Annotated in this window: 46 protein-coding genes and 3 tRNA genes; 25 read left to right on the top strand and 24 right to left on the bottom strand. The window is 65.9% G+C overall.

Translation table 11 applies throughout. The annotated features are described in order from the left end of the window. Window positions 1-52 precede the first annotated feature (52 nt). The 5 genes from CF70_RS01405 to CF70_RS01425 all read right to left on the bottom strand — a co-directional run bounded on the left by CF70_RS01405 (window position 53) and on the right by CF70_RS01425 (window position 6,309). On the bottom strand, window positions 53-1,198 hold the full coding sequence (locus CF70_RS01405; RefSeq protein ID WP_035859435.1) for a BMP family ABC transporter substrate-binding protein: 1,146 nt from the start codon (window positions 1,196-1,198) through the stop codon (window positions 53-55). Between the two features lie 156 nt (window positions 1,199-1,354). Further along, window positions 1,355-2,275, bottom strand: a complete 921-nt coding sequence (locus CF70_RS01410; protein ID WP_035859437.1) for an ABC transporter permease — start codon at window positions 2,273-2,275, stop codon at window positions 1,355-1,357. Window positions 2,276-2,291: 16 nt separating this feature from the next. Next, window positions 2,292-3,392 carry an ABC transporter permease gene (locus tag CF70_RS01415; RefSeq protein WP_035859439.1) on the bottom strand — a complete coding sequence of 367 codons (1,101 nt, stop codon included), beginning with the start codon at window positions 3,390-3,392 and terminating at the stop codon, window positions 2,292-2,294. Beyond that, on the bottom strand, window positions 3,385-4,959 hold the full coding sequence (locus CF70_RS01420; protein ID WP_035859441.1) for an ABC transporter ATP-binding protein: 1,575 nt from the start codon (window positions 4,957-4,959) through the stop codon (window positions 3,385-3,387). Before CF70_RS01420 ends, CF70_RS01415 begins: the two co-directional genes overlap by 8 nt. A gap of 420 nt (window positions 4,960-5,379) precedes the next feature. Then, a complete protein-coding gene (locus tag CF70_RS01425) occupies window positions 5,380-6,309 on the bottom strand; it encodes a pirin family protein (RefSeq protein ID WP_035859443.1) in 930 nt (309 codons plus the stop codon). A gap of 681 nt (window positions 6,310-6,990) precedes the next feature. On the opposite strand from CF70_RS01425, the gene CF70_RS01430 reads away from it, so the two are divergent. From CF70_RS01430 to CF70_RS01445, 4 genes are all read left to right on the top strand, one after another. Next, window positions 6,991-7,707, top strand: a complete 717-nt coding sequence (locus tag CF70_RS01430) for an ABC transporter permease (RefSeq protein ID WP_035859445.1) — start codon at window positions 6,991-6,993, stop codon at window positions 7,705-7,707. An 83-nt stretch (window positions 7,708-7,790) separates the two neighbouring features. Beyond that, complete coding sequence (locus tag CF70_RS01435; RefSeq protein WP_235184851.1) at window positions 7,791-8,675, top strand: glycine betaine ABC transporter substrate-binding protein; 885 nt, start codon at window positions 7,791-7,793, stop codon at window positions 8,673-8,675. Window positions 8,676-8,685: 10 nt separating this feature from the next. Continuing rightward, a complete protein-coding gene (locus CF70_RS01440) occupies window positions 8,686-9,333 on the top strand; it encodes an ABC transporter permease (protein ID WP_006162433.1) in 648 nt (215 codons plus the stop codon). Between the two features lie 2 nt (window positions 9,334-9,335). Beyond that, on the top strand, window positions 9,336-10,511 hold the full coding sequence (locus CF70_RS01445) for a betaine/proline/choline family ABC transporter ATP-binding protein (RefSeq protein ID WP_035859449.1): 1,176 nt from the start codon (window positions 9,336-9,338) through the stop codon (window positions 10,509-10,511). 66 nt (window positions 10,512-10,577) lie between these two features. On the opposite strand, the gene CF70_RS01450 is transcribed toward CF70_RS01445, so the two are convergent. Both CF70_RS01450 and CF70_RS01455 read right to left on the bottom strand, forming a co-directional pair. Next, window positions 10,578-12,155, bottom strand: coding sequence for an aldehyde dehydrogenase (NADP(+)) (locus tag CF70_RS01450; protein ID WP_035859450.1), 1,578 nt, complete (start codon window positions 12,153-12,155; stop codon window positions 10,578-10,580). A 299-nt stretch (window positions 12,156-12,454) separates the two neighbouring features. Further along, the gene (locus tag CF70_RS01455; protein ID WP_035859451.1) at window positions 12,455-13,201 is read right to left on the bottom strand and encodes a FadR/GntR family transcriptional regulator; all 747 of its coding nucleotides are present in this window, start codon (window positions 13,199-13,201) and stop codon (window positions 12,455-12,457) included. Between the two features lie 220 nt (window positions 13,202-13,421). On the opposite strand from CF70_RS01455, the gene gudD reads away from it, so the two are divergent. The 3 genes from gudD (at window position 13,422) to CF70_RS01470 (ending at window position 16,399) form a co-directional block, all read left to right on the top strand. After that, complete coding sequence (gudD, locus tag CF70_RS01460; protein ID WP_051647958.1) at window positions 13,422-14,789, top strand: glucarate dehydratase; 1,368 nt, start codon at window positions 13,422-13,424, stop codon at window positions 14,787-14,789. Between the two features lie 135 nt (window positions 14,790-14,924). Next, the gene (locus CF70_RS01465) at window positions 14,925-15,878 is read left to right on the top strand and encodes a Bug family tripartite tricarboxylate transporter substrate binding protein (RefSeq protein WP_152561660.1); all 954 of its coding nucleotides are present in this window, start codon (window positions 14,925-14,927) and stop codon (window positions 15,876-15,878) included. A gap of 146 nt (window positions 15,879-16,024) precedes the next feature. Further along, entirely contained in the window at window positions 16,025-16,399 is a 375-nt protein-coding gene (locus CF70_RS01470; RefSeq protein ID WP_035859453.1) for a hypothetical protein, read from the top strand. A gap of 51 nt (window positions 16,400-16,450) precedes the next feature. On the opposite strand, the gene CF70_RS01475 is transcribed toward CF70_RS01470, so the two are convergent. Further along, window positions 16,451-16,540, bottom strand: a tRNA-Ser gene (locus CF70_RS01475). Between the two features lie 273 nt (window positions 16,541-16,813). Between CF70_RS01475 and CF70_RS01480 the strand changes: the two genes are divergently transcribed. Next, window positions 16,814-17,317, top strand: coding sequence for a glycine zipper 2TM domain-containing protein (locus CF70_RS01480; RefSeq protein WP_035859454.1), 504 nt, complete (start codon window positions 16,814-16,816; stop codon window positions 17,315-17,317). Between the two features lie 88 nt (window positions 17,318-17,405). Here the strand turns inward: CF70_RS01480 and hemW are convergent, their stop codons facing one another. From hemW to CF70_RS01505, 5 genes are all read right to left on the bottom strand, one after another. Further along, window positions 17,406-18,647 carry a radical SAM family heme chaperone HemW gene (gene hemW / locus CF70_RS01485; RefSeq protein ID WP_035859455.1) on the bottom strand — a complete coding sequence of 414 codons (1,242 nt, stop codon included), beginning with the start codon at window positions 18,645-18,647 and terminating at the stop codon, window positions 17,406-17,408. Next, on the bottom strand, window positions 18,644-19,261 hold the full coding sequence (rdgB, locus tag CF70_RS01490; protein WP_035859517.1) for an RdgB/HAM1 family non-canonical purine NTP pyrophosphatase: 618 nt from the start codon (window positions 19,259-19,261) through the stop codon (window positions 18,644-18,646). The genes hemW and rdgB overlap by 4 nt, the downstream gene beginning before the upstream one ends. Before the next feature lie 13 nt (window positions 19,262-19,274). Continuing rightward, the gene (gene rph / locus CF70_RS01495) at window positions 19,275-19,994 is read right to left on the bottom strand and encodes a ribonuclease PH (RefSeq protein ID WP_035859456.1); all 720 of its coding nucleotides are present in this window, start codon (window positions 19,992-19,994) and stop codon (window positions 19,275-19,277) included. 173 nt (window positions 19,995-20,167) lie between these two features. Beyond that, on the bottom strand, window positions 20,168-21,082 hold the full coding sequence (locus tag CF70_RS01500) for a PP2C family protein-serine/threonine phosphatase (RefSeq protein ID WP_035859458.1): 915 nt from the start codon (window positions 21,080-21,082) through the stop codon (window positions 20,168-20,170). A 168-nt stretch (window positions 21,083-21,250) separates the two neighbouring features. Beyond that, window positions 21,251-22,303, bottom strand: coding sequence for a serine/threonine protein kinase (locus CF70_RS01505; protein ID WP_035859459.1), 1,053 nt, complete (start codon window positions 22,301-22,303; stop codon window positions 21,251-21,253). A gap of 178 nt (window positions 22,304-22,481) precedes the next feature. Between CF70_RS01505 and CF70_RS01510 the strand changes: the two genes are divergently transcribed. From CF70_RS01510 to CF70_RS01525, 4 genes are all read left to right on the top strand, one after another. Continuing rightward, on the top strand, window positions 22,482-23,423 hold the full coding sequence (locus CF70_RS01510) for a YicC/YloC family endoribonuclease (RefSeq protein WP_035859460.1): 942 nt from the start codon (window positions 22,482-22,484) through the stop codon (window positions 23,421-23,423). 5 nt (window positions 23,424-23,428) lie between these two features. Continuing rightward, complete coding sequence (gene gmk / locus CF70_RS01515) at window positions 23,429-24,082, top strand: guanylate kinase (RefSeq protein WP_035859461.1); 654 nt, start codon at window positions 23,429-23,431, stop codon at window positions 24,080-24,082. An 84-nt stretch (window positions 24,083-24,166) separates the two neighbouring features. Next, the gene (rpoZ, locus tag CF70_RS01520) at window positions 24,167-24,370 is read left to right on the top strand and encodes a DNA-directed RNA polymerase subunit omega (protein WP_006578656.1); all 204 of its coding nucleotides are present in this window, start codon (window positions 24,167-24,169) and stop codon (window positions 24,368-24,370) included. Between the two features lie 258 nt (window positions 24,371-24,628). Beyond that, window positions 24,629-27,046: a RelA/SpoT family protein gene (locus CF70_RS01525; RefSeq protein WP_035859518.1), complete on the top strand. Its 2,418-nt coding sequence runs from the start codon at window positions 24,629-24,631 to the stop codon at window positions 27,044-27,046. Between the two features lie 21 nt (window positions 27,047-27,067). On the opposite strand, the gene greB is transcribed toward CF70_RS01525, so the two are convergent. Next, window positions 27,068-27,664 carry a transcription elongation factor GreB gene (greB, locus tag CF70_RS01530; protein ID WP_035859462.1) on the bottom strand — a complete coding sequence of 199 codons (597 nt, stop codon included), beginning with the start codon at window positions 27,662-27,664 and terminating at the stop codon, window positions 27,068-27,070. A gap of 131 nt (window positions 27,665-27,795) precedes the next feature. Here greB and CF70_RS01535 point away from each other — a divergent pair. From CF70_RS01535 to CF70_RS01555, 5 genes are all read left to right on the top strand, one after another. Next, window positions 27,796-27,872, top strand: a tRNA-Arg gene (locus CF70_RS01535). A 262-nt stretch (window positions 27,873-28,134) separates the two neighbouring features. Continuing rightward, window positions 28,135-28,971 (top strand): DUF1266 domain-containing protein, encoded by an 837-nt coding sequence (locus CF70_RS01540; protein WP_035859463.1) that lies wholly within the window; start codon window positions 28,135-28,137, stop codon window positions 28,969-28,971. 101 nt (window positions 28,972-29,072) lie between these two features. Next, complete coding sequence (locus CF70_RS01545; protein WP_035859464.1) at window positions 29,073-29,354, top strand: hypothetical protein; 282 nt, start codon at window positions 29,073-29,075, stop codon at window positions 29,352-29,354. A 271-nt stretch (window positions 29,355-29,625) separates the two neighbouring features. After that, window positions 29,626-29,865: a hypothetical protein gene (locus CF70_RS01550; protein ID WP_035859520.1), complete on the top strand. Its 240-nt coding sequence runs from the start codon at window positions 29,626-29,628 to the stop codon at window positions 29,863-29,865. Between the two features lie 174 nt (window positions 29,866-30,039). Continuing rightward, window positions 30,040-30,115, top strand: a tRNA-Met gene (locus CF70_RS01555). 145 nt (window positions 30,116-30,260) lie between these two features. Here CF70_RS01555 and CF70_RS34395 read toward each other — a convergent pair. Continuing rightward, window positions 30,261-30,698, bottom strand: coding sequence for a hypothetical protein (locus CF70_RS34395; protein WP_051647959.1), 438 nt, complete (start codon window positions 30,696-30,698; stop codon window positions 30,261-30,263). A 123-nt stretch (window positions 30,699-30,821) separates the two neighbouring features. Further along, entirely contained in the window at window positions 30,822-31,109 is a 288-nt protein-coding gene (locus tag CF70_RS01565; RefSeq protein WP_035859465.1) for a hypothetical protein, read from the bottom strand. A 266-nt stretch (window positions 31,110-31,375) separates the two neighbouring features. Between CF70_RS01565 and CF70_RS01570 the strand changes: the two genes are divergently transcribed. After that, window positions 31,376-32,059: a Fe2+-dependent dioxygenase gene (locus CF70_RS01570; RefSeq protein WP_035859466.1), complete on the top strand. Its 684-nt coding sequence runs from the start codon at window positions 31,376-31,378 to the stop codon at window positions 32,057-32,059. Window positions 32,060-32,237: 178 nt separating this feature from the next. Here the strand turns inward: CF70_RS01570 and CF70_RS01575 are convergent, their stop codons facing one another. After that, the gene (locus CF70_RS01575; protein WP_035859467.1) at window positions 32,238-32,543 is read right to left on the bottom strand and encodes a hypothetical protein; all 306 of its coding nucleotides are present in this window, start codon (window positions 32,541-32,543) and stop codon (window positions 32,238-32,240) included. A 247-nt stretch (window positions 32,544-32,790) separates the two neighbouring features. Between CF70_RS01575 and CF70_RS01580 the strand changes: the two genes are divergently transcribed. After that, entirely contained in the window at window positions 32,791-33,102 is a 312-nt protein-coding gene (locus CF70_RS01580; protein ID WP_035859468.1) for a hypothetical protein, read from the top strand. Window positions 33,103-33,277: 175 nt separating this feature from the next. Then, the gene (gene lpxO, locus CF70_RS01585) at window positions 33,278-34,180 is read left to right on the top strand and encodes a lipid A hydroxylase LpxO (protein ID WP_035859469.1); all 903 of its coding nucleotides are present in this window, start codon (window positions 33,278-33,280) and stop codon (window positions 34,178-34,180) included. A 93-nt stretch (window positions 34,181-34,273) separates the two neighbouring features. Here lpxO and CF70_RS01590 read toward each other — a convergent pair whose 3' ends face one another. From CF70_RS01590 to CF70_RS01600, 3 genes are all read right to left on the bottom strand, one after another. Beyond that, on the bottom strand, window positions 34,274-35,704 hold the full coding sequence (locus CF70_RS01590; protein ID WP_051647970.1) for a sensor domain-containing diguanylate cyclase: 1,431 nt from the start codon (window positions 35,702-35,704) through the stop codon (window positions 34,274-34,276). 247 nt (window positions 35,705-35,951) lie between these two features. Further along, on the bottom strand, window positions 35,952-36,365 hold the full coding sequence (locus CF70_RS01595) for a hypothetical protein (RefSeq protein ID WP_035859471.1): 414 nt from the start codon (window positions 36,363-36,365) through the stop codon (window positions 35,952-35,954). Window positions 36,366-36,547: 182 nt separating this feature from the next. Next, the gene (locus tag CF70_RS01600) at window positions 36,548-38,026 is read right to left on the bottom strand and encodes a PLP-dependent aminotransferase family protein (protein ID WP_051647960.1); all 1,479 of its coding nucleotides are present in this window, start codon (window positions 38,024-38,026) and stop codon (window positions 36,548-36,550) included. Window positions 38,027-38,200: 174 nt separating this feature from the next. Between CF70_RS01600 and CF70_RS01605 the strand changes: the two genes are divergently transcribed. Together CF70_RS01605 and CF70_RS01610 are read left to right on the top strand one after the other, a co-directional pair. Next, window positions 38,201-38,557, top strand: a complete 357-nt coding sequence (locus CF70_RS01605; RefSeq protein WP_035859472.1) for a hypothetical protein — start codon at window positions 38,201-38,203, stop codon at window positions 38,555-38,557. 60 nt (window positions 38,558-38,617) lie between these two features. Then, window positions 38,618-39,601, top strand: a complete 984-nt coding sequence (locus CF70_RS01610) for a threo-3-hydroxy-L-aspartate ammonia-lyase (protein ID WP_035859530.1) — start codon at window positions 38,618-38,620, stop codon at window positions 39,599-39,601. Window positions 39,602-39,617: 16 nt separating this feature from the next. Here the strand turns inward: CF70_RS01610 and CF70_RS01615 are convergent, their stop codons facing one another. After that, window positions 39,618-39,923 (bottom strand): single-stranded DNA-binding protein, encoded by a 306-nt coding sequence (locus CF70_RS01615; protein WP_035859473.1) that lies wholly within the window; start codon window positions 39,921-39,923, stop codon window positions 39,618-39,620. 231 nt (window positions 39,924-40,154) lie between these two features. Here CF70_RS01615 and CF70_RS01620 point away from each other — a divergent pair, with 231 nt between their 5' ends. After that, window positions 40,155-41,777 carry an NAD(P)/FAD-dependent oxidoreductase gene (locus CF70_RS01620; protein ID WP_035859474.1) on the top strand — a complete coding sequence of 541 codons (1,623 nt, stop codon included), beginning with the start codon at window positions 40,155-40,157 and terminating at the stop codon, window positions 41,775-41,777. 17 nt (window positions 41,778-41,794) lie between these two features. On the opposite strand, the gene CF70_RS01625 is transcribed toward CF70_RS01620, so the two are convergent. After that, window positions 41,795-43,069, bottom strand: coding sequence for a TIGR03862 family flavoprotein (locus CF70_RS01625; RefSeq protein WP_035859475.1), 1,275 nt, complete (start codon window positions 43,067-43,069; stop codon window positions 41,795-41,797). A gap of 170 nt (window positions 43,070-43,239) precedes the next feature. On the opposite strand from CF70_RS01625, the gene CF70_RS01630 reads away from it, so the two are divergent. Both CF70_RS01630 and CF70_RS01635 read left to right on the top strand, forming a co-directional pair. Then, complete coding sequence (locus CF70_RS01630) at window positions 43,240-43,659, top strand: hypothetical protein (RefSeq protein WP_051647961.1); 420 nt, start codon at window positions 43,240-43,242, stop codon at window positions 43,657-43,659. A 30-nt stretch (window positions 43,660-43,689) separates the two neighbouring features. Next, a complete protein-coding gene (locus tag CF70_RS01635; protein WP_035859476.1) occupies window positions 43,690-44,256 on the top strand; it encodes a DUF1415 domain-containing protein in 567 nt (188 codons plus the stop codon). 67 nt (window positions 44,257-44,323) lie between these two features. Here the strand turns inward: CF70_RS01635 and CF70_RS01640 are convergent, their stop codons facing one another. Together CF70_RS01640 and CF70_RS01645 are read right to left on the bottom strand one after the other, a co-directional pair. After that, on the bottom strand, window positions 44,324-45,211 hold the full coding sequence (locus tag CF70_RS01640) for a class I SAM-dependent methyltransferase (protein ID WP_051647962.1): 888 nt from the start codon (window positions 45,209-45,211) through the stop codon (window positions 44,324-44,326). Window positions 45,212-45,358: 147 nt separating this feature from the next. Continuing rightward, complete coding sequence (locus tag CF70_RS01645; protein WP_035859477.1) at window positions 45,359-46,309, bottom strand: bestrophin family protein; 951 nt, start codon at window positions 46,307-46,309, stop codon at window positions 45,359-45,361. Window positions 46,310-46,854: the final 545 nt, after the last annotated feature.

The raw sequence follows: 46,854 nt of genomic DNA on the forward strand, positions 1-46,854 counted from the left end.
CGGCATTCCCGCGGGTGCGGGATGCCGGTACAGCTTGAACCGGTACTGACGTTCAGCCCGGGATCTTGCCTTCCACGCCTTCGACGTAGAACTTGATGCCATGCAGGAAGCCATCGTCGGCGACCTGGTCCTTGGTCAGCTGCTCCTTGCCGGTGTTGTCCTTGAGCGGACCCTTCCAGATCGGCGCGGAACCGTCGGCCACGCCCTTCTTGCGCTCTTCCACCAGTGCCTTGACGTCATCCGGCACCACGGCGTTGAAGCCCTTCAGGTCGATCATGCCTTCCTTCAGGCCCCACCACGTGGTGCTGTTTTTCCACTGGTTGGCCAGCACGTCGCCCACCACCTTGTTGTAGTAGACGCCCCACGAAATCACCGAGGCGGCCAGGTGGGCCTTCTCGCCGAACTTGCTCATGTCGCTGTCCCAGCCGAAAGCGTACACGCCCTTTTCCTGCGCGGTCTGCACCACGGCGGCGGAGTCGGTGTTCTGCATCAGCATGTCCACGCCCTGGCCGATCAGCGTGGTGGCGGCTTCGCGCTCCTTGCCCGGATCGAACCACTTGTTCACCCACACCACCTTGACGGTCGCCTTGGGATTCACGCTGCGCGCGCCCAGGGTGAACGAGTCGATATTGCGGATTACCTCGGGGATGGGCACCGATGCCACCACGCCCATCTTGCCGGTCTTGCTCATCTTGCCGGCGACCACGCCGGCCAGGTAAGCGCCTTCATAGGTGCGTACGTCGTACTGCGCCAGGTTGTCCGCGGTCTTGAAGCCGGTGGCGTGCTCGAATTTCACGTCCGGGAATTCCTTGGCCACCTTGAGCATCGACTCCATGTAGCCGAAGGTCGTGCCGAAAATCAGCTTGTTGCCTTGCGCGGCGAGGTCGCGGAACACGCGTTCCGCATCGGCGGCGGATTCAGGCACGTTCTCGACGAAGGTGGTCTTCACCTTGTCGCCGTACTTTTCTTCGACGGCCTTGCGTCCTGCGTCATGGGCGTAGGTCCAGCCCGCGTCGCCGACCGGTCCGATGTAGACGAAGGCAACCTTCAGCGGTTCGGCCTTCTGCTCGGCGGCGGGGGCCGAAGCCGGGGCGGTGCTTTCCGCCGGCTTCTCGGCTTCCTTCTTGCCGCAGCCCGCGATAGCCAGCACGGCGGTGGCGGCCAGTGCGGCGAGGGTCTTCCTGCGCGTGACGATCATGATTTCTCCTTGTAATGACCTGGGTACTGATTCTTTGATTAAGGTTGCAACTGTGGCTCTGGTAACGAGGGTTTTCAGCGTGAGGTCTCTGGCGGACTTCTGAAAATCGGGCAATGCGGCGCGGCCCGGCAAGGCGCCGGGCCGCAATCGCAACGGTCAGGCAACACCCGGGCGGAAGGGTTTGCCCAGCGAGGCCGGCATGTTCAGGCGGATCCACGCCGGATTGCGCGAGATCAGCGCCAGCACGACGATGGTGGCCGCATAGGGCAGCATCGACAGGATCTGCGACGGCATCGACACACCGATCCCTTGCAGGTAGAACTGCAGGATGGTGACGCCGCCGAACAGCCACGCCCCGGCCCATACGCGGCCGGGGCGCCATGTGGCGAAGGTGGTCAGCGCCAGCGCGATCCAGCCGCGCCCCGCCACCAGGTTCTCCACCCACATCGGCGTGTACACCAGCGACAGGTAGGCCCCGGCCAGCCCGCAGCAGGCACCGCCGAACAGCAGCGCGCCAAAGCGGATCAGCCGCACGGGATAGCCCAGCGCGTGTGCCGATTCCGGCGATTCGCCGATCGCGCGCAGGGTCAGCCCGGCGCGCGTGCGGAACAGGAACCACATGATGGCGCCGCACAGGAACAGGCTGAAATACACCATCCAGTGCTGCTGGAAGAGGGCCGGCCCGAAGAACGGAATATCAGCCAGGAAAGGAATCGACCTGGCCTGCGACGGCATGGCGAAGCCGACGAAGCGCTGGCCCATGAAGGCCGACAGCCCGGTGCCGAAGATCGACAGCGCCAGGCCGGTGGCCACCTGGTTGGTGGCCAGCACCAGCGCCAGCCACGAGAACAGCGTGGCCATCAGCATGCCGGCGAGCGCGCCGGCGGCAAAGCCGAGCATCGGCGACTGCGTCTGGTAGCCGACCATGAAGCCGAATGCGGCGGCCACCAGCATCATGCCTTCGGCGCCCAGGTTGAGCACGCCGGAGCGTTCGTTGATCAGCAGGCCGAGCGCGGCCAGCAGCAGGGGTGTGCCGGCGTTGATCGCCGTGGCGATAAGAGGGGCGAATTGTTCCATATCGTGTGGGCTCCGCTCAGGCGGCCTTGGCGCGCCAGCGCAGGCGGTTGTCGATCAGCGTATCGCTGGCCAGCAGGAAGAACAGCAGCATGCCCTGGAACACCGAGCCGATCGCCGAAGGCAGGCCCAGTCGGGACTGGGCCATTTCGCCGCCGATATAGAACAGCGACATGACGATGCCCCCGAATACGGTGCCCACCGGATGCAGGCGGCCGACGAAGGCCACGATGATGGCGGTGAAGCCGTAGCCGGGCGAGATCGACGGCAGCAACTGCCCGATCGGGCCAGTCACTTCGAACGCGCCCGCCAGGCCTGCGGTGCCGCCCGAGATCATCAGCGCGCTCCACAGCGAACGGCGCGCCGAGAAGCCCGCATAGCGCGCCGCCGCCGGCGCGGTGCCGCCCACCTGCAGCCGGTAGCCCGCGAAGCTGCGGAAGATGAAGACGGTCATCACCACCACCAGCACCAGCATCACCGCAAAGCCCGCGTGCAGGCGCGAGCCCGACAGCAGGTTGGGCAGCAGGAATTCGCTGGAGAACACCTTGGACTGCGGGAAGTTCATGCCGTTGGGATCCTTCAGCGGACCATTGACCACGTACAGCATCAGCTGCTGCGCGATATAGGTCAGCATCAGCGACACCAGGATCTCGTTGGCGTTGAACTTGTCCTTGAGCGCTGCGGTGATCGATGCCCAGAACATGCCGCCGACCACGCCGGCCAGCGAAGCCAGCACCAGCACCACGGTGCCGTTGACGCCATTGCCGGGCACGTCGAAGTACAGCACCGTTGCGCCGGCAAAAATGCCGCCGAGGATCAACTGGCCGTCGGCGCCGATGTTCCAGATATTGGCGCGGTAGCACACGGAAAGGCCAAGCGCGCAAAGCACCAGCGGTACGGTCTTGAGCAGCACCTCGCCGATGGCGCGGCGGTCCTTGAGAGGATCGACCAGGAAGACCTTGAGCGCGGCCACCGGATCCTTGCCGAGCAGCAGGAAGAGCAGGGCGCCGAAGGCCAGCGTCAGGGCCAGCGCAATGAACGGGGAAGCGTAGGCCATGCGCCGCGAGGGCAGCCCGCGCGGCGCCAGCGACACGGGCGAGCGAAACAGGAAATCAGCCATGGAGCGCGGCCTCCTGTTGTTCGCGACGGCCGCCTGGCCCGCCTTCCCACAAGCCGCTCATCCACAGCCCGACCTGCTCGCGCGTGGCGTCCTGGGTGGGGATCGACGGCGATAGCCGGCCCTTGGCGATCACGTGCAGGCGATCGCAGATGGCGAACAGTTCGTCCAGCTCCTCGGACACCACCAGCAAGGCGCAGCCGGTGGCCTTGAGCGCCAGCAACTCGTTGTGGATCTGCGCCGCGGCGCCAACGTCCACGCCCCAGGTCGGCTGGGCCACGATCAACACCTTGGGGCCGCTCTCTATCTCGCGGCCAACGATGAATTTCTGCAGGTTGCCGCCCGACAGGCTCTTGGCCAGCGCGTCCGGCCCGCTTGCCTTGACGCGGAAGCGGCCGATCACGGCTTGCGCCAGCCCGGCCGCCGCCCTGGGCGAAATCATGCCGCGCAGCACATAGGGCGCGGACTGGTGCGAAAGCAGGATATTGGCCGCCAGGCTCATGCCCGGGACGGCGCCGCGGCCCAGGCGCTCTTCCGGCACGAAGGCCAGGCCGGCGCGGCGGCGCTGGCGAGCGTCCAGCCTGCCCACCGGCTTGCCGTCCAGCGCGATGGCGTTGCGTTCCGCGCGGACGTCCTCGCCCGACAGCGCCGCCAGCAATTCCTGCTGGCCGTTGCCCGACACACCGGCGATGCCGACGATTTCACCGGCATGCAGATCCAGCGAGATGCCGGACAGCTCCGTGGCGAAGGCATGCGCGCGCGGCAGGGACAGTTCGCGCACCGCCAGCCGGCACGCGCCGGGTTCGGTCTGCACGCGCGCTTCGCGCGGCGGCTCGCCGCCGATCATCAGGCGCGACAGCGAAGCCGCGCTCTCCTGGCGCGGATCGCACACGCCGGTGACACGGCCCATGCGCATCACGGTGGCGCTATGGCAAAGCTCGCGGATCTCGTCGAGCTTGTGGCTGATGTAGAGGATGCTGGTGCCTTCCGCGGCGAGCTGGCGCAGCGTGACGAACAGCGTCTGCACCGCCTGCGGCGTCAGCACGGAAGTGGGCTCGTCCAGGATCAGCAGCTGCGGTTTTGCCAGCAGCGCGCGCACGATCTCCACGCGCTGGCGCTCGCCCACCGACAAGGTGTGCACATGGCGGTTGGGCTCCAGCGGCAGGCCGTAACGCTCCGCCGTTTCGCGGATCTGCTCGGCCAGCTGCTTCATGTTGGTGGCGCCGGCGCCCTTGCCTGCCCTGGGCAGGCCGAGCGCGATGTTCTCGGTGACGGTCAGCGTATCGAACAGCGAGAAGTGCTGGAACACCATGGCGATGCCCAGGTTGCGGGCATCGTGCGGATTGTGGATGGCGGCGGGCGCACCGTTGAAGTGCATATCGCCGGCATCGGGTTTGACCGCGCCAAAGATGATCTTCATCAGGGTGGACTTGCCGGCGCCGTTCTCGCCGAGCACGGCGTGGATTTCGCCGGGGGCGACGACGAGGGACACATCGTCGTTGGCGGTCACGCCGGGGTAGCGCTTGCTGATATGGGCAAGCGCCAGCCTTGGGGTTGTACTTAAGGTCACTGAGGCGGCTCGAGTTGTGATGGCAGCAACGTGGATCAATGTTCGTATCGGGCAGCACCTCCTGCAGTGCGTGGGGCAGGATCGCCGTTACGCATTGCAGCAACCATCACTGGCTGGTGATGCCGTTTATTAACCGTGGATTATATAAGTGTGCGGGGTTCGGACGGCCTGTCCAGGACAGTTTTCTCGGCCCCGCAATGGATACAGGCAGGTTGCAAGTCGCATGCCGGGCACATGGCGCGGCCGGGCCGCCGCCACTGGGGCGGAAGGTGGGCAACATGGCCCGCAAGCGGCGCAATCGGGAGAGGCTGGGGGGAAGACGAGGGAAGCGGGGAGGTGCGGCAGCGGCCGGAGCAGGGCGCTCCGGCGCATGGTCCGCCGGGGGCGGCGCCATGGGCCTCCCCGGCGGTAACTGGCGCGTCAGGCGCCGTTGCCGACCGCGATCTGGTTGAAGCGGCCTTCGCGGAAATCCGCCAGCGTCTGGTAGATCTGCTCCTGGGTGTTCATCACGAACGGCCCATATTGCACGATCGGCTCGCCCAGCGGCCGGCCCGCGATCAGCAGGAAGCGCGCATCGGCGCTGGCGCTGGCCGTCACGCCGTCCGCGCCTGCCGCGTTGTCCAGCACGCCCATGCGCTGCGCTTCCAGCACGGCCGCGTCGTCTCCCGCGCCGACCGCGATCTCGCCACGGTAGACATACAGGAAGGCGTTATGCCCGGCCGGCAGCACCTGGGAGAAGCTCTGCCCGGCGGGCAGCGTCACGTCCAGGTAGAGCGGTTCCGTGACCGGACGCGTCACCGCACCTGCCACGCCGTGCGAGGCCCCTGCCAGCACCCGTACCGTGGCGCCACCCGGCAGTGCCACGGTGGGCACGGCAGCGGCCGGCAGGTCGCGGTACCACGGCGCCGTCATCTTGTCGGCGGCGGGCAGGTTCAGCCACAGCTGGAAGCCTTCCATGCGGCCGTCCTCCTGCTCGGGCATCTCCGAATGCACCACGCCGGCGCCGGCCACCATCCACTGGGCACCGCCGTTTTCCAGCAGGCCCTCGTTGCCGGCGCTGTCGCGATGGCGCATGCGGCCGGCCAGCATATAGGTGATGGTTTCGAAGCCGCGATGCGGATGATCGGGGAAGCCGCCGATGTAGTCGTCGCGGCTATCGGTGCCGAAGGCGTCCAGCATCAGGAACGGGTCCAGCCGGCGCTGCAGGTTCTGCGTGAGCACGCGCGTGAGTTTGACGCCGGCGCCATCCGAGGTGGCGATGCCCCGCACAACGCGGTCGACCGCGCGCGAGCGCTGCACGGTCTCCACGGCGGTGGCCGGGACGATGGGGGCGGTAGTGCGTTGTTCCATGATGGATCTCCTGTTGGGGCGGGGCCGGCGGCAATGGCGCCCGACCCCGTTGGCTACCCTCCCAATTTAAGGGTTTGGGCCAAAACCGGTAGAGGGCATCCGGGCAACAGATTGTTCTGCCGGTGGCACGATCAGGGTCCATGGAGGGATCGATTCTGGAACAGCGCGGGCGGCGCGGAGATATCGGGTGAAGGCTGGCAAATGCGGGCGGAAAGCGGTATGAAAACGAGATGATGACAAGATAGGTGTAAATGTGTATAATAGCCATCTCGTTGTCATCCGATGCTGCGTAATCATGTCGGGCTGGCAGGGTCCTGCAAGCGTCTCAATCACCTTGCGCCCCGCTCAAGCCTCCCGTGTGCGGCACCGGCCGATTGATCCGGCGGCGCGTCGGAACCACCAAATTTGCGCTGCCACTGGCCTCCCGTTTCTGCACCTTGCAGCGGGTTGCGCCGCTCCAGGGATCCCAGCCTTCACCGGCATGGCGTCCCGTCAATTGGGTTTCCCGCCTCAGCGCGTGGAACCCGGCGCCCGTCCACTGGTTCATCTGCCGGTCATGGCGGGCAAGGCAATCTAGTCAGGGCCGGCGGCCCCCATTGCACCCGCCCGTGCCCATTTGTTCGTCCGTCAATCCGGATGTGGCTTTTCATGCCCACATGCGGCATGCGGAGAGAGGGGAATATGTCCAAGCAATCCAAGCAGGCACTGGCCTGGGGATGTCTCGCGCTCGCCGCGCTGGCCGGTCTGGTCGCGTGGATCGGCGTCGACGTCATCCGGCAGTACCAGGACCGCCTTTGGTACGACATGGCCGACCACCTGCGCCTGGTGGCGTGGTCGATGGCGCTGGCCCTGGCCACCGGCATTCCGGCTGGCATCGGCCTGAGCCGGCCCTGCATGCGCCGCTGGGCCGATCGCCTGATGCAAGTCTTCAATATCGGCAACACCGTGCCGTCGCTGGCGGTGCTGGCGCTTGCCCTGGCTGTGCTCGGCATTGGCGAGCGGCCCGCCATCCTGGCGCTCTGGCTGGCCTCGCTGCTGCCGATCGTGCGCAATACCTGCGAGGGTCTGCGCGGCGTATCGCCGGCGTTGACCGAGGCCGCGCGGGGCCTTGGCATGACCTCGATGCAGCGCCTGTTCCGGGTCGAATTGCCCAATGCGCTGCCGGTGATCCTGGCGGGCGTGCGTATCAGCCTGGTGATCAATGTCGGGACGGTGCCGCTGTCTTTCCTGATCGGCGCCAACAGCCTGGGCGAACTGATCTTCCCCGGCATCTACCTGAACAACCAGCCTTTGCTGCTGCTGGGCGCCGCGGCCACCGCGCTGCTGGCGCTTGCCCTAGACGGCCTGTTCGCCGCAGCCGGCTACTGCTACCTGCGCCGCCGCGGGCTGGCGCGCTGATGCGCGCACCGAACATGAAGGAGAACCCGATGATGCATTTCATCACAAGCGCGCTGGCCCGCGCGGCCCGCGGCCAGGCGCGCATGCTGGCAAGTCTTGCCGTGCTCGCCACACTGGCAGCCCTGGCGCTGCCGGCGCATGCCGATCCCGTTCGCGTAGGCGGCAAGAATTTCACCGAGCAGCTGATCCTGTCGTCGATGACGTCCCAGTACCTGCAGGCCAAAGGTCTTGCCACCGAGCTGACTTCCGGCCTGGGCAGCACGCTGATGCGCCAGGCCATGGAAAGCGGCCAGCTCGACGTGGTGTGGGATTACACCGGCACGGCGCTGATCGTGTTCAACAAGGTCGAGGAAAAGCTCGAAGCCAGGGAAAGCTACGAGCGCGTCAGGACGCTGGACGCCGCGCGCGGCCTGATGTGGCTCGACGCCTCGGGCATCAACAACACCTATGCGCTGGCGATGCCGCGCAAGCGCGCCGAAGCCGCCGGCGTGACCACGCTGTCGGCCTTCGCCGGGAAGATGCAGGCCGCCGCGGAAGGCACCGCGCATCCGTTCGCGGTCGACATGGAATTCGCCGCGCGCCCCGACGGCCTGGAGCCGCTCAAGACGCTCTACAAGCTGCCGTTCTCGCGGCGTGACGTGATTCAGCTCGATCCCGGCCTGGTCTATACGGCGCTGAAGAACGACCAGGTCGAGCTCGGCCTGGTCTACACCACCGATGGCCGCGTCAAGGGCTTCGACCTCGTGCTGCTGGAGGACGACCAGCACTTCTTCCCCGCATACAACGCCGTGCCCGTCGTGCGCAAGGCGATGCTGGACAAGCATCCCGAGCTCGCGGGCCTGCTCAATGCGCTGTCGGCCAAGCTCGACAACGAGGCCATGACCGAGATGAACTACAAGGTCGATATCGGCCAGCAGCCGGTCGACAAGGTGGCGCAGGAATTCCTGCGCGGCCACGGCCTGATCTGAGGAGGGGCGCATGGACTTGCTGACTTACCTTCAACATAGCTGGCCAACATTGCTCAAGCTGACCGGACAGCATCTGGCGCTGGTGGGCTCCGCGGTGGGGCTGGCTATCGTGGTGGGCGTGCCGCTGGGCATCCTGTGCGCGCGCTTCCGCTTCCTCGCCACGCCGCTGCTGACGCTGGCCACCATCGTGCTGACCCTGCCGTCGATCGCGCTGTTCGGCCTGATGATCCCGATCTTCGCCCGCTTCGGGCACGCGCTCGGCTATGTGCCGGCGGTGACCGCGGTGTTTCTCTATTCGCTGCTGCCGATCATGCGCAATACCTGCGTGGCGCTTGCCAACGTCGACGACGGCATCCAGGAAGCCGGCCGCGGCATCGGCATGACCACCTGGCAGCGCATGCGGCTGGTGGACCTGCCGCTGGCCGTGCCCGTCATCCTCGGCGGCGTGCGTACCGCCGTCGTGATGAATATCGGCGTGGCCACCATCGCCGCCATCATCGGCGCGGGCGGCCTGGGGGTGCTGATCCTGCAAGCGATCAGCCAGAGCAACATGAGCAAGCTGGCGATTGGCGCGGTGCTGGTCAGCGTGCTCGCCATCGTGGCCGATGCCTGCCTGCAGTGGTTGCAGCGGGCGCTGACACCGAAAGGAATTCGCTGAACATGATTGAACTCGACCAACTCACCAAGACCTTCAAGCAGAAAGACGGCGCCGAAGTGCGCGCTGTCGATGCCGTCTCGCTGACGGTGCCCAAGGGCGAGATCTGCGTCTTCCTCGGTCCCTCTGGCTGCGGCAAGACCACCACGCTCAAGATGATCAACCGCCTGATCCGGCCCAGCTCCGGCCGGGTCCTGATCGACGGCGAGGACACCACCCGCGTGGACGAAGTCACGCTGCGCCGCAAGATCGGCTACGTGATCCAGCAGATCGGCCTGTTCCCGAACATGACCATCGAGGAGAACATCATGGTCGTGCCGCGTCTGCTGGGCTGGGACAAGAAGCGCTGCCGCGAGCGCGCGCGCGAACTGATGTCGATGGTGCAACTCGATCCCGACAAGATGCTCACGCGCTATCCGCGGGAATTGTCGGGCGGCCAGCAGCAGCGCATCGGCGTGATCCGCGCGCTCGCGGCGGATGCGCCGGTGTTGCTGATGGACGAACCCTTCGGCGCGGTCGACCCGATCAATCGCGAGAGCATCCAGAACGAATTCTTCCAGATGCAGCGCCAGCTTGGCAAGACCGTGATCATGGTTTCGCACGATATCGACGAGGCTATCAAGCTGGGCGACCGCGTGGCCATATTCCGCGGCGGCAAGCTGGTGCAATTCGACCATCCCGACGCACTGCTGGCGCGTCCGGCCGACGACTTCGTGCAGGCCTTCATCGGCCACGACAATACGCTCAAGCGCCTGCTGCTGGTGCGCGCCGGCGATGCCGCCACCATGGCGCAGACCTGCAGCCCGGACATGCCGCTGGCGCAGGCTTTCGGCATCATGGACGACGCCGATGTGCGCCACCTGCCGGTGGTGGACGAGACGCAGCGCGCGCTGGGCTACGTCACGCGGCGCGACGCGCGCGCAGGGCAGGGCGTGTGCGCAAATGCGATGCGGCCGTTCATGGCGACCGCCGCGTTCGATGAGCACCTGCGCATCGTGCTTTCGCGCATGTACCAGCACAACACGAGCTGGCTGCCGGTGGTGGATGCCGATGGCGTCTATCTTGGCGAAGTCACGCAGGAATCGATTGCCGACTATCTCAGCTCGGGCCGCTCGCGCGGCAATGCGCCGGTAATCCAGCCGCCGCAGGCGCCGGCCGCGATCGAGCGCATTGCGGCGTAGGCAACGGGTGCCGCGCAACGAAAAAAGGGCAGCTCAGGCTGCCCTTTTTGACACTGTGAGGGAATGTCAGTCGCGCGCCAGTTGTCCGTCAGTGAGGCGCCACGCCTTCAACGGGTTGCCGTCCTGCAGCGCCGGCGGCAGCAGTTCCGCAGGCACGTTCTGATAGCACACCGGGCGCAGGAAGCGCTCGATCGCGGAAGCGCCGACCGAGGTGGCGCGCGTATCCGACGTGGCGGGGAAGGGGCCGCCATGCACCATCGCATAGGACACTTCGACCCCGGTCGGATAGCCATTGAACAGCACGCGCCCAGCCTTGCGCTCCAGCACCGTCAGCAGGCTGCCGGCGTCGGCGCGGTCACCCGCATCCGCTTGCACGGTGGCGGTAAGCTGGCCTTCGAGCCGGCGTGCCACCGCCAGCATTTCCTCGTGGTCGCGGCACACGACCAGTACCGAGGATGGGCCAAATACTTCGGCTTCCATGCGATGGTCTGCGAGGAAGCGTTCAGCCGTGGTTTCGAACAGCGCAGGGCGGGCCTGGTTGGGGCCGCTCGCTGGCTTGCCGCTGCCGATGTGGCGCAGTCCTTCGATGTCGCCGAGCTGGGCCACGCCGTTGTCGTAAGCCTGGCAGATGCCGGGCGTCAGCATGGTGGCGGCGGCCTTCTCCGCCAGCGCCGCAATCGCGCCCTGGCGGAACCCATCCAGCGCCGGGCTTTCCACGGCCAGCAACAGGCCGGGGTTGGTGCAGAACTGGCCCACGCCCATCACCAGCGAATCCGTCAGGTTGCGCGCGATCTCCGCGCCGCGGGCGGCCAGCGCCGCCGGCAGCAGGAACACCGGGTTGATGCTGCTCATCTCCGCATAGACGGGGATCGGCTGGGGCCGGCTGTTGGCCGTCTGCACCAGCGCCAGGCCGCCGCTGCGCGAGCCGGTAAAGCCCACTGCCTGGATCGAAGGATGCGCCACCAGGGCCGTACCGACGGCAACGCCCGCACCGACCAGCAGCGAGAACACGCCTTCGGGCAGCCCGGCGTCCGCCACGGCCTTCTGGATCACGCGGCCGACCAGCTCGGAGGTGCCGAGGTGGGCCGAATGCGCTTTCACGATGACCGGGCAGCCCGCAGCCAGCGCCGATGCGGTATCGCCGCCCGCCACCGAGAACGCCAGCGGGAAGTTACTGGCGCCGAATACCGCTACCGGCCCGATGGCGATCTTCTGCAGGCGCAGGTCGGGGCGCGGCGGCGTGCGCTCCGGCAAGGCGGAGTCGAGCGTGGCGGATTGCCAGCGGCCATCGCGCAGCACGCTCGCGAACAGGCGCAACTGGCCGGCGGTGCGTGCGCGTTCGCCCTGCAGGCGCGCGATCGGCAGCGCGCTTTCGGCGTGGGCGCGCTCGATCAGCGTGTCGCCCAGGGCTTCCAGGCCGTTGGCGATGGATTCCAGGAACCGCGCGCGGGTTTCCGGCGAGGTGTTCCGGTAGGTGTCGAACGCGGCTTCGGCCAGCACGCAGGCGCGCTCGGCCTCGGCGGCGCCGCCGCCATGGAATTCCGGTGCGAGCGTTTCCCCCGTGGCCGGGTTGGTGGCATGGAGGATCTTGGTGGTGCCGCGCACTGCGCTGGCGCCGATCAGCATTTCGCCGGTGATGGTCATGAGCGTTTCCTGCTTTTCAACTGCGATCAAGGATCAAGGATCAAGAGGGTGCCCGCGCGGCAGCGCGAGCGGGACTTCCGGGTTGTCTTGCGAGTGGCTCGCATCGATTCGAGGCACTGGCTGGCGCGGCAGACAGTAGTTGCGCGCGCGCGCCCATGTGGCGCTGTGCGAACACAGCAGTGCCAGCAAGCAGCGCCAGGATCTCATCGGTTTTATTGTAAGACATCCTACAACATACAATGCTTTACTAGCAAGCAGGAAAACCCCGATTCCGTCGGGGCTCTCCAGACCTCCAGTCTTTAGGTTGCTTCCACCGCCGCCGACGCCTTGCGCAGCCGCTCGCGGCTGTTGGTCAGGTGCATGCGCATGGCGGCCTTGGCGCCTTCGGGGTCGCGCCGCTCGATGGCATCGTAGATATTCTCGTGCTCGATATTGACGCGCTCGAGATATTGCTCGCGCTCCTGCGCGCTGACGTGTAGCCGGCTGCGCGGGATCACCATGGTGCCGAGATGCCCCATGATGTCGGTGAAATAGCGATTGCCGGTAGCGCGCGCAATGACGAGGTGGAACTCGAAATCAGCCCCCACCGAATCCTCGCCGCCGGCCGCCGTGCGCTTGAGTTCGTCGAGCGCCTGGCGCATCGCCGCCAGTTGCTCGTCGCTGCGCCGGGACGCCGCCAGGCTGGCGGCCTCGGCTTCCAGGCTGACACGGAATTCCAGCATGGCCAGCACGTCCATGGCGGTCCCCATGGTGGCGGGGTCGATGCGGAAGGGCGAGCCGTTCTCGGTACTGCGCGCCAGCACGAAGGTGCCGATGCCGTGGCGGGTCTCGACCAGGCCGCTGGCTTGCAGCCGCGACAGCGCTTCGCGCACCACGGTGCGGCTGACGCCGAGCGCGGCCATGATCTCGGATTCGGTAGGCAGCTTGTCGCCCGGCTTGAGCAGGCCTTGCTGGATGCGCTCGCTCAGGTTGCTCACCGCCTCTTCGGCAAGCGTGCGGCCGCGGCGCCGCAGCGGGGTGGTGGAGGCAAACATCGGGTTTGACATGGTAGTGGGCAGGGGGCTTGACCGGATCTCGATGGGCTCATTATACTGCGTCGTAAGTTATATGACGACCGATAACAGGTGTCTCGTGCCTTCAATTCAAATCCAGGCCCGGCCAGCACCGACGAACTGGTACCCGGCGGCAACCGGGCAGCCAGACCGAGACAACCCGTAAGAGCCGCAGCCACCAGGCCGTGCACTGCTCTTCCCGCCGGAATTCGACATGATCCAGACATCCATCTCCGCTACCCGCGCCGCGCCAGTCGCAGGCACGCCCGTCGTCACCGAGCTTACCGTGGTGCCGGTAGCCGGCCACGACAGCATGCTGATGAACCTGTCGGGTGCCCACGGTCCGTTCTTCACCCGCAATATCGTCATCCTCAAAGACAGCGCGGGGAATACCGGCGTTGGCGAAGTGCCGGGCGGCGAAGCGATCCGCCAGACCCTGGAGGATGCGCGGGAACTCATCGTGGGGCAATCGATCGGCAATCACCAGGCCTTGCTCAATCGCGTACGCAGTGCCTTTGCCAGCCGCGATGCGGGCGGGCGCGGCCTGCAGACCTTCGACCTGCGCATCACCATCCATGCCGTCACCGCGCTGGAAGCGGCCCTGCTGGATCTGCTCGGCAAGCACCTCGGCGTGCCGGTAGCGGCCCTGCTTGGCGAGGGCCAGCAACGCGATGCGGTGGAGATGCTGGGCTACCTGTTCTATATCGGCGACCGCAACCGCACCACGCTCGGCTATCGCAGCGAACCGGAGGCGGACAACGAGTGGTTCCGCCTGCGCAACGAAGCGGCAATGAGCGCCGAAGGCGTGGTACGGCTGGCTGAGGCCGCCTATGCGCGCTACGGCTTCAACGACTTCAAGCTCAAGGGCGGCGTGCTGCGCGGCGATGAAGAGATGGAAGCCATCCTGGCGCTCGCCGAACGCTTCCCCAGGGCGCGTATCACGCTGGACCCCAACGGCGCGTGGTCGCTGGCCGAAGCCGTGCGCCTGTGCCGCGACAAGCATGGCGTACTGGCCTATGCCGAAGATCCGTGCGGCGCCGAGGATGGCTTTTCTGGCCGCGAGGTCATGGCCGAGTTCCGCACCGCCACCGGCCTGCCCACCGCCACAAACATGGTTGCGACCGACTGGCGCCAGATGGGCCACGCAGTGCGCCTGCAGTCGGTCGATATCCCGTTGGCCGATCCGCATTTCTGGACCATGCAAGGCTCGGTGCGGGTCGCGCAGATGTGCGCCGAATGGGGTCTGACCTGGGGCTCGCACTCCAACAACCATTTCGATATTTCGCTGGCCATGTTCACCCATGTGGCCGCTGCCGCGCCGGGCCGCGTCACCGCGATCGATACGCACTGGATCTGGCAGGACGGCGAGCGCCTGACCAAGGCGCCGCTGAAGATCGAGAACGGCAAGGTAGCCGTGCCGAGCCAGCCGGGCCTCGGCGTCGAACTCGATATGGAGCAGGTGGCGCTGGCGCACGAGCGCTACAAGAACATGGGACTGGGCGCGCGCGACGATGCGGCTGCCATGCAATTCCTGATCCCGGGCTGGACCTTCAACAATAAGGCGCCGTGCATGGTCCGGTGAGCACGCACCATCCGGATACAAGAAATACCACTCAAAAGCGAGGAGACAACGATGTTCAAGACTGACGGCCGGTCCCGCATGACCGGCACCACAGCCGCGCCCACGTACCGCGTGCTGCGCCGGTTGACCACCGCCATGATCGCGGCGGTGGCTGTGCTGGCGGCCGCCGGCACCGCCGTCGCATCGACGGCATGGCCCCAGAAGGCCGTCTCGGTCGTGGTGCCGTTCCCGGCCGGGGGCTCCACCGACACCATCGCGCGCATGCTGGCGGTGCCGCTCAATGAGAAGCTGGGCCAGCCCTTCGTGGTGGACAACCGCCCGGGCGCCACCGGGGCCATCGGCGCGACCATGGTCAAGCGCGCGCCCGCGGATGGCTACACCTTGCTGGTGGCGTCGATCGGCGTCTACGCCGTGAACCCGTTCCTGCAGAAGAATCTTGGCTACGACCCGGCCAGGGACTTCGACCTGTTGACGGTTGCCGTGCGTGCGCCCAATGTGCTGGTCACCAAGCCCGATTTCCCGGCGAAGAACCTGCAGGAACTGGTTGCGTACATGAAGAAGAATCCTGGCAAGGTCGCATTTGCCAGTTCCGGAGCCGGCTCGTCTGACCACCTGACGGCCGCGTTGTTCTGGCAGAAATCCGGTACCGACGGACTCCATGTTCCCTACAAGGGCGGGGCGCCGGCCATCTCCGACCTGCTCGCCGGACAGGTGGATGTCTCGTTCCAGAACGTGAACGCCGTGCTCCAGCATATTCGCAGCGGCAAGCTGAAGGCGCTGGCGGTCACTGGCGACAAGCGCTCGTCCGTGTTGCCGAACGTGCCAACCATGGCGGAGAGCGGCGTGAAGGACGTCGATGTGTATTCGTGGCAAGGCGTGGCGGCGCCGCGCGGGCTGCCGAAGGACGTCAAGGCCAAGCTGCATGCCGCCCTGGTCGGCGCGCTTAATGAGCCCCAGATGCGGCAGAAACTGGCCGAGAATGGTTTCGAGGTGGTTGCCAACACGCCCGAGCAGTTCGAGCAATTCGAGAAGCAGGAACTCCAGCGCTGGAAGGCCGTGATCGAAGCCGGCAAGATCAGCATCGACTAGGTTCTCCGTATCAGCGCAAGCGTTGCTCTTTGCCCCGCCTGTCTGCGGGGCGTTTTCATTTGCGGAGCGGATTCGGGCGCGGGCGCGCGCAACCTGATAGGCTTGGGCCACGCGCGCTTTGCGCTGCCCCGCCGCTGGCGCCATCCATGATCCGCTTCTGCAAATCGCCGCCCTGCCTGCTGATCGAGACAGAGTCCCGGTGGCTGATTCCGCGTGGGTTCGACGGCTTCGCGCCGGGGCCGCTGATCCTGGTGCGGCCTGGCGTCAGCCATGCGCTGATCGAGCATGAGAAGGTGCACGTGCGGCAGTTCTGGCGCTCGGGGGGGCTGATGGGCGTGTTCTACCTGCTCAGCCCGCGCTGGCGCCTGCGTTTCGAGCTGGAGGCCTATCGCGAGCAGCTCAGGCACTGCGAGCCCGGCGCCGCGCATTATTTCGCGCGGATGCTGGCCCGGCACTATCGGCTGGATATATCGCAGGAGGAGGCGTACCGCTTGTTGATGGAGCCCGGCGAACCGGAGTGACCGTTTGCCGTTTCGCTCAATCGGGATGGCTGCATTCGCAAGCGGAAAATCTGGCGGAAGCGGTGAGATTCGAACTCACGGATGGGTCACCCCATCGGCAGTTTTCAAGACTGCTGCCTTAAACCACTCGGCCACGCTTCCGGTAAGGAAGTGCAGGCATTGTAGCGCGAACAGGGGGAGGTTCCCGCTCGTGCTTCATGCTGCATTGACGCTGGCGCAACGGCCAGCGCCGCGCATTATAGCAAGGGCGGGGACGCTTGGTTGCGCATGTTGTGCAATGTTGTCTTGTCGGTGTCTGTCGGACACGGCGGAACCTTCTTTCAGGCTCGGCGCTCCTATCATGCGTGAGGGCGCGCGCCGGGGTGGCGCGTCCCCCTGTTCCATGCATTTGCAGGCAATCGAAGAGGATAACTGATGAAGGGCAAGATTCTGTTGGGCGTAGCGGCGAGCGCCGCGGTGATCGGGGTGGCGGGCTGCGCGGCGCCGGGCGGCGGCTATGGCGCTCCGCCGCCGCAGGCTGGGTACCAGACGCCGCCCCCGGCGCCGGGCACCAATACCTACCAGGCGCCGGCGGGTTCGGTGTTTCATGGCCGGGTCGAGTCGATCGAGCCGGTGACCACCCAGAAGAATAGTTCGGGCGTGCTCGGCACGGTCATCGGCGGCGTCGCCGGCGGCCTGCTGGGGCACCAGGTCGGCGGGGGTACCGGCAATACCATTGCGACCATCGGCGGCGCGGTAGCAGGTGGCTTGGCGGGCAACCAGATCGAGAAGCGCGCCGGCAGCAGCACCGAGACCGTCTATCGCGTCAATGTGCGATTGGACGATGGCCGTCTGGCCACGGTGACGCAGCGCGATGTCAGCAGCTTGCGCATCGGTTCCCGTGCGCAGGTCGCCAACGACATGGCGATGCCGTATTGACCGGGACGCGGGTGTCGCGTCAAGCATTGCGACAGGAAAACGGCCACCCTCGGGGGGCCGTTTTCCTGTTGCCGCAAGGCGTCTGGCGTCACCCCTTCAGGAACATCTCCTGCAGGTCGTTCAGGAAACGCCGGCCGAGTTCGGTGGGTTTGATGGTGGCGAGATCGGCTTCGAGCAGGCCCTTCTTCTCGGCTGCGGCCAGTTCGCGGCTGATGGTGTGCAGCGGCAGCCCGGTGTGGTCGAAGAACGTGTTGGCAGGCACGCCGTCGGTAAGGCGCAGCGCGTTCAGCATGAACTCGAAGGGCAGGTCGGCCGCGCCGACGTCGTGCTGCTCCTGCACTGCATTGCCGGCCATGGCCTGTGCCATATAGGTGGCCGGATGCTTGTGGCGCATCTGGCGCAGTACCCGGTGCGGGAAGGAGAGCTTGCCGTGCGCGCCGGCCCCGATGCCGAGGTAGTCGCCGAAGCGCCAGTAGTTCAGGTTGTGGCGCGCTTCGCGATGCGGCTTGCCGTAGGCCGAGGTTTCATAGTGCCGGTAGCCGGCCTGGGCTGTGCGCGCTTCGACCAGGTCCTGCATTTCGTAGGCGCTGTCGTCGTCGGGCAGGGCCGGGGGGAATTTGGCGAACAGCGTATTCGGCTCCAGCGTCAGATGGTAGAGCGACAGGTGTGTGGTGTTGAACGACAGCGCCGTTTCCAGGTCCTGCGCGCAATCCGCCAGCGTCTGGCCTGGCAGCGCGTACATCAGGTCGAGATTGACGTTGTCGAAATTGTCCAGCGCGATGCCGATCGCGGCGCGCGCTTCGTCGCCGCCGTGGATGCGGCCAAGCGCGGCGAGATGGCGGTCGTTGAAGCTCTGGATGCCGATTGACAGGCGGTTGATGCCGCTGGCCCGATAGCTGGCGAAACGCTCCGCCTCGAAGGTGCCGGGGTTGGCCTCCATGGTGATCTCGGCGTCGGCGTCGAGCGGCAAGAGCGCGCGAATGTCCGAGAGCAGCCGGTCCATGCCGGCGGCCGACAGCAGGCTGGGCGTGCCGCCGCCGATAAAGACCGTGTGCACGGGGCGGCCCCATACCAGGGGCAGCGATTGCTCCAGGTCGGCGCGCAGGGCATCCAGGTAGGCATCTTCCGGAATGTCATGGCTATCCGCCGCGCCGGGCACCGCATGCGAGTTGAAGTCGCAGTACGGACACTTGCGCACGCACCAGGGTATATGCACATAGAGCGACAGCGGCGGCGAGCCGGGCAGGGAGATCTGGCCCGGCTGCAGCCACAGCGACTTGGTATCGGCAGGGGTGGTGCCGGCCGACGCGACGGGAACGATCGGGATCATGGGCAGCCGGGCGTGATGCCGTCCGTCCGCAGGCGTTCGGTCAGCGCCTTGAGCGCCAGCGCGCGATGGCTGATCGCATTCTTCTCCGCGGGGCTCAGTTCGGCCGCCGTCTTGCCCAACTGGGGCAGCATGAAGTGCGGATCGTAGCCAAAGCCGGCGTTGCCGCGCGGTGCGTCGACCACCTCGCCGGACCATACGCCTTCGGCGATGACGGGGCGCGGATCCTCGGCATGGCGCACCAGCACCAGCACGCAGTAGTAGTAAGCGCGGCGGTTCAGCTTGCCGGCGAGCTGCGAGATGAGGTGCGCATTGTTGGCGGTGTCGGATTTCGGCTTGCCTACCAGTTGCGCGTAACGCGCGGAGTAGACGCCCGGCGCGCCATCCAGCGCGTCGACGCAGATGCCGGAATCGTCGGCCAGCGCGGGCAGGCCGGACAGGCGGCTGGCGTGGCGCGCTTTGGCAAGGGCGTTTTCGACGAACGTGGCGAAGGGTTCCTCGGCTTCGTCGATGCCGAGTTGCCCCTGCGGTATCACCTCGAAGCCGAGTGGCGCCAGCAGCGCGCCAAACTCGCCGAGCTTGCCGGGGTTGTTGGAGGCGAGGACCAGGCGTTGCATGGCGTTCACCGTATCAGGCCAGGCCGAGCGCGCGGCGCTGGTGCGCCACCAGTTCGGCGATGCCCTGCTCGGCAATACGGGTCATCGCATCGAGGTCGGTGCGGCTGAACGGCACGCCTTCGGCCGTGCCTTGCACTTCGACGAAGCCGCCGCTGCCGGTCATCACCACGTTCATGTCGGTGTCGCAGTTGCTGTCTTCGGCATAGTCCAGGTCGAGCACAGCCACACCGTCCACCATGCCTACCGAGACCGCGGCGACGAAATCGCGGATCGGGCTGGTCTTGAGCTGGCCGTCCCGCAGCATGGCGGAAATGGCGTCATGGGCGGCCACGAAGGCGCCGGTGATGGCTGCGGTGCGGGTGCCACCGTCGGCCTGAAGCACGTCGCAGTCCAGGTGGATGGTGTATTCGCCCAGCGCGGACAGGTCGAACACCGAGCGCATGGCGCGGCCGATCAGGCGCTGGATTTCCTGGGTGCGCCCAGTCTGCTTGCCGCGGGCGGCTTCACGGTCGGAGCGCGTATGGGTGGCGCGCGGCAGCATGCCGTACTCGGCGGTGACCCAGCCTTCGCCACTGCCCTTCTTGTGTGGCGGCACCTTGGCCAGCACGCTGGCGGTGCACAGCACCTTGGTATCGCCAAAGGCACTCAGGACAGAGCCTTCGGCGTGGCGGGTGTAGTGTCGGGTCAGGGTGATAGGGCGCAGCGCATCGGCTGCGCGTCCGCTCGGTCGCATGTGTGGGTTTTCTCGGGAATCGGTTCAGGACACGGATTTTAACGCCGCGGGGCTGCGCGTGCCCGTCCGGCTTCGATTCGGCCCTCGGCGAACCGCAAATTCCCGCGCCATTGCGGCGCGGGCGGTACTTCTTTCCGGCATGGGCGGCAGGTTTCGCAGGCCGCCCGGAACGCTTAACGCATGAAGTTGCTCGTCTTGTCGATCGCCGCGCGGATCTCGGCGATGGAGCGTTCGATTTCCTCCTCTGACAGCAGGTCGGTGTCGCCGCCGTTGTTCTCGAGGATGGAGGTGGTGAAGGTGTTGAGCGGCAGGGTCTCGGTGGCGACCGAGTCCTCGTTGGAAAGGTGTGCGTCGAGTTCCCACATCATGGCAATCGCGGTGGTATTGTCGGCGCCGTCGCCCGCATTGTGCAGCGCTTGTTCGATCAGGTCGGGGATGGCGTGCACCACCGACAGGTGGGTCACTTTGTCAACCAGGAGCTGTTCTTCGATGCTGCCCCAGAGCCCGTCCGAGCATAGCAGCGCGACGTCGCCGGGCTCCAGCCGCAGCGGGCCGCCGATGTCGATCAGCGGCAGGTTGGGGGAGCCGAGGCAGTTGTACAGCTTGTTGCGCTCGGGGTGGTTTGCCACCTGCATCGGCAGCACGCGTTCCTGCTGCAGCAGGTTTTCGATCTTGGAGTGGTCGCGCGTGCGGGTCAGGAGGGCGCCCTTGCGCACCAGGTACAGCCGCGAGTCGCCGGCGTGGGCCCAGTGGATCTGGCCATTCTGGACCAGGCAGCAGACCACGGTCGTGCGGGGGACATCGGCCAGCCGGTTGGCTTCGGCATAGCGGTGGATTTCCCGGTGAGCCAGCATGATGGTGTCCTGCAGGAAATCGGCAGGATTGCGGATCGAGGGCCGGGCCTGGGCCTGGAACTGGCGCGCCAGGGTCTGCAAGGCTTGCTGCGCGGCGACTTCGCCTAAAGCGTGGCCGCCCAGGCCATCGGCCAGGACCATCAACAGGGCATCCCGCGTGAAGCAATAGCCCATGCGGTCCTGGTTGATGCGGCGGCCGCCTTTTCTGCTTTCCTGGTAGACGGAGAATCGCATGGTGGCTGTAGGGAAATCAGTTTTCGGGAGACGGCGGCGCCGCTTTTGTGCCCGATTGGCGCTGGGTGCGGCAGGGCAGCGGGGCGACGGCTCCCATGATGGTAGGGGATGGCGGAGCAGGCCGGAGCGCGGAGCACGCGCCAGGCGCGGATAGATGTTTTTTGTGCATCATTCGCCGCCTGTGCCGGCCTCTTTGGCATGGATGCCCGCGGCGGGTTCTTCGCGCTTGCGCAGCAGGGTGAGGAACCGGCTGGCAAGGGGGCGCTCGGCGGCCGCGGAGGTGGCCGGTGCGGCCGCCTGTTCGCCCAGCGCATTGGTCTGTTCGCGCAACTCCTTCTGCAGCCGGAACACGCTCTGCGGCCGTTCGGACGGCGTCAGGCGCAGGCACCATTCGACCAGGTCCACCAGGCCATTGGTGTAGCTGGTGCGCAGCCGGTTGATGGAGTCCGCCATGCGATCGTCTTTTTCGCGCTGGTTCGCCTCCTGCGGCGGCATGCCGGCCATGCAGGCATAGAGCGTGGCCCCGAGGCTGTAGATGTCGGTCCACGGCCCCAGTTCGGAGTGCTTGCCGTAGAGTTCGGGCGCGGCAAAGCCTGGCGTGTACATGGGCTGGAAACGCGACGCTTCCATCGTCAGGATCTGGCGCGCAGCGCCGAAATCCAGCAGGATGGGCGACTCGTCCTCGCGCAGATAGATGTTGCCAGGCTTGATATCGAGGTGCAGCAGCTTGTGGATATGCACTTCGCGCAGGCCGCTCATGAGGTCGTGGAAGACCTTGCGGATGAAGTGTTCGCGCAATACCTTGGCGCGGCCTTGCTGGCGGGCGTGCAGGATGTGTTCCTGCAGCGTCTTGCCCAGCTCGTAGTTCATCACCATGTAGACGGTGGAATTCTCGCGGAAGAAATTCACCACGCGCACCACACTGGGATGGGAAATGCGGGCCAGCGAGCGGCCTTCCTCGAAGAAATACTTGAGCCCCAGGCGGAATGAAGCGGCGCTTTCCTCCGGCACCACGGGGATCAGTTCGCCGGGTTTGCGGCGAGCCAGGGACGACGGGAGGTACTCCTTGATCGCAACGGGAGAGCCGGTCTCGTCGGTGGCAAGGTAGACGAAACTGAACCCCCCGCTGGCCAACTTCTTTACAATACGGTAGTTGGACAGCAGCGTGCCGATGGGCAGCGGTGCGCTCTTCGGAGGTGATGCGCCCTTGGACTCTGTCATAGGATTCGGGACCTTGATTGCCTCCGGATTGTCCTGACTAATCGGTGACTTGTAAAGAACACAATAGCGGCCATTTTTGGCTCTCTTTTCGGCGTTCGGCCGGCGCGGATGCAGGGCTGCCAGCGCCCCGCGCCGTCTGAACGCATGCGGCCGGATGGCCATTTCGCGAGACTACTCAATGATTCACAGCATGACCGGCTACGGCCTGGCGACCCGCCAGGCGCCGCTGACCGACGCGCATGGCGTGCCCACCGGCAGGACGGCTTCCGTCTCGGTGGAGTTCCGCACCGTCAACTCGCGCTTCCTCGACCTGTTTTTCCGGGCTCCCGAAGAGTGCCGCGCCTTCGAGCCGGCCCTGCGGGAAATGCTCATGGCGAAGCTGTCGCGCGGCAAGCTGGAGTGCCGCATCAACCTGCAGCGCGCAGATGCCGGTGCCGGCGGCACCACGCTGGCGCTCAACGACGCCCTGCTGGCGCAGATCCGCTCGATCGAAACCACCGTGGCCGCCACCTTTTCCGAGGCTGGCTCGCTGCGCATGGGCGAGATCCTGCGCTGGCCGGGTGTGCTGGTCGAGCCCGAACTGTCGCAGGACGCGTTGCGCGAGGCGGTGACGGGTGCGGCCAAGGAAGCGCTGGCCCAGTTGCTCGAAGCGCGCCGCCGCGAAGGCGATGCGCTCAAGGCCACGCTGGACGAACGGATCGAGGCCATGCTGGCCATCGTCGAGCGCCTGACGCCGACGATCCCGCAACTGATCGCCTGCCAGCAGGAAAAGCTGACTGAGCGCCTGCAGGAGGCGTTCAACCTGGTGGCATCGAACGGCATGCCATCGATGAGCCGCGATGAAATCGGCGAGCGCATCCGCCAGGAAGCCACGGTCTACGGCATCCGTATCGACATCGCCGAAGAGCTGTCGCGCCTGCAGGCGCACCTGAACGAAACCCGCCATATCCTCAAGAAGGGCGGACAGGTCGGCAAGCGGCTCGATTTCATGATGCAGGAGCTCAATCGCGAAGCCAACACGCTGGGCTCCAAGGCCGCAGCCAAGGAGCTGGCCGATGCCGCCATGGAACTCAAGCTGCTGATCGAGCAGATGCGAGAACAGATTCAGAACCTAGAATAATCATCATGAGTGAAACGTCGTCCCACGTCGCAATCGATACCGCCTATCCCGGCAACCTGTTCATGGTGGTGGCGCCCTCCGGCGCCGGCAAGTCCACGCTGGTCAACGCGCTACTGGCGCAGGACCAGGCCATCCGCCTGTCTATCTCGCACACCACGCGCGCGCCGCGGCCGGGCGAGCAGGATGGCCGCGAATACCACTTCACCACGGTGGACGCCTTCCGCGCCGCGCGCGATCGCGGCGAATTTCTCGAGTGGGCCGAGGTGCACGGCAATTACTACGCCACTTCCCGGGTCTGGATCGAGCAGCAGATGGCCCAGGGCAACGATGTGCTGCTGGAAATCGACTGGCAGGGCGCGCAGCAGGTGCACCAGCGCTTTTCCAACGCCATGGAGATCTTCATCCTGCCGCCGTCGCTGCAAGCGCTGGAAGATCGCCTGAACAAGCGCGGCCAGGACGAGCCCAACGTGATCACGCGCCGCCTGCTGGCGGCCGGCAGCGAAATGGCCCACGCTTCCGAGTCGGACTATGTCATCATCAACGAGGTTTTCGAGCAGGCGCTCGAACAACTGCGCAGCGTGATACGTGCTACCCGTCTGCGTTTTTCGTCGCAAAAGGCGCGTCACGCCGACCTCTTCATCGAGCTCGGTATTCACTGATCCGGAGCGCGGCGGGAACGTTTCTTGCCGCGTGCTGTAAAATAGCCGGCATCGCATAAGGTTTTGTCCCGAGGTGGATTTGATATGGCGCGTATTACCGTCGAAGATTGTCTGAAACACATCCCGAATCGTTTCGAGCTCGCGCTCGCGGCGACCTACCGGGCCCGTCAGCTGGTGCAGGGCCACACCCCCAAGGTCGAGGCCAAGGACAAGCCCACCGTGGTGGCGCTGCGCGAGATCGCTTCGGGCCAGGTCGGCATCGAGATGCTCAAGAAGGTACCGACCTGATTTTCGGGCGGCGGTGGCCAGTCCTCGCAACGCGTACCTTTGCATTGAGACTCTGCTAACGTACCGGTTCGCGTACTTGCTTAACCAGCCAGATTTCGGAAAGCCGCCCACATGTCTTCCTCCCAGCCTTCCTCTCCTGTCGCGACGGCCAGCCCCACGGCGACGCCGGCGCGCCCGCGCGGAGAAGCGCCTGGTGACGGGGGGGGCGAAGCAGTGCCTCCCGTTCAGCGCAAGCGCGCCGGGCCCGGTCAGTCGACCGTGACGGCGCGTACGGGCGCTCCCAATCTTCCCGATCCGCTCGGCAACGATGTTGTCGGGGAACGTGCCGTCGCGCCCGCGATGGGCGCGGGCAAAAGCAGGGCCGTGCAGGCCGCCGCCGAAAGTGAGCTGAGCGGAGCCCCGGTGGCAGCCGGCCCGGGCGACGCGCTGTTTATCGACGCCGTGCTGGCGCAGTCCTACCGTCACTTCTTCGGGCCGACCTCGCAGCCGGCGGTGCCGCCGCGCCAGCAGGTGATCTCGATCACCAGGCTGATGGAAAAGCTGGCCTACCTCAAGCCGGCCGACCAGGCGCACGTGCGCGAGGCCTTCCAGTTCTCGGACGAGGCCCACCTCGGTCAGTACCGCCAGAGCGGCGAGCCTTACATCACGCATCCGGTAGCGGTGGCGGAACTGTGCGCCGACTGGAAGCTCGATGTGCAATCCATCATGGCGGCGCTGCTGCACGACGTGATGGAAGACCAGGGCATCACCAAGAGCGAGCTGGCGGAAAAATTCGGTCCCAAGGTGTCGGAGCTGGTCGATGGCCTGACCAAGCTGGACAAGCTCGAATTCCAGAGCCGCGAGCAGGCGCAGGCAGAGAGTTTCCGCAAGATGCTGCTGGCGATGGCGCGCGACGTGCGGGTGATCCTGGTCAAGCTGGCCGACCGCACCCACAACATGCGCACGCTCGATTTCGTGCCGCCGGAAAAGCGGCGCCGGATCGCGCTCGAAACGATGGAGATCTACGCGCCGATCGCCCATCGGCTCGGTCTCAACACCACCTACCGCGAACTGCAGGAGCTGTCCTTCAAGGTCGGCTCGCCGTTCCGCTACGCCACGCTGGAAAAAGCGGTCAAGGCCGCCCGGGGCAACCGGCGAGAGGTGGTCAGGCGCATCCTCGAGACCGCGCAGAAGGCGCTGGGGGATGCCGGCATCGTGGCCGAGCTGTCGGGGCGTGAGAAGACGCTCTACAGCATCTACCGCAAGATGCACGACAAGCAGCTGTCGTTCTCGCAGGTGCTCGACGTATACGGGTTCCGCGTCGTGGTGGAAACCCAGATGCACTGCTATATGGCGATGGGTGCGCTGCACGGGCTGTACAAGCCCATGCCCGGCAAGTTCAAGGACTACATCGCCATTCCGAAGATCAACGGCTACCAGTCCCTGCACACCACGCTGGTGGGCCCGTTCGGCACGCCGGTGGAATTCCAGATCCGCACCCGCGACATGCACCAGATCGCGGAAGCCGGCGTGGCCGCGCACTGGATGTACAAGCACCAGGCCGACCAGGCCAACGATATCCAGCAGCAGGCCCACCAGTGGCTGCAGTCGCTGCTCGATATCCAGAGCCAGACCGGCGATTCGCAGGAATTCCTCGAGCACGTCAAGATCGACCTGTTCCCGGACGCGGTCTATGTGTTCACGCCCAAGGGGCATATCCGCGCGCTGCCGCGCGGCGCCACCGCACTCGATTTCGCGTATGCCGTGCACAGCGATCTCGGCAACCAGTGCGTGGCGGTCAAGATCAACAACGAGCTGCTGCCGCTGCGCACCGAGCTCAAGAGCGGCGACATCGTCGAGGTGGTGACGGCGCCGTACTCCAAGCCGAATCCGGCCTGGCTGGCCTTTGTGCGCACCGGCAAGGCGCGCGCGGCCATCCGCCACTATCTCAAGACCACGCGGCTCGACGAAGCCATCCAGCTTGGCGAACGCCTGCTGGAGCAGTCGGCGCGCCAGCTCGGGATCGAGCTGAAGGCACTGCCGCAGTCGGTGTGGGATCGCATGGTGCAGTGGACCGGCAACAAGCACAAGGAAGACATCTTCGCCGACCTGGCACTGGGGCGGCGCGTGCCCGCCGTGGTGGCCAAGCGCATGGAGATCCTGCTGCAAGAGTTGTCCGGCGACGTCGACAGCGCGCTGCTGGCGGCCGTGCAGACCTTCGCCGGCGAAGAAGCGCCAGCGGTGCCGATCACCGGCGACGAAGGCATGTCGATCATCTTCTCGGCATGCTGCCGCCCGATTCCCGGCGATTCCATCGTCGGCTACCTGGGCAAGGGCGAGGGCTTGCAGATCCACGTGCAGGACTGCAAGGTGGCCAAGCGCCTGCACAGCAAGGATCCTGAGCACTGGATCGACGTGATGTGGGCGCGCAAGACCACGCGCGCCTTCGATGTGTCGATCAAGGTGATGGTGCGCAACGTCAAGGGTATCGTCGCCCGCGTCGCGGCCGACCTGACCTCCGCCGACGCCAACGTCGCGCACGTGTCGATGGAGCAGCAGGAGGGGGGCCAGCAGGAGGCCACCTACATGCAGTTCATCATCCAGGTGCAGAACCGCCTGCATCTCGCCAATGTGATGCGGGCGCTCAGGCGCAACCCCGACGTCATCCGCATCTTCCGCGACCGCAACGACGGCTGACCGTCGGCCGGCGCGTCCGGCTCAGTGCTCTCCCGTTTGCGCGGCGGTGCTCTGCTCCGCCTGCTTTTCGGGATAGCGAACCTCCAGGATATCGATCTGCTCGACTCCGGCCGGCGTGCGCAGCGGCACGGTATCGCCTTCGCGCGCCTTGAGCAGCGCGCGTGCGATCGGCGAAATCCAGCTCACATGGTTGCTGTCCAGGTCGACCTCGTCGGTGCCGACGATCGTGACAGTGGTTTCCTCGCCAGCCTGGCTGGCGTAGGTGACGGTGGCGCCGAAAAAGATCTGGTCGTTGTCGCCCTGCAGGGAAGGGTCCACCACCTCGGCTTTTTCCAGGCGCTTGGTCAGGAAGCGGATGCGTCGATCGATCTCGCGCAGGCGCTTCTTGCCGTAGTGATAGTCGCCGTTCTCGGAGCGGTCGCCGTTGGACGCCGCCCACGAAACGATCTGGACCACCTCCGGGCGCGCCACGTCGATCAGATGCATCAGTTCATCGCGCAAGCGTTGGTAGCCTTGGGCGGAGATATAGTTCTTGGTGCCAGGCGGCAGCGGCGTGGCGCCTTCGGGAAGGTCGTCATCCTCGTCGCCGGAAGACTCTTTGACAAATGCCTTGTTCATGGTTGGAATCACATCTGCGGGGCTGTCATTATAGGAAGTAGGAAGGCGCGCGCGGCCAGAAGAAAAAGCAAAAAAATGTGCGTAGGGGGTTCACAAACGCTGAAAGTTCGCTATAATCTCTTTTCTCGAGTGCGGCTGTAGCTCAGTTGGATAGAGTACTTGGCTACGAACCAAGGGGTCGTGGGTTCGAATCCTGCCAGCCGCACCACCGATTAAAAGGGCTTCCAGAAATGGAAGCCCTTTTTCATTTCGGATCCCGTTCATTCTACGGCGTTCTGTCCGTGCCCACGACGCGTGTGCATGACGGGCGCGCGAGCGATTGAGATTCCTCTCATCGTGCGCAGCTCTTCCCGCCGCTAGTCTTTGTTCCGGCGCGCATCACATGCGCTTCTGTAGCCGGATCGCTCTCGTGCTGGTTGTTCCCGATCTGCCATGCCGAGCGATCGCACTCTCCCTTGGGGAATCCTGCGATGCGACCTCTGCCATGGTTTGTCTCCGCTGTGCTGCTCGCACTGCTGGCCGATGCGGCGCGCCGCCGGCGCTTGCCGCCGGTATCGTTGCCGCCTGATGCGCGCGGCGAGCTGGACCTGCGCGGCGGCACTTGCGCCGTGGTGCTCGATGGTAGCGCAATGCCCACCTCCGGTGGCCGCGAGCGCTGCCTGCTGGTGAGTCTTTTGCATGACGAGCGCTTCACCTTGAATGCCCGCACACTGGCCACCGGCGCCGATCCGCGCACGCAGGCGGACTTGCTGGCGAACGCCTGGCATATCCATACGGCCGGCGAAGCGCGAGGCACGCTGGCGTGGTTGCTGGAGGAGGGGCATCGCGCACTGTACCCGCAGGTTTGCCGGATCCTGTTTGCGGTGCCGCGTGCGGCCCGCGAGCGCGAGATCGTGCTGCTCGATGAATTGTTTGATCCGGTGCGCCTCGCGCTCTGCGTTGACAACCTCGAGCGCGCCATGCCGGATCTCAGGGCGGGCCGCGTGGTTGGTTCGCGGGTCGATCTCGCGCGTGGCGTGCTGGCCTGGGACATGAGCCGCGCGATCCATGTCGCGCGGGCGGCCTACGATTGCGGCATGCAGACCGAGGCGCAGGCCTGGGCGGTGATCGAGCGCGCGGCGTCCCAGGTCTTCACGCAACTCGAGTCCTGGGAGGAGGTTGCGGTGAGCTATCTGCTGGGCCGCGCGATGTGGGGCGGACCCGGCGCCGGCCTCTTGCGGCAGTTGTCGTTCGCTCGCCTTTGTCTTGATGACTCGGCCAGTCCCTGGCGCGCTGCGCCTTATCGTGCTGCGGCCTGTGGCGCGTAGGCGCGTGCCGTCTTGCGAGCCGCGTGCCGGCGGGCTAGGCTGGTTCAGGTGCGCGCATGACTCATCGAGTCGTGCTTGCCGTGGACAACCCAGGAGATCTCATGAGCAACGCGGACTGGCGGGTGGAGGCTTATCGGGGCATGGACGTCTATGTCCTGGTTTCATCGCCGCGGGCGGGTGGCGTCGCGGCGCTGGGCGAAGTTGCTCAGTGGGGATACGAAGTCAGGGTCTGCCAGGAGGGTGCGGACCCGTCCGACGCCGGCGATACGGAGCGCTTGTCGAGCGGTGCCACGCATTTTGCTACCCGGCATGCTGCCGAAGTGGCGGCCTTTGGCGCGGCCTACCAGCTCGTCGACAAGCTGGTGGGGCCCAGGGGGGATTAGCCGCCCGTCCGTTTGTCGCGGGCTTGCCGCGGGCGGAAATACGGCTCGCGGCGCTCCGTCGTGGGTGGGGGGTGCGTACGGCACATGCTGCGTGCCGCCCTCCGGGATGCCCTCGGGTAGCTATTGCGAAATGCACAACATCGCATATCATGCCGTGATATGCATTCTTCATTCATCTTTGATCGCGATCACGGCGACGATTGTCCTCCCGGCCTACCCTGATGCTGAAGCGCGCAGCCTGTCAGGCGCGCAAGCAGCAAGGGGGTACATCATGTTGGAGTTCAATGGCTACAAGATCGTTTACGAGGTCCTGTCCCTGCCCAGGGGTAAATGGGCAATCATTGTCGAGGTCATTCGCAAGAAGGATGGCGAGATCATTGAGAAGCGCCACAACCCGTTTCCGCACCAGTCCTTCGAAACCAAGCTCGAAGCGCTGGACCAGGTCAACCGGTACCTGAAGAGCACGCTGGAGTCCGAGGGTGAGGGGCCGCGTGCGGCGCGGCGCGCCTGATGGGAGCGCATGGGCCTGCGATCCGGGTTGCGGTGTACCTGCGCTGCGGCGCAGGCCATCCAACGCGGAGAGGGTGGGCTACAGTGCTACAGTGCCTGGAAGCGTTTTTTTCACGATGACGTCACAAAGCGATTGCAATGCGCGGCGCGATCCACCATAATCCGGCCTCTCGGACGCGGGGTGGAGCAGTTGGCAGCTCGTCGGGCTCATAACCCGAAGGTCGCAGGTTCAAGTCCTGCCCCCGCAACCAAAGACCTTTTTCCGGTCTTGCCTCCCGGCCGTCCTGGCCAAGTTCTGCAAACTCCTACGATCGAAATCCGCATTGCCCGGGGCTATTTGCGCCGAACCGCGCTGGTCGCACCATCGCACTGCAGACGCAGTTCGCCAATGCGCTCTCAATGCCGCCCACGACCACCTCCGCTCCGGCCGCTGCCGCGTTGCCCGGAGGTTCCCCAGCCGCCATGTCCTCCCCAGCGGCCATGGGCACCCCAGCCGCCGTGGTAATAGGGTCGTCCCATGCCGGAACGATAGGGATAGCCATACGGATAGCCGCCGTAGTATCGCCAGCCTCCGCGGTAGACCGGGCCTCGATAGCCGTAGCCGTAATAGAAGGAGGCGCCGTAGGACCCGCCATAGAGCGGCAGCGGATAGCCGTAGTTGTAGCCGTATCCATAGCCGTACGCGCCAGCCGGATAGACCACGCCGCCATCATAGAACCCATAGGGATCGTAAGGGTTGTAGGAAGCGTAGCCGGCGTCATAGGGGTAGCCCACGCATGCGCCAACCGACAGCAGTGATACTGCGAACAGCAGGCGAAGCATGGCGCGGGGCATGATGCGTTGAGTCCGGCAATGGATCGCATCCGGCGGTTGCCGGACGATACCAATTAGAGATCGTGATCCGCCGGGAGGTTCATTGCCCCGCGAGCGCGCACGCGGGCCGCCCCCGCTTGAATCTCAGGCTGGCATCCGGGCCAGCTCGGCGGCGCGTGCAAAGGTGTCGCGCACCTGTGGCTGACCCTCGCGGGCCGCGGACTCGGCGCGCGCGGTCAGCCGCTCGATCAGCACACTCAGGTTATTGCCCGCGGGCGTGGTCTTGCTGGCGCCGCACTGGTCGACGGCCTCGCGCACGATCTGGCTGAGTTCCTGGCCGACATCGGCACCATCGAAGGCACTGATCGACAGGGCGGAAATCTGCTCAAGGTAAAGGTTGACCAACGCTTCGTCATGTACCGGTTCGGGCATTTCCGTCTCCTGGGCAGAGTGGCTGGATGCATTTCATTGTAGTGGGCGGCATGCGCGGCGGCTGTCGGCACCCGGCTGAGCGCATCGGTTTCGTGCACGCCGGTTGACTTGCGTCAGGTCAATCCATCGGGAAATGGTAATGATTCCTATTTGTGTGACGAGTGGCTTTCTCTTACAATCGGCGCTCCCCGGGGCGCCATCAGGCTGCTGGCTCAACTGGCCTGCAGGTGCCGCCCGCTAACCGCCTTGCCGAGGTAATCGAAATCATGATGCTGCAAATCCCCGATGTGCTGACACAGGCTCAGGTAGCCCAATGCCGCGCGTGGATGGACGCGGCGGAATGGACTGACGGCAACGCCACTTCCGGCCATCAATCGGCGCTGGCGAAGCGCAACCTGCAATTGCCGGAAGGCTCGCCTGTGGCGCGCCAGGTCGGCGACCTGATCCAGGATGCGCTGGGGGCCAACCCGCTGTTCATTTCGGCCGCGCTGCCGCTCAAGGTCTACCCGCCCTTGTTTAATCGCTACGAGGGTGGGCACGCATTCGATAATCACATCGACAACGCCATCCGCCACCTGCGCGGCACCAGCTTCCGCATTCGCAGCGACCTGTCGGCCACGCTGTTCCTGACGGCGCCGGAGGAATACGACGGCGGTGAACTGGTGGTGGAGGACACCTACGGCCAACAGCGCGTAAAGCTGCCGGCGGGACATATGGTGCTGTATCCCGCCACCAGCCTGCATCACGTCAGCCCGGTCACGCGCGGCGCGCGCGTGTCGTCATTTTTCTGGATTCAGAGCATGGTGCGCGACGAAGGCCAGCGTTCGGTCCTGTTTGATCTCGATACGCAGATCCAGCGGGTAGGCCAGGCGCTTGGGCAAAAAGAGCCGGCCGTGGTGGGGCTTACCGGTGTCTATCACAACCTGCTGCGGCGCTGGGCCGACGCCTGAGGGCGGCGTAGCGATCCGCTGCGAGACGGGATCAGGCGGTTGCCGCAATAGCGGCTGGCAGTGAGGGGAACGGGAGGGAGATGGGGGAAGCGAGGCGTCATGAACCGCTGGGGCCGGCGCCTCTCGTCACCGGCCTCGATCGGCCGGCGCGTGATGGTGCAATGAGGTTGCAACGCGTCTAATGACGATCGCGATCCCAGTGTTGCCGGGGCAAGGGAACGGCGACGCGTCGTCGCGCGGGTTTGAGCGCGCGCTGCATGGGCCAGAAAACGTACGTGGTATGCGGGTCCATCGGCTTGCCGAAATAGGACACCCACACCTGCACGCCCTGTTCGGTTTCGGCAACGATTGCGGCCACTGCGCGGGCCGCGACTGCGGGAGATTTGAGCAAGGTGGCCAGCGCTTCCACGCCTTGGACCACGTGGTGCTTGACACCACCGAACCATGCGTACTGACGCATGGCCGACAACAAACGCTTGGTCATGAACGCTACTGTTTAGTTAGTGATGGGAATGAGACCGGAGCTTACACGCTTTGTTCAGTCTTAAATGATGCGTCCTATCTATCGATTACCCTGAGTCATCGGCTCTGGCAACCTGGATCTGGCAACCGCGCGCGGCGTATCGTATCTGTTGTTGTTCGCTTGAGGTCGATCGTCCGCCGCATTGACAACGCGATGGACGAGGGTTAGCGTCATCGTCAGGAACATCCGATCCGCTGGGAGCTTGCCGATGACCGAAGACATGCTCATGCAACTGATGGTCGAAGTCGAGAAGGAGGACCCGATCGACTATGCCGACCTGCCCTTCGACGATGCGACGTTGCGCGCGTTGGTATGCCATCTGGTAGCGCAGCGTTCCAGCGCGATGGAATCGGCGGGCATGCCGGTGGATGCGCTGCTGGCCACCATGTGGGCCTCCACCGCCAAGCTGGTGCTGGAGAATATGGTGCTCAACGCGCGGTTGCTGACGCTGCAGGGCTTGCCGGATGACGCCAATGCGCTGATCGAGCGCATCGCCCGGCAATCGCGTGGCACGCCTTGAACCGGACCGGCCGGTTTCCCATCCGTCTCATGTGATGAATTGGTGTGTGGCGCATCAATCTCATTGAGCGCGGCGCCCGCCATTTCGATAAACTACGGGTTTTCGCCCCCCGACACCGTCCTGTTGCCGCGTATGCAACTGCGCGGTGCTGTTGACATGGAATGGAGGATTTCGGGTGATCAAGTGGATAATCGTCGCGACGTACCTGGGAGCGATCCTGTACGTGCATTTTCGCGGCAAGGTGAGGCTGCGCATCTGGCGCCAGTTGCTGGATCATTCGGCGCTGGTGGCGCCGGTCAACTGCTTCATGTATGTTTTTTCGGGCGTGCCGCGCACGCCCTACATCCCCGTCGAGCGCTTTCCGGAACTCGAGAAGATCCGTGCCGCCTGGCCGGAGATCCGCGATGAGGGCCTGGCCCTGGCCGCCATGCGCAAGATCAAGGCCGCCGACAAGAACGATGACGCGGGTTTCAACTCGTTTTTCAAATACGGCTGGAAGCGTTTCTACCTGAAGTGGTATGAAGCCCGCCATCCTTCGGCCGAGGTTCTGTGCCCGCGCACTGTCGAGCTGCTGCGCGGCCTGCCGAGCGTGAAGGCGGCGATGTTTGCCGAACTGCCCCCCGGCGGCAAGCTGAACCCGCACCGCGACCCGTTCGCGGGTTCGCTGCGTTACCACCTGGGTCTGGCCACGCCTAACGACGACCGCTGCTTTATCGAGGTCGATGGCGAGCGCCATAGCTGGCGCGACGGGGAAGGCGTGGTGTTCGACGAGACCTACCTGCACTGGGCGGAGAACAAGAGCGACAGCAACCGGCTGATCCTGTTCTGCGATATCGAGCGTCCGATGCGCTTCGGCTGGGCCGGCAAGGTCAACCGCTGGCTGGGCCGCAAGGTCATGACCGCGGCGAGCTCGCCCAACGAGGAATCCGACCAGACCGGCGTGATCAATCGCCTGTTCCGTGTTGTCTGGCTGGGCGGGCAGTATCGCCGCCGCTTCAAGGCATGGAGCCGGCCGGCGTACTACGTGGTGAAGTTCGGCCTGATCGCCGCGGGCGTGGCGTTGATCGTGTACCTGTAACGCGAGCTTCAAACGCAGTGCGGTCCCTGGCGGACCGCGGCGCGCAAAAACAGAAAGGGCCGGCTGATGCCGGCCCTTTCTGTTTGCGGTGCGCTATCGGCGGCGGCGTTCGCGCTCGTCGTCGAGCGCTTCGTAATGGGCGCGCTTGGCCTGGTACATGCGCGAGTCGGCCAGCTTGACGGTGTCGCTCAGGCGATCGCCGGCACTGCAGCTTGCCGTGCCGATCGACAGGCTTAGCGCGGTGCCCGGATAGAACTGGTTGTTGAGCTCGACCACCTGATGGATCTGCTCGACCACCGTGACCGCGCCGCGTTCGTCGCGCGCCGGCAGCAATATCATGAATTCATCGCCTCCCACCCGGGCCACGCAAGCCTGCTCGCCAACGGCCTTCTTCAGCGCCTCGCCGGTACGGCGCAGCAAGGCATCTCCGTCGCCGTGGCCGAGCTGGTCGTTGACCTGCTTCAGCCCGTTGAGGTCCACCGCGATCACGCTGACCGGCCACGGGCCCTTACGGCCCAGCCGCGCGAGTTCGTCCTCGTAGTACGCGCGGTTGTAGAGCTTGGTCAGCACGTCGTGCTTGCCCAGGAACTCGACATAGGCCTCAGCCTTCTTGCGCGCGGTGATATCGGTCAGGGAGACCAGCACCTGGTCCCAGTCCGCCTCGTGGCCGGGAAAGACCGACCACTGCATGAACACATCCACCGGCCGGCCATCCAGCGCGTAGTTGATCACCTCGCGCTGCTGCCAGAGTTTTTCGTTCCAGAGGTCGATCAGTTGCTCGGCGAACTGGATGCGCATATTGTCGCGGAACACATCGCCCAGGCGCGACAGCAGTTCCCGCTTGGACGACGCGCTGAACATCAGCAGGGTTTGCTGGTTGACGTCGAGTACGCGGATCTCCTGCATGCAGCGCGAAATAAAATCCGGGTGCACGTTGAGGAAAGTGCGGAAATCCGTGATGCCCGCGCCGCGCACTTCGTCCAGCAGCAGCTTGACCGCGCTGAAATCCTCGACCCATAGCGAGACCGGCGAATGCTCGAACAAGCCCATCGCGTATTGCTCGCTGCGGCGCAGCTCGTGCTCGGTGGCGACGCGCGCGGTGATGTCCTCGATCGACAGCAGCACGCGTTCCCAGGTCGCCTCGTGGCCGGGCATGACCGTTGCCTCCAGCCGGATGTCCAGCCGCTTGCCTTCCAGCGTGTAGTTGACGGTTTGGCTGGAAAAACGCAACCCGCCGTCCCAGAGCTGGGCGAGCTCCTCGACGTGCTGGTCGAACATATCGTCGCGAAAGACGGTATCCAGATTGCTGACGAGATCGGAAAGGTCCGAGGCGCGAAAGAGGTCGAGTGTGCGCTGATTCACATCCAGCACCCGGATCCGTGCCGAACAACGGGCGACTTCCTGCGGATGGGTGCGCAGGTAGCTGCGCAGGTCGCTGACGCCCTGCGCGCGCAGGATCTGGAAGTACTCGCGCACCGCGCTGAAGTCTTCAAGCCACAGCGAGACCGGCGCGAGCTGGAACATGGTTTTGTATTCGGCGTCGATACGCGACGTCGCAGTCGTGGCTACCAATCTCTATTCTCCCTTTCCCGATAAGCGCGCCAGCCGGGCCGGAGCGCAGGCGGCACGGCTGATCGGGTCATCCGGATTCTGCCGGGAAGGCTGCCGCCATGCTCGCTACGGGCGATAGCATATGGCAGCAGAGGAAGAAATGGGTGGTGTGTGGTGTAAAAACACGCCTGGCGGGTTGCCGCAGGCGCTGGCCCGCCGCTCAGGCAGGGCGAGAAAGCTCGGCAATACGCGCGGGCGCGTGCCCGTGCGGCGATTTTTCTTGCTCGGCAATCAGTTGCAGCGTGGCCGCCTGCAGCAGCGAGCCGGCGGTCAGGTGGGCGGCCAGCGTGCGCAGCTCGTTGAGCTTGCCGCCGGCTGCGGTTTGGGCGTAAGTCATGTCGGTGACTGTCTGGACAGGAACATGGCCGATGGTATCGGCAAGCAAGGTATGTCCGCTTTGTCCTTGATCATGCTTCGTGTGTCCGGTGCCGTCCTTGGCGTCATGGCCAGCCTTGGTCTCGCGGATGTCCGCGCGCGGGGCCGGGCGATGCGCCTGGTCGGCGCGGCGAGCCGTGCAAAGGCGCAAGGCGGAACCCACGGTCTCGACGGCAAGGGGGAGGGAGGGGTGAGGCATGCAGTTCTCCTTGTGAGCGTGGACTGCCGGTTTCGGCAATGTCCGCAAGGATGCCGGCAGCCCCCCGAGGGTGCCTAGGGGGCTGCGATGAACGGCGCGATGGGAGGCGTGAATGGAGGCGCCGGGCGACGGATGCTGCGCTCCAGGCCGCTTTGCCCGGCGCCGGCCGTGGCTAGCGGCCCTCAGCCGCCGCGCCTGGCTCCCGCGCCGCCCTGTGGCCCTGGCTTGTCGGCCACGCGCGCTACCACGCCAGCAAGCGTGCGCAGCGCGCGCTCGATGGCAGGCGAGTACGGCGTGCCGCAATTGAGCCGCAGGAAATGGTCGAAGCGGTTGGAGTTGGAGAACATCACGCCGGGGACCACGCGGATGCCGGCCTCCATGGCCTGGTCGAACACCGTCTCGGACGATACCGATCCCGGCAACTCCACCCACAGGTGCAGGCCGCCGTTCGGGTTGGAGGCGCGCGTGCCCGCGGGGAACTCGGCGGCAATCGCTTGCGCCACCTGCCCGCGCTGGCTTCGCAGTTGCTCGCGCAGGCGCCGCAGGTGACGCTCGAAGGCGCCTGATCCCATGTACTCGGCGGCCGCGATCTGCGCCAGCAGTTCGTTGGGCCGCGACTGGCTGTACTTGAGCATCTCCACGCGCGCCTGCCATTTGCCCGCGGCAATCCAGCCCAGCCGCATGCCAGGGGCCAGGATCTTGTGCAACGAGGCGCAATGGATCACGCCGCCGCCGCGGTCCCAGGCCTTGAGCGCGGCTAGTGGCGCGTCGCTGTCCGCCAGCGCGGAGAAGCAGTCGTCCTCGATCAGCGCGATGGCGCGCTGCTCGCACCATGCCACCAGTTGCGCCTTGTTGGCGTCCGGCATGATGCTGCCCAGCGGATTCTGCAGGTTCGGCACCACCACCACGGCGCGGATGTTGTCGTAGGTTTGTGCCGCCAGTTCCAGCGCTTCGAGCGAGATGCCGGTCTGCGGGCTGCTGGGAATCTCCAGCGCCCGCATGCCCAGGCTTTCCAGTATCTGCAGCAGGCCGTAGTAGGTGGGCGACTCCACGGCAATCACGTCGCCAGGGCGCGCTACCGCGCGCAGGGCAAGGTTGAGGGCTTCCGTGCAGCCATGGGTGACCATGATGTCTTCGGGCGCCACGGTGATGCGCGAAAGCAGTGCGTGCCGCGCCAGCGCGGCGCGAAAAGCCGGGTGCCCTTCGGCGTCGGCGGCGCTGCCGAACAGATGCGGGTGGCGCCGCAGCGCGCGCGCCGCTGCATTGCGCAGGGCCTCCGCCGGGTAGAGTGCCGGCGCGCCGCAGGCGCCGGCGAAGTTCACGTCGACCGGAAGCTGGCGTCCGCGTGCGGTGATGGCGGAAATGCGCTCATGGATGCCGACGTACTGCGCGGGGTCCGGCAGCGTGGCGGCGGGTTCCTCGATCGGCGCCAGCGGCTTGTGCCGGGTATGCCGCACGAAATAGCCCGAGCGCGGCCTGGCTTCGAGCAGGCCATCGCTCTCCATCTGCCGGCAGGCTTGCAGCGCGGTGGACAAACTCACGCCATGCAGCTCCATCAGGGTGCGCACGGAGGGAATGCGATCTCCCGGCTTCAATGCTCCGGTTTCGATGGCGTGCAGGTAGTGCTGGGCGAGCTGGCGATAGAGCGGGGCGGATTCCATGCGGTATGGTGGCGCGGGGGGAGCCGGCACAACAGATACAGATGTAGGGCTTCTGTATCGTAACAGATGGGTTGAGGCGCCTCTGTTATGGTTCACAAGCCGCTGGCGTGTGCCTGTTTTGGTCCGATCCTGCCCGGTAGTCTGGAACCCTGTCAAAGCCAGGGAACAGGCATCATGCAAAGCTATCGTTCAGAACCAATCATCGTCGCCGTCGAGCCGGTGCAGGTTGCCCACGCCACGCCGGCGGCGAGCGTGCCGCAAGCGCAGACGCTCGACCTCGAAACCAGCCGTGTGCTACGGTTCCATGCCCAGGCCGGCACCACGCTTTACGTGCTGGAGGGCGAAGTGGACATGCTCGAGGCGCCGCGCTGGCTGGCCGGCACGGTGTGGCGCCAGCCGAGGCGCCTGCCGGCCGGCAGCGCGGCGGAACTGCCGGCGGGCTGGGTGGAAGTGCTGGCGCGGCGAGCGGCCACGCTGCGGCTTCAGCCGCCGCCGGCGCGGGCCTGGTGGGCCCGCTGGCTGGCGAGGTAACGCCGGGAGCGCCATTGGTGGCGCGGCAGTGCAGGCAATGCATACATGGAGAGCAACACGATGACCGAACTGGCAATTTCCTACGACGACGTGGTCCAGGCCCACCGCCGGCTGGAGGGCGTGGCGCACCGTACGCCGGTGATGACTTCCACTACCGCCGATGCGGCAAGCGGCGCGCAACTGTTTTTCAAGTGCGAGAATTTCCAGCGCATGGGCGCGTTCAAGTTTCGCGGCGCCTATAACGCCATCGCGCAGTTCACGCCCGAGCAGCGGGCGGGCGGGGTGATCGCGTTTTCCTCGGGCAACCACGCGCAGGCGATCGCCCTGTCGGCGCGCCTGTTCGGCGTGCGCGCGGTGATCGTGATGCCGCGCGATGCGCCCGCGATCAAGATCGCCGCCACCCGCGGCTATGGCGGCGAAGTGGTGCTGTACGACCGCTATACCGAGGATCGCGAAGCCATCGGGCGCCGTCTGGCGCAGGAGCAAGGCCTGACGCTGATCCCGCCTTACGATCATCCGCATGTGATGGCCGGGCAGGGCACGGCCGCCAAGGAACTGTTCGAGCAGGCCGGGCCGCTGGATGTGCTGCTGACCCCGCTGGGCGGCGGCGGCCTGTTGTCGGGCTGCGCCGTGGCTGCGCGCGCGCTCAACCCGGACTGCCTGGTGATCGGCGTGGAGCCCGAGGCTGGCGACGACGGCCAGCGCAGCTTGCGCACCGGCAAGATCGTCCACATCGATACCCCCGCCACGCTTGCCGATGGTGCCCAGACGCAGCATCTCGGCCAGCTCACCTTCCCGGTGCTGCGCAGCCTGGTGGACGATGTGGTGACGGTCAGCGACGCGGAACTGGTCGAGGCCATGGCTTTCTTCGCCAGCCGCATGAAGATGATCGTCGAGCCGACCGGCTGCCTGGCGGCCGCGGCCGTGTTCGCCAAGCGGGTTGCCGTGAGCGGCAAGCGCGTGGGCGTGCTGCTGTCCGGCGGCAATGTGGACCTGGCCCGCTTTGCTGCCCTGGTGCAGGCGGCACAGCCGGTGCAGGACTGAAGGGCGGGCGCGCCGCTCAGTCCTGGCGGTCGTGGGCGCTCAGCATGGCATGCGCCACCAGGTCCAGCGCGGGCCGGGTGTCGCCGTTCTTGTCGGTCCAGACCTTGGGCGTCAGGCTGCCCGACAGCGCCACCGACTCGCCATCCTCCAGCGCCAGCAGCGCGGCGCGCACTTTGTCGGCAAAGGCAATCACGTTGACGATGACGGTATCGCCGTCGTTGACCGCGGCCTTGACCTTGGCGGTGACATACTGGCTGCCAGCCTGGCCGGTACGCTCGCTGGCGTGGCCGTGGAGCCGGCCGCTGACTAGTGCGTCGATCATCTTTCTTCCTTCCTGGGATTGTCTGGTTGGGCTGCGGGTATCGCGTGCCGGGACACGTTTCCACCTTGCCGGGCTGCGGAAGATCTCACAATTTCGCGGCCTCGTGGCGGAGAATGCGGACCCTGGCCCTAAAAACGATAAAATTGCGGTCCGGCCAGCCCGACGCTCAACCAGAGTGCAGTCAGCGCCCCTTCCAGGGCCGACCCACCGGCCGCAGAATTCCAGGTTCCCATGCTACGTCTAAGTGAAGTCAAACTCCCGCTCGATCATGCCGAGAGCGATCTGAAGGCCGCCGTCCTCGCGCGCCTCGCCGAAATTGGCGTCAAGGCCGACGGCCTGACCGGATTCACCGTGTTCCGACGCGCGCACGATGCCCGCAAGCGCTCCGATATCAAGCTCACCTACATCATCGATATCGAAGTCACGGACGAAGCGGCGGCGATCCAGCGCATGGCCGGCAAGCCGAACTGGAGCGTGACGCCGGACATGGCCTACCGCTTCGTCGCGCAGGCACCGGCGCCGGGCACGGCCTTGCGCCCGGTGGTGATCGGCATGGGGCCGTGCGGATTGCTGGCTGGCCTGATCCTGGCGCAGATGGGCTTCAAGCCCATCATCCTGGAGCGCGGCAAGGAAGTGCGCGAGCGCACCAAGGACACCTTCGGCCTGTGGCGCAAGAGCGTGCTCAATCCCGAGTCGAACGTGCAGTTCGGCGAGGGCGGCGCCGGCACCTTCTCCGACGGCAAGCTGTACAGCCAGATCAAGGATCCGAAGCACTACGGCCGCAAGGTGCTCGACGAGTTCGTCAAGGCCGGCGCGCCGGAAGACATCCTCTATCTCGCGCGTCCGCACATCGGTACCTTCCGCCTGGTCAGCATGGTGGAGAAGATGCGCGCCGAGATTTTCTCGCTCGGCGGCGAGATCCGTTTCGAGACCCGGGTCGAGGATATCGACATCGAGCGCGGCAAGGTGCGCGGCCTCAAGTTGTCCAATGGCGAGTACCTGGAGGCCGACCACGTCATCCTGGCGGTGGGCCACAGCGCGCGCGACACCTTCGAGATGCTGTCTGAACGCGGCGTGTTCATGGAGGCCAAGCCGTTCTCGCTGGGCTTCCGCATCGAGCATCCGCAGGGCATGATCAACAGCAGCCGCTTCGGCAAGTTCGCCGGCAACAAGCTGCTGGGCGCCGCCGACTACAAGGTCGTGCACCACGCCAGCAACGGCCGCGCGGTCTACAGCTTCTGCATGTGCCCCGGCGGCACGGTGGTGGCCGCGGCGTCGGAGCCGGGGCGCGTGGTCACCAACGGCATGAGCCAGTACGTCCGCGCCGAGCGCAATGCCAATGCCGGCATCGTGGTCGGCATCACGCCGGAAGATTTCCCTGGCGGCCCGATGGCCGGCATTGCCTTCCAGCGCCACTGGGAAGAGCGCGCGTTCGAACTCGGCGGGCGCAACTACAACGCGCCGGCGCAACTGGTTGGCGACTTCATCGCGCGCCGGCCTTCCACCGCGATGGGCTCGGTCGAGCCTTCGTACAAGCCGGGCGTTACGCCGACCGATCTCTCGACCGCGCTGCCCGACTACGTGATCGAGGCCATCCGCGAAGCACTACCCGAACTCGACAAGAAGATCGCTGGTTTTGCCATGCACGATGCCGTGCTGACCGGTGTGGAAACGCGCACGTCTTCGCCGCTGCGCATCCGCCGCAAGGATGACTACCAGAGCATGAATGTGGAAGGCCTGTATCCGGCCGGCGAAGGCGCAGGCTATGCGGGCGGCATCTACTCGGCGGCCATCGATGGCATCGAGGTGGCCGAGGCGGTCGCACTGAGCATCGTCAACGGCAAGGCGGCCTGAGCGCCTGCCGCGCGGCTTTAATCCGCGGCGGCGGCTTCCAGATAGGCCGCCGCGCCCAGGCCGGCGGCGAGCCCGCTGGCAAAGCAGGCGGTCAGCAGGTAGCCGCCGGTGGGCGCTTCCCAGTCCAGCATCTCGCCGGCGCAGAACACGCCCGGCATGGCGCGCAGCATCAGACCGGCGTCCAGCGCCTCGAACTCGACGCCGCCCGCGCTGCTGATCACTTCGTCGATCGGGCGCGCGCGCAGCAGGCGCAAGGGTAGCGCCTTGAGCGCCACCGCCAGCCGGGCGGGATTGGCAAACGCTTCCTTCGACAGGCATTCGCGCAGCAGTCCCGCCTTTACGCCGGTGATGCCCAGCTTGCTTTGCAGATGGCTCGACAGCGAGCGCGCGCCGCGCGGGCGCTGTACCGCGTCGGCTACGCGTTCGGCACTCAGGCCCGGCGCCAGGTCGAGGTGGATCACGGCTTCCCCCGTGGCTTCGAGCAGGTCGCGCATCGGCGCGCTTAGCGCATACACCAGGCTGCCCTCGATGCCGCCCGCGGTGATGACGAATTCGCCCTGGCGATAGTGTTCGACGCCATCCCGGTCGCGCAGGCCGATTGCCACCGCTTTCACCGGCTGCCCGGCAAAACGCGTGTGGAAGTGCTCGCTCCACGCTACGTCGAAACCGCAGTTGGCCGGGCGCAGTGGCGCTACCCCGACGCCGCGCGCGGCCAGCAGCGGCACCCAGGCGCCGTCCGATCCCAGGCGCGCCCAACTGCCGCCGCCCAGTGCCAGCACCACCGCGCTGGCCTGCACCACGCGCTCGCCTTCCGGCGTGGCGAAGCACAGCTTGCCGGGGGCGTCGCCACCGGCGTCCGCCCAGCCCAGCCAGCGATGCCGCATATGGAATTGCACGCCGGCTTCACGCAGGCGGTGCAGCCATGCGCGCAGCATCGGCGCGGCCTTCATGTCGGTCGGAAAGACACGACCCGAGCTGCCGACGAAGGTATCGATGCCCAGGCCGTGCACCCAGTCGCGCAGCGCTCGCGGGTCGAAGCCCGCCAGCAGCGGCGCGATCTGCGCGCTGCGGCTGCCGTAGCGCGCCAGGAAAGGCTGCGCGGCTTCGGAATGCGTCAGGTTCATGCCGCCGCGCCCGGCCATCAGGAACTTGCGGCCGACCGATGGCATGGCGTCGTACACGTCCACGCGAAACCCGCGCCCAGCCAGTGCCTCGGCCGCCATCAGGCCCGCGGGGCCGCCGCCGATCACGGCGACGCTGGCGGCTGGGAGGGAGGCGGTGGGTGCAGACATGGTTTGAATCCGGGGGAAAGCGGTCGGTCGCGGAATGCGGCGCAAGGTATGGTGCGGCGGATCGGATTATATAGGGCAGGGCGCGGCAGCTTGTCCGTGCCGGAACGCCCGCGAGGGGCAGCTGCTAAGATCGCGCTTTCCCGCGTGCTACTGGTTTCCTGCGTTCCCCCATGCTCTTGCCGTCTCGCCTGTCGTTCCCTCTTCCCGCCGCGCGGGCTGTCGTGCTGGTCTTGCTGAGTCTGCTGGCCGGGGTGGCACAGGCCCAGGAAACAGCGCAAGGCCTGCAGGACAAGGCGATGAAGGGCGACTTCCTGGCACAGCGCAACCTGTCCTACTGCCTGCAGTCGGGTTGCCTCGGTCTGGAGCGCGACCGCGTCAAGGCCTGCATGTGGCGCAAGGTCATCCTGCTGTCGGGCGATCGCCATGTCACCGACCTGGATAGCGCCAACCTGGAGTACGTCTGCGGCAAGCTCAGCGCAGCCGAGCGCGATGCGGCCATGCGGCAGGCCGAGACGCTGGCGCGCCAGATCTACGCGCCGCGCCGCCAGGCGGCACCGCCTCGTAGCGGCGGCGCGGGCAGCGGGCGCTAAAATAACGGTTTAGCGCCGTCCGTCATCGCCATGTCTTTCGCTTCGCCATCCGGCCAGTCCGTCGTGCACGCCACCCAGCAATGGCTGGAGCGCGCCGTGATCGGCCTCAACCTGTGTCCCTTCGCCAAGGCCGTGCACGTGAAGCGGCAGATCCGCTATGCGGTGTGCGAGGCCACCGATACCGAGGGCGTGCTGGCCGATCTCGAAACCGAGATGCGCACGCTCGCCGATGCCGATCCCGCCGAGATCGACACCACCTTGCTGATCGTGCCCCATGCGCTGGCCGATTTCCTCGAGTACAACGATTTCCTCTACTTCGCCGAGCGCCTGCTCAAGAGCCTGCGGCTGGCGGGCATCCTGCAGATCGCCAGCTTTCATCCGGACTACGTGTTCGGCGGCAGCGAGCCGGACGACATCGAGAACTACACCAACCGCGCGCCTTACCCCATCCTGCACCTGCTGCGCGAGGACAGCATCGCGCGGGCCGTGGAGGCGTTTCCCGATGCGGCGGAAATCTACGAGCGCAACGAGCAGACCATGCGCCGGCTCGGCCACGAGGGCTGGCGCAAGCTGATGGCCGAAGACGGCGGGAAATAAAAAACGCGCCGTCGCGGCGGCGCGTTGATCAGCCCCGGCAGCGCCGGGGCCATGACGCAAGGCAGCATCAGCCGGCAGTGGCCGGCTCTTGCGTATAAAAGCGTTCTTCCATCTCCTCCAGTCCCAGCGTGCGCAGCACTTCATGCAGCCGCTCGGCCGGGCGCCGGCGCGGCAGGTCCTTGTACTGCGCGATGATCAGCTCGTTCTTCATGGAGTGCTCCCAGCCCACCAGCTCGGTCACGCTGACCTGGTAGCCGTGCGCCTCCAGTTGCAGGCACCGCAGCACATTGGTGACCTGGCTGCCGAACTCGCGCGTATGCAGCGGATGGCGCCAGATCTCGGTGAGCGGATTGCCGGCCAGCAGCTTTGCCTTGTTCCTGCGCAGCACGCCGGCCACTTCTGCCTGGCAGCAAGGCACCACCACGATGTATTTGGCGCGCTTCTCCAGCGCGAAGCGGATCGCATCGTCCGTGGCCGTATTGCAGGCGTGCAGGGCGGTGACGATGTCGATGGTGGGCGGCAGTTGCGGCGAGGTGATCGAATCGGCCACCGACAGGTTCAGGAACGACATGCCCTTGAAGTCCAGCCGGCTGGCAAGCTCCTGCGAGCTGCGCACCAGTTCCTCGCGCGTCTCGATGCCGTAGATGTGCGACTGGTCGAGCTGCTCCTTGAAGAACAGGTCGTACAGGATAAAGCCCAGGTAGGATTTGCCGGCGCCGTGGTCGACCAGCGTCACGTCGGGGTGATCCTGCTTGAGATCCTGCAGCAGCGGCTCGATGAACTGGAACAGGTGATAGACCTGCTTGAGCTTGCGGCGGCTGTCCTGGTTCATCTTGCCGTCGCGCGTGAGGATATGCAGCGCCTTGAGCAGCTCGATGGACTGGCCGGGACGGATTTCGTGGGGGCTGGACGCCGGTGCGGCGGGCGTCTTGGACGCCGGGGACTTCTGGGCCATCTGGGATGTTTCGAACCTGGGAAAAGCGGTGAGGCGTGCGCCAAAGCCGGACGACGCTGCGCCGGTACAGCGAGAGTTTACCGAAAGTCGCGCCAGGCCGGGAGAGTGATGAAAGCGGCGCATGCCGGTCCGGCCGGCAACGGCGCGTCAGTGCAGGCAGTAATCCACCGGGGCGAGCGGCGGCGGCAACTCGGTTTCGCCCAGTGCTTCCTTCATGCCGATCTCGATGGTGCGGCACAGCGCGTCGAGCGGCAGGTCGTTGGGGCTGGTGCCGAACGGCTCTTCCAGTTCATCGCCCAGCGCATCGAGGCCGAAGAAGGTATATGCCACGATCGCCACCACGATGGGCGTGACAAAGCCGATGGTATCGACCAGCCCGAACGGCAGCAGGAAGCAATACAGGTACGCGGTGCGGTGCAGCAGCAGCGTGTATGAGAAGGGGATGGGCGTGTTGCGGATGCGATCGCAAGCCACCGCCGTGGCCACCATGTGCGACAAGGTGTCGTCGATGCTGGCGGCAAGGCAAGGATCGACACGGCCTTGCCGCACGCAAAGGCCCAGATCCTCGCCCATGCCCATCATCAGCGCGGCCGGCGCGTTGGTGCTGCGCTGCAGTGCAGCAAGCTCCGCGGGCCGCAGCCAGGATCGCTCCAGCCCGGCATCCGCGCTGCTGCCGCGCAGGCGGTTGCGCAGCGCGTAGGCATAAGCCATGGCGCGCGAGATCATGCGAACCCGCACATCGTCCAGCCCGGCCTGGGCAGCGGCGGTGCCACCCGGCGCCTCGGCAATCAGGCCGAGGCATTGCCGAGCCAGGTTCTGGCTGCGTACCACCAGGTCTCCCCACAGCTTGCGGCCTTCCCAGAAACGGTCGTAGGCGGCGGTATTGCGAAAGCCCAGGAAGATGGCCAGCGGCAAGCCGATCAGCGTGAAGGGAATGGCCGTGAGCGTGATCTTGTGCTGGAAAAACGCACCGTGGCTGAGCGTGACGCCTACCGCCACCACCAAGTTCACCAGCAGCACGCGCCAGATGCGGGACAGGATCGAGCCTCGCAGGACCAGGAACAGCTTCAGTCCCGAGGGGCGTTCTCGCACGATCATCAGTGATCCTCTTTGCTACGGTGTGGCATTCCGTCGATGGACGGAAGTGTACATTTTCCGCCACTGGCGGTGGAGCGTCCGCCGGCCAAGCCACCCGGCTCAAGTTTTCCGCGAAACGGCCGTTGGTGTTGTGTGCGCCAGAAAGGACATAGACCCTTCGGCGCGTAAATGACACCCGGCCCAGGGGCCTGCCCAGCAGGCCCGAGCATCCGGTGGCCGAGCCAACCCAGGCGTGCCGCCAGATACGCAGCGCCAGCCATCGGCAGCATGCCGCCTCGCCCTATAACCAGCGCCGGATATGCGGCGCAGGGGCGCGGCGATGCCCGGGCCGGGACCGCGGGCGGCGCGGAAGACGGGGCCGCGCCGCCCGGACACGATCCATCAAGGGAAGAACTGAATGGAAAACCGGGGACAAGACACAGTAGCCGGCGTAGCCGCAGGCTTGCAGGTCAGCCTGGATGAAGGCACGCGCCAGTTGCGCGCAATATTCGCCGTTGTGCCGGGCCGGCTGCCGCCGGACCGCGCGGGGCTGGGAGAGGGACTGG

This window comes from Cupriavidus sp. SK-3 (assembly GCF_000611145.1).
Classification (GTDB): domain Bacteria; phylum Pseudomonadota; class Gammaproteobacteria; order Burkholderiales; family Burkholderiaceae; genus Cupriavidus.

What these genes read in the sequence shown, in the direction of transcription:
- CF70_RS01600 (WP_051647960.1), bottom strand. Translation starts at nt 38,026, where the DNA reads ATGGAATCCGCCCCGCTCTATCGCCAGCTCGCCCAGCACTACCTGCAC.
- CF70_RS01435 (WP_235184851.1), top strand. Translation starts at nt 7,791, where the DNA reads ATGCTGGCAAGTCTTGCCGTGCTCGCCACACTGGCAGCCCTGGCGCTG.
- CF70_RS01455 (WP_035859451.1), bottom strand. Translation starts at nt 13,201, where the DNA reads ATGTCAAACCCGATGTTTGCCTCCACCACCCCGCTGCGGCGCCGCGGC.
- CF70_RS01550 (WP_035859520.1), top strand. Translation starts at nt 29,626, where the DNA reads ATGTTGGAGTTCAATGGCTACAAGATCGTTTACGAGGTCCTGTCCCTG.
- CF70_RS01575 (WP_035859467.1), bottom strand. Translation starts at nt 32,543, where the DNA reads ATGACCAAGCGTTTGTTGTCGGCCATGCGTCAGTACGCATGGTTCGGT.
- CF70_RS01415 (WP_035859439.1), bottom strand. Translation starts at nt 3,392, where the DNA reads ATGGCTGATTTCCTGTTTCGCTCGCCCGTGTCGCTGGCGCCGCGCGGG.
- CF70_RS01405 (WP_035859435.1), bottom strand. Translation starts at nt 1,198, where the DNA reads ATGATCGTCACGCGCAGGAAGACCCTCGCCGCACTGGCCGCCACCGCC.
- CF70_RS01615 (WP_035859473.1), bottom strand. Translation starts at nt 39,923, where the DNA reads ATGATCGACGCACTAGTCAGCGGCCGGCTCCACGGCCACGCCAGCGAG.
- CF70_RS01640 (WP_051647962.1), bottom strand. Translation starts at nt 45,211, where the DNA reads ATGGCCCAGAAGTCCCCGGCGTCCAAGACGCCCGCCGCACCGGCGTCC.
- CF70_RS01425 (WP_035859443.1), bottom strand. Translation starts at nt 6,309, where the DNA reads ATGGAACAACGCACTACCGCCCCCATCGTCCCGGCCACCGCCGTGGAG.
- CF70_RS01590 (WP_051647970.1), bottom strand. Translation starts at nt 35,704, where the DNA reads ATGTTCCAGCTCGCGCCGGTCTCGCTGTGGCTTGAAGACTTCAGCGCG.
- greB (WP_035859462.1), bottom strand. Translation starts at nt 27,664, where the DNA reads ATGAACAAGGCATTTGTCAAAGAGTCTTCCGGCGACGAGGATGACGAC.
- CF70_RS01540 (WP_035859463.1), top strand. Translation starts at nt 28,135, where the DNA reads ATGCGACCTCTGCCATGGTTTGTCTCCGCTGTGCTGCTCGCACTGCTG.
- CF70_RS01505 (WP_035859459.1), bottom strand. Translation starts at nt 22,303, where the DNA reads ATGACAGAGTCCAAGGGCGCATCACCTCCGAAGAGCGCACCGCTGCCC.
- CF70_RS01510 (WP_035859460.1), top strand. Translation starts at nt 22,482, where the DNA reads ATGATTCACAGCATGACCGGCTACGGCCTGGCGACCCGCCAGGCGCCG.
- CF70_RS01605 (WP_035859472.1), top strand. Translation starts at nt 38,201, where the DNA reads ATGCAAAGCTATCGTTCAGAACCAATCATCGTCGCCGTCGAGCCGGTG.
- CF70_RS01440 (WP_006162433.1), top strand. Translation starts at nt 8,686, where the DNA reads ATGGACTTGCTGACTTACCTTCAACATAGCTGGCCAACATTGCTCAAG.
- CF70_RS01565 (WP_035859465.1), bottom strand. Translation starts at nt 31,109, where the DNA reads ATGCCCGAACCGGTACATGACGAAGCGTTGGTCAACCTTTACCTTGAG.
- CF70_RS01620 (WP_035859474.1), top strand. Translation starts at nt 40,155, where the DNA reads ATGCTACGTCTAAGTGAAGTCAAACTCCCGCTCGATCATGCCGAGAGC.
- CF70_RS01635 (WP_035859476.1), top strand. Translation starts at nt 43,690, where the DNA reads ATGTCTTTCGCTTCGCCATCCGGCCAGTCCGTCGTGCACGCCACCCAG.
- CF70_RS01625 (WP_035859475.1), bottom strand. Translation starts at nt 43,069, where the DNA reads ATGTCTGCACCCACCGCCTCCCTCCCAGCCGCCAGCGTCGCCGTGATC.
- rdgB (WP_035859517.1), bottom strand. Translation starts at nt 19,261, where the DNA reads ATGCAACGCCTGGTCCTCGCCTCCAACAACCCCGGCAAGCTCGGCGAG.
- CF70_RS01430 (WP_035859445.1), top strand. Translation starts at nt 6,991, where the DNA reads ATGTCCAAGCAATCCAAGCAGGCACTGGCCTGGGGATGTCTCGCGCTC.
- rpoZ (WP_006578656.1), top strand. Translation starts at nt 24,167, where the DNA reads ATGGCGCGTATTACCGTCGAAGATTGTCTGAAACACATCCCGAATCGT.
- CF70_RS01570 (WP_035859466.1), top strand. Translation starts at nt 31,376, where the DNA reads ATGATGCTGCAAATCCCCGATGTGCTGACACAGGCTCAGGTAGCCCAA.
- CF70_RS01580 (WP_035859468.1), top strand. Translation starts at nt 32,791, where the DNA reads ATGACCGAAGACATGCTCATGCAACTGATGGTCGAAGTCGAGAAGGAG.
- CF70_RS01645 (WP_035859477.1), bottom strand. Translation starts at nt 46,309, where the DNA reads ATGATCGTGCGAGAACGCCCCTCGGGACTGAAGCTGTTCCTGGTCCTG.
- CF70_RS01410 (WP_035859437.1), bottom strand. Translation starts at nt 2,275, where the DNA reads ATGGAACAATTCGCCCCTCTTATCGCCACGGCGATCAACGCCGGCACA.
- CF70_RS01630 (WP_051647961.1), top strand. Translation starts at nt 43,240, where the DNA reads ATGCTCTTGCCGTCTCGCCTGTCGTTCCCTCTTCCCGCCGCGCGGGCT.
- CF70_RS01445 (WP_035859449.1), top strand. Translation starts at nt 9,336, where the DNA reads ATGATTGAACTCGACCAACTCACCAAGACCTTCAAGCAGAAAGACGGC.
- gudD (WP_051647958.1), top strand. Translation starts at nt 13,422, where the DNA reads ATGATCCAGACATCCATCTCCGCTACCCGCGCCGCGCCAGTCGCAGGC.
- CF70_RS01465 (WP_152561660.1), top strand. Translation starts at nt 14,925, where the DNA reads ATGATCGCGGCGGTGGCTGTGCTGGCGGCCGCCGGCACCGCCGTCGCA.
- CF70_RS01610 (WP_035859530.1), top strand. Translation starts at nt 38,618, where the DNA reads ATGACCGAACTGGCAATTTCCTACGACGACGTGGTCCAGGCCCACCGC.
- hemW (WP_035859455.1), bottom strand. Translation starts at nt 18,647, where the DNA reads ATGATCCCGATCGTTCCCGTCGCGTCGGCCGGCACCACCCCTGCCGAT.
- CF70_RS01500 (WP_035859458.1), bottom strand. Translation starts at nt 21,082, where the DNA reads ATGCGATTCTCCGTCTACCAGGAAAGCAGAAAAGGCGGCCGCCGCATC.
- CF70_RS01480 (WP_035859454.1), top strand. Translation starts at nt 16,814, where the DNA reads ATGAAGGGCAAGATTCTGTTGGGCGTAGCGGCGAGCGCCGCGGTGATC.
- CF70_RS01545 (WP_035859464.1), top strand. Translation starts at nt 29,073, where the DNA reads ATGAGCAACGCGGACTGGCGGGTGGAGGCTTATCGGGGCATGGACGTC.
- CF70_RS01450 (WP_035859450.1), bottom strand. Translation starts at nt 12,155, where the DNA reads ATGACCATCACCGGCGAAATGCTGATCGGCGCCAGCGCAGTGCGCGGC.
- CF70_RS34395 (WP_051647959.1), bottom strand. Translation starts at nt 30,698, where the DNA reads ATGCCCCGCGCCATGCTTCGCCTGCTGTTCGCAGTATCACTGCTGTCG.
- CF70_RS01595 (WP_035859471.1), bottom strand. Translation starts at nt 36,365, where the DNA reads ATGCCTCACCCCTCCCTCCCCCTTGCCGTCGAGACCGTGGGTTCCGCC.
- rph (WP_035859456.1), bottom strand. Translation starts at nt 19,994, where the DNA reads ATGCGACCGAGCGGACGCGCAGCCGATGCGCTGCGCCCTATCACCCTG.
- CF70_RS01470 (WP_035859453.1), top strand. Translation starts at nt 16,025, where the DNA reads ATGATCCGCTTCTGCAAATCGCCGCCCTGCCTGCTGATCGAGACAGAG.
- gmk (WP_035859461.1), top strand. Translation starts at nt 23,429, where the DNA reads ATGAGTGAAACGTCGTCCCACGTCGCAATCGATACCGCCTATCCCGGC.